We start from the raw sequence: 56,101 nt of genomic DNA, 5'->3' as shown, positions 1-56,101 counted from the left end.
GCTCCGGGCCGCACGGTGAACCCCACCGCGCGGCCCGGAGCCGTTCCGGGCGACCATTGACGCAGGTCGAGCGGGCTTATAACTTCACTATACGGATTGTTGATTCCGGGAAGCGGAAACAACGAGAGCGTGGAGGGTACGGTCATGGGTCAGCAGGAGAAGGTGGCAACGAGCCTCGCCGGTGCGGTCAGCGAGGAGATCAGTGCCTCCCTCACGGCGGTCGACGCGGAGCTCGCCCGCCGCTACCCGGGTGATCCCGGCACCCGCCAGCCCGTGCACACCGTCTACGTACCCGGTGACGTCTTCGAGCCCGGCACCCTGCGCTCCTGGGGCGACCAGGCGCTGGCCGCCCTTGACGAACACGCCCCCGACGCCGCTTCGTTCGCCGCCGTCCTCGGCATCCCCGAGGAGCTGGCAGGCCCGGTCCACGACCGCGTACGCGCCAAGCTGGAGCGCGAGCCCGTCGAGGACCTGCGCATCGACTTCGAGGACGGCTACGGCCCCCGCCCGGACGCCGAGGAGGACGAGGCCGCCGCCCGGGTCGCGCGCCTGGTCTCCGAGGCGTACGCGAACGGCACGGCCGCCCCGTACATGGGCATCCGGATGAAGTGCATGGAAGCCGGTGTCCGCGACCGGGGCATTCGCACCACCGACGTCTTCCTCACCGGCCTGATGGAGGCGGGCGGGCTCCCCGAAGGGCTCGTGCTGACCCTGCCGAAGGTGACGTACCCCGAGCAGGTCACCGCCTTCGTCCAGCTCCTCGAAGCCTTCGAGAAGGCCCACGGCCTCGACGCCGGACGCATCGGCTTCGAGATCCAGATCGAGACCAGTCAGTCCATCCTCGCCGCCGACGGTACCGCCGCCGTCTCCCGCATGATCGACGCGGCGCGGGGCCGGGCCACCGGGCTGCACTACGGCACCTTCGACTACAGCGCCTGCGTCGGCGTCAGCGCCGCCTACCAGGCCAGCGACCACCCGGCCGCCGACCACGCCAAGGCCGTCATGCAGGTCGCAGCCGCAGGCACCGGCGTACGCGTCTCCGACGGCTCGACCAACGTCCTGCCCGTCGGCCCGACCGACCAGGTGCACGAGGCCTGGCGGCTCCACTACGGCCTCACCCGCCGTGCTCTGGCCCGCGCCTACTACCAGGGCTGGGACATGCACCCCGGACACCTGCCGACGCGTTACGCGGCCGTCTACACCTTCTACCGCGAGGGCCTGGAGCCCGCGGCCGCCCGGCTCGCCGCGTACGTGGCCAAGGCCGGCGGTGACGTCATGGACGAGCCCGCCACCGCCAAGGCCCTCAGCGGCTACCTGCTGCGCGGCATCGACTGCGGCGCGCTGGACGCCGCCGAGGTCGCCCGGCTGACCGGCCTGACCCGCGCGGACCTGGACGCCTTCGCCTCGCCGCGTCGGGGCGACCTGACGGTCACCGCTCCGTAAACCGCAAAGCTCCCCAAAACCGTAAAGCTCCGTGAAGCTGTGAAACCGTGAAGAGGAGCGTCAGTAGCCTTCGCGCCCCGAGGGGACGGCCAGTCCCGCCGGGGTGCGCAGGCCCGCGACCGGCACCGTGCGCTGGCCGCCGCGCACCGGCAGCTGCACCACCCGGTCGTTGTCGAAGTCCGCGATGTACAGCGCGCCCGCGGGGTCGAAGGCCAGGCCGTACGGGGAGTTGAGCCCGGTCGCCGGGACGGTGCGCTGCGGCCCGCCGCCCGCCGGCAGCCGCACCACCCGGTCGTTGCCGCTGTCGGAGACGAACAGGTCCCCTCCCCGGCCGAAGGCCAGGCCGGTCGGCTGGGAGAGCCCCGTCGTGGTCACGGTCGTCTGCGGGCCGCCGGCGGCGGGGACCTTCACCACGCGGTCGTTGACGAAGTCCGCCACGAAGAGGTTCCCCGCCCCGTCCAGCGCGAGCCCGTTGGGGTGGAGCAGCCCGGTGGTGGGGACGGTGACCTGGCCGCTGCCGTCGGCGGGCACCATCACCACCCGGTCGTTGAAGCTGTCGGCGATGTAGAGGTCGCCGTCCGCGTTCAACGCCAGCCCGATGGGGCGGGAGAGGCCGTCGGTGTCCACGACGGCCTGCGGGCCGCCGTCGCCCGGCACCCGTACGACCCGGTTGTTGCCGGTGTCGGCGATGTAGAGGTCGCCCGAGGAGTCCAGCGCCATCCCGGTGGGGCGGATCAGACCGGTCGCCGCGACCATGACCGGCTCGCCGCCGCCGGGCGGCAGACGCAGCACGGTGTTGTCGCTGTAGTCGGAGATGTAGAGGGGCGCCGCGCCGTGCGCCGGAGGGTGTCCGTCCGCCGTCCCGGGCGCGGCGGAGGCGATCGGGGCCGCGCACAGCAGCAGGGCCGCCGCCATCCCGGCGGGCCGCCAACGCGCCCTCCTGCGGACCGGCTTCGGGGCATCCGCCCCCGGCCCGCCGGAATCCGTGGATGATGACGGGGCTGTCACGGGATGGCTCATGAGGTACGCACCTGTTCTGGACGTGCTGCCGCTGCCGTACTGACACGCCCCTTCAGGCGTCGCCAGCCGACGGTAGGAATCGCCCCCGCCGAACCGGCGGCACCACGCCCCGACCGGCAGGGCGGCCACCCCAACGGCCCCGGACGCCCCCGTCGTACCCCGCAAGACCCCTCAGGCGTCCCGGCGCGCGGCCGCGCCGCCACGGGCGCGGTAGGCGCGCATCTTGTGCCGCGCGCCGCACACGTCCATGTCGCACCAGAGGCCGTTCGACGACGGCGCCCGGTCGTAGAAGACCCAGCGGCACTCCGGGGCCGCGCAGGCCTTGAGGCGGGTCGCGTGACGCCCGGTCAGACCGTGGAACAGGAGCGCCTCGAGCACGGGGCGCACCGCCTCCGCCACCGCCCCGCCGGAGGCCGGCCGCAGGGTGAGCGTGCCGTCGGGGCGTACGGTCGGAGCGCCCGCGACCGCGGCGACGAGCCGATTGAGGGCGTCGACCGCCTCCGGGGAGGTCCGCTCGACCAGGAAGGCCCGGACGGTCTCCCGCGCCTCCGCGAGCGCCGCCAGGTCTCCGGGACCGCTGAGGGCCGGGAAGCCGTGCGCACCGAGCCACCGGGCCGCCGTCTCCGGCCGGGCGAGGTCGTCCTCGCCGTGGAGGTGGGTGGCCGTGTTGCAGAACTCCTCGACGAGTTCGAGTTCCGCGGGTGCAGGGTTCCTTCGCATGATCACCACTTTACCAACGTTACCAACTAGAGTCCTTTGCTGGTAACGTCGTAAGTCCGGCGGGGTTCCGCCCCTCCCACCCGCACATCAGGAGGCACACCGTGAACGGGCAGCTGACCAGGACGTTCGATACTCCGGACGGGGCGGTGCGCTGGGATGTGCTGGGGGTGGGGGAGCCGGTCGTCCTGCTGCACGGCACCCCGTTCTCCTCGCTCATCTGGCGCGACATCGCACCGGCGCTCGCCCGCGACCACCGCGTCCACCTCTTCGACCTGCTCGGGTTCGGGCAGTCGGAACAGCGCGACGGGCAGAACGTCGGCCCGGCGGCCCAGGCGAAGGTGTTCACGCGGCTTCTGGAGCACTGGGGACTGGAGCGCCCCCGCGTGATCGCCCACGACATCGGAGGGACCGTGGCCCTGCGGGCGCTGCTCCTGGAGGGTGCGCGGTACGCGGACCTCACCCTGGTGGACGCGGTGGCCTGCGGGGAGTGGGGCACCGGACTCTTCCGGCTCATCCGGGAGAACGCGCATCTCTTCGAGCGACTCCCCGGCTACGCCCACGAGGCGCTGGTGGAGAGTCATCTGCGCCACGCCACCCACACCGGCTACCGGGCAGACGTGCTGGCCGCCCATCTCGATCCCTGGCGCGGCGAGCGCGGCCGGGCCGCGTACTACCGGCAGTACCGGCAGGCCGAACAGGCCGACACCGACGCGTTCCAGCACCTGCTGGGGGCCGTGCCGGTGCCGACCCGGATCATCTGGGGGCGCGAGGACCGGTTCCTGCCGGCGCCCTTCGCCGAGCAGTTGCACGCGCTGATCCCGAACTCCGAACTGCACTGGATCGAGGGCGCGGGCCACACCGTGCAGGAGGACGCCCCCGCACAACTGCTGGCCCTGCTGACCCGGGAGTTCCGGCCGGCCGGAGCCGGGGTCTGACGGGATCCGCCGGGGTCTGCCGGGATCCGTCGTAGTCCGACGGGATCCGACGGGCCTCAGGCGGGCGGCAGTTCGCCCGACCCGCGCGGGATCAGCGTCGTCGGCAGCTCCACCCGGGCCGGGGCGTGGTCCGCCCCGTCCAGGCGGCGGAAGAGGTGCTCGGCGGCGGTCCTGCCGACCGCCGACGCGTCCTGCGAGATCACGGTGATGCCGAGCAGGTCGGCCAGCTCGATGTCGTCGAACCCCACCAGCGCCACCGGCCGCTTCCGCTCCGCGATCACCCGGACCGCCGTCACCGTCACCCGGTTGTTGCCCGCGAACAGGGCGGTGACCGGCTCGGGGCCGCTCAGCATCTCCTCGGCGGCGGTCCGCACCCGCTCCGGTTCGGTGGAGCCGAGGGAGACCCAGCCGTCCTCGACGGTGATGCCCGCGTCCCGCATGGCGGCGTGATAGCCGCGCAGACGCTCGGTGGCCGTGTGGATCCGCGGCTGGTCACCGATGAACCCGATCCTGCGGTGACCGTGCGCGATGAGGTGCGCCACGCCCTCCCTGGCCCCGCCGAAGCTGTCGGAGAGCACCATGTCGACGTCCACATGGCCCGCCGGGCGGTCCACGAAGACCGTGGCGATGCCCGCTTTGATCTCCGGCTCCAGATAGCGGTGGTCGTCGCCCGCCGGGATCACGATCAGACCGTCGACGCGGCGGGCGCACAGCGCCAGCACCAACTCCTGCTCCCGCTCCGGGTCCTCGGCGCTGGAACCGTTGATCAGCAACGCGCCGTGCGCCCGGGCGACCTCCTCCACCGCGCGGCTCAACGGACCGTAGAACGGGTCCGCCAGATCCTCCAGGACCAGTCCGATGGATGCCGTACGGCCCTTGCGCAGCACGCGGGCGCTGTCATTGCGGCGGAAGCCCAGCGCGTCGATCGCCTCCTGCACGCGGCGCTCGGTGTCGGGCGTGACGCCGGGCTCGCTGTTCACCACCCGGGAGACCGTCTTCAGGCCGACTCCGGCACGGGCCGCCACGTCCTTCATGGTCGGCCGGTTGCCGTAGCGGGTCTCGGAATGACGGGCGGTCCGGTCCACGTGCGCTGTCCTGTCGTCGGATACGGGCGGGGCTGCGGTGCTCCGGCCGGGGCCGAGCGGGGCCGACTGGAGGCGCCGCGGGGGTGATCGGAGGCTGTGGCGTCGAGCATAGGCCCTGGACAACGTTGTCAAGAGGATGAAGACTGTGCAGACTGTGGACGGAACCCGCAGGTCCCGCCCCTTCACCGATCCGGAGAGCCCACACCGATGCATACCGACCTCGTCGCCGCGCTCGACATCGGCGGCACCAAGATCGCCGGAGCGCTGGTGGACGGCGACGGATCCCTCCTCGTACGGGCGCAGCGGCCGACGCCCGCCCGGGAGGGGGCCGAGGCGGTCATGGGGGCCGTGGACGAGGTGCTGGGCGAGCTGATGGCCTCGCCGCTGTGGAGCAGGGCCGGTTCCGTGGGCATCGGCAGCGCCGGTCCGGTGGACGCCGCCGCCGGTACGGTCAGCCCGGTCAACGTCCCAGGATGGCGGGACTTCCCGCTGGTGGAGCGGGTGCACAAGACGGCGGGCGGGCTGTCGGTCGCGCTGGTGGGCGACGGGGTCGCCATGACGGCCGCCGAGCACTGGCTCGGTGCCGCCCGGGGCTACGACAACGCGCTCTGCCTCGTCGTGTCGACGGGCGTCGGCGGCGGCCTCGTCCTCGGGGGCACCCTGCGCCCCGGTCCCTCGGGCAACGCCGGGCACATCGGCCATATCAGCGTCGACCTGGACGGCGACCCGTGCCCCTGCGGTGCGCGCGGCTGCGTCGAAGGCATCGCCAGCGGCCCCAACATCGCCCGCCGCGCCCTGGAGAACGGCTGGCGGCCCGGCCCGGACGGGGACGAGACGGCCGCCGCGGTGGCCGTTGCCGCCCGCGCCGGGGATCCGGTCGCCATCGCCTCCTACGAGCGCGCGGCCCAGGCCCTGGCGGCCGGCATCGCCGCCACCGCCACCCTGGCGGACCTCGACATCGCGGTGGTCGGCGGGGGAGTGGCCGGGGCCGGTGACGTGCTCTTCGTACCGTTGCGCCGCAGCCTGCGCGAGTACGCCACGCTCTCCTACCTCCGGCGGCTGACGGTCGCGCCCGCCGTGATGGGCAACGACGCGGGGCTGGTCGGCGCCGCGGCGGCGGCGATCGCGCTGCGCTGAGGGCACCCCGCCGCGACAGCCTCCGCAACAGCTTCCGGGGGACGCCCGGTTCGTCAGGCCGGGCGCCCTCTGGGCCACCCTCACGCCTCCCTCGCGCCTTTCGGTGGCAGGCCCGTCACGGCCGCCGCCGTCCGGCCCGCCTTCCGGTCCCTTTTCGGCCGCGTTCGCTCGGGACGACCGCATCCGGCCAACGCCGTCGCCCCCGCGGGGTTTCCGCGGCAGGGTGTTGCGGGCAAGCCACAGGGGGCTACGGAGGAGGGGGAACCGTGATCGTCTGGATCAACGGTGCGTTCGGTGCGGGCAAGACCAGCGCCGCGGGCGAACTGATCGATCTGATCCCGAACAGCACGCTGTACGACCCGGAGATCACCGGAGCGGGGCTGCGCAATCTGCTGCCGCAGAAGAGACTCGCCGAGGTCACCGACTTCCAGGACCTGCCGATCTGGCGGCGGCTCGTGGTGGACACGGCGGCGGCGCTGCTCGCCGAGGTGCCCGGGGTGCTGGTGGTGCCGATGACACTGCTGCGGCAGGAGTACCGCGACGAGATCTTCGGCGGGCTCGCCTCCCGGCGCATCCCGGTCCGGCATGTGGCGCTCTCACCTGAGGAAACGATCCTGCGCAGCCGGATCGCGGGCCGTGAGGAGTTTCCCGGCGACGACGAACAGAGCGAACGTGTGCGCCGCTGGGCGTACGAGCACATCGGCCCGTACCGCGACGCCCTCGGCTGGATCACCGAGGACGCGCATGTGGTCGACAACAGCGCTCTCACGCCCCGCGAGACCGCCGAGCGGATCGCGGACGCCGTGCGCACCGGGAGCGCCGCGCCGTGCCCGATCGTGCAGAGCCCCGAGCCGACCGGTGAGACGGTGGCCGCCGGGGTGCTGCTCTTCGACGAGCAGGACCGGGTGCTGCTCGTCGACCCCACGTACAAACCGGGGTGGGAGTTTCCCGGCGGTGTCGTCGAGGCGGGTGAGGCTCCCGCGCAGGCCGGGATCCGTGAGGTCGCCGAGGAGATAGGTCTCCGCCTCGACCGGGTTCCCACCCTGCTGCTCGTCGACTGGGAGTCGCCCCGCCCGCCCGGCTACGGCGGGCTGCGCTTCCTCTTCGACGGCGGCCTGCTCCGCTCCGAGGACGCCGGCCGGCTGCTGCTGCCCGGCTCCGAACTGCGCGGCTGGCGCTTCGTCACCGAGGAGGAGGCGGCGGGGATGCTGCCGCCCACCCGGTACGAACGGCTGCGCTGGGCCCTGCGGGCGCGCGAGCGGTCGACGGTGCTCAACCTGGAGGCGGGGGCGCCGGTGGGCTGAGCGGGGCCTGTACGGGGGCCGAGTCACGCCTCCCCCGGGCGGCGCGGCGGAAGCGCTGCGTGCGCCGGTCGCCCGTGCGGCCTCATGCGCCGTTCGCCGCCGCCTCCATCACCGCGGCCGCGTTCTCGGTGAGCGGGTCACCGTGACCGAAGCAGACGGTACGGGGCGCGAGCGCGGCCAGCCGCCGGGACGTGGCCGCCGCCCCGGCGCGGTCCACGTTGAACACGCCGAGCATCACCCGGTCCGCGCAGGCGACGGTGTCCCCGGTGAACAGCACGCCGTGGCGCGGCAGATGCAGCGCGATGGAGCCCGCCGTGTGCCCGGGGGCGTGGACCACCCGCGCGCCGTCCCCGAACGGCAGCACCTCACCGCCGGTCACCTCGCGGTCGACCCGGGTGGGCGGGGCCTCGGGGCACGTCAACCCATGTGCGTACAGCGGCCGTTCCCAGTCCAGCAGGTCCGGCTCCGGTACGGGGCGCTCGCCCCGGATCACCGGGGCGTCCAGCGCGTGGGCGAGGATCTCCGCGCCGTGGCGGTCGGCCAGCTCCTGCGCGGCCCCGTAGTGGTCGCGGTGGCCGTGGGTGATGACGATGCGGCGGATCCCGGCCGGGTCGTGGCCGAGCGAGCGGACAGCGTCCTCGATCGCGGCGGCTGAGTCGACGTCGCCCGCGTCGATCAGGGTCAGATCCGCCCCGTCGCGCCAGAGATAGGCCTGACCGATCCGGAACCGGAACATGTGCAACCGGGGAAGTACCTCGACGAGATCCATGCGGCGAACGTACGCAGCCGCGGGCGCCCGCCGCACGGAGCTACGCCGCCGGCGACTTCGCCGACGGCGTAGGAGGCCCCCGGGCCCCGGAGCGGCGGTCAGGCCTTCTTCGACGCCGCGTAGTTGCGCAGGAACAGCGCCTCGGCGACCGACATCCGCTCCAGCTCCTCGGGCGACACGCTCTCGTTCACCGCGTGGATCTGCGCCTCGGGCTCGCTCAGCCCGATCAGCAGGATCTCCGCCTCCGGGTACAGGCCCGCCAAGGTGTTGCACAGCGGAATGGAGCCGCCCATGCCCGAGGACTGCATCTCCTGGCCCGGGTACGCGTCCCGCATCGCGTCCGCCATCGCCTGGTACGCCGGGCTGGTCATGTCGGCCCGGAACGGCTGGCCCTGGCCCACCTGCTCCACCTTCACCCGCGCGCCCCAGGGCGCCCGCGACTCCAGGTGGGCGGTGAGCAGCTTCGTCGCCTCGGCCGCGTCGTGGCCCGGCGGCACCCGCAGGCTGACCTGCGCCCGGGCGCTCGCCTGCACGGACGGGGTCGCGCCGACCACCGCCGGGCAGTCGATGCCGATGACGGTGACGGCGGGACGGGCCCAGATCCGGTCCGCGACCGTGCCGGTGCCGATCAGCTCCACCCCGTCCAGCACCTTGGCGTCCTGCCGGAACTCCGCCTCCGGGTACTGGATGCCGTCCCAGTCGGCGTCACCGGTCAGACCGTCGACCGTGGTCGTCCCGTCCTCCGCGCGCAGCGAGGCCAGCAGCTGGATCATCGCGGCCAGCGCGTCCGGGGCCGCGCCGCCGAACTGCCCCGAGTGCAGGTTCCCTTCGAGGGTGTCCAGCTGCACGCGCAGCATGGTCATCCCGCGCAGCGTCGCCGTGACCGTCGGCAGCCCGACCCGGAAGTTGCCGGTGTCCCCGATGACGATCGTGTCCGCGCGCAGCAGCTCCGGGTGCGCCTCCGCGTACCGCTCCAGACCGCCGGTGCCCTGCTCCTCGGAGCCCTCGGCGATCACCTTCACCGAGACCGGGACACCGCCGTCCGCCTTGAGGGCGCGCAGCGCGAGCAGGTGCATGATGAACCCGCCCTTGCAGTCGGCCGCGCCCCGCCCGTACCAGCGTCCGTCGCGCTCGGTCAGCTCGAACGGCGGGGAGATCCACGCCGCCTCGTCCAGCGGCGGCTGCACGTCGTAGTGCGCGTAGAGCAGCACGGTCGGCGCCCCGGCGGGCCCGGGCAGGTGCCCGTAGACGGACTGCGTCCCGTCGGGGGTGTCCAGGAGCGCGACATCCGTGAACCCCTCGGCGCGCAGCGCGTCGGCGACCCAGTTGGCCGCGCCCTCGCACTCGCTCCTCGGGAACACCGCCGGGTCCGCCACCGACTGGAACGCCACCAGCTCGGCCAGCTCCTCCCGGGCGCGGGGCATCAGCGAGGCGACGGTCTCGGGAATCGGACGGGCGGTCATGGGCACGCTCCTCGTGGGTGCGACGTTATGGGTAGGACGCGGTGTGTACGCGACCGTGTGCGACGCCGTTGGGTGCGGCGACGCATGTACGACGAAATCATGGCCGATCCTCCCACAGGAGGGCTTGGCCGGAACGCGCCGTAGGATGCCGTGAGCAGCTTGGGGCCACTGGTCGGATCAGGAGCAGAAGCACATCGTGAGCAGCGAGAACGCAGACGCCGGACGTGAGCCGGAAGAGTCGTTGGTGTGGGATGTCGTCGTGGTCGGCGCCGGACCGGCCGGCGCATCGGCGGCGTACGCGGCAGCCGTGGCGGGCCGAAGAGTCCTGCTGCTGGAGAAAGCGGAACTGCCGCGCTACAAGACCTGCGGCGGGGGCATCATCGGCTTCTCCCGGGACGCCCTGCCGCCCGGGTTCGAACTGCCCCTGAAGGACCGCATCCACGCGGTCACCTTCTCGCTCAACGGCAAGCTGTCCCGCACCCGCCGCTCGCGGCGCATGCTCTTCGGGCTCATCAACCGCCCGGAGTTCGACGCCGGGCTGGTCGAGGAGGCGCAGAAGGCCGGGGCCGAACTGCGCACCGGCGCATCGGTGGTGCGGGTCGAGCAGCACGGTCCCGCCGTGCCCGACCGGCGAACGGTCGCCGTGGTGCTGGCCGGTGGCGAGACGGTGCTCGCGCGGGCGGTCGTCGGCGCGGACGGCAGTGCGGGCCGGATAGGGGCCCATGTCGGGGTCAAGCTCGACCAGGTCGACCTCGGCCTGGAGGCGGAGATCCCGGTTCCGGCCACCGTCGCGGAGGACTGGGCGGGCCGCGTGCTCATCGACTGGGGTCCGATGCCGGGAAGTTACGGCTGGGTCTTCCCCAAGGGCGACACCCTCACCGTGGGCGTCATCTCGGCGCGCGGCGACGGCGCGGGCACCAAGCGGTATCTGGAGGATTTCATCGCCCGCCTCGGCCTCGCCGGGTTCGAGCCGTCCATCTCCTCGGGCCACCTCACCCGCTGCCGCAGCGACGACTCGCCGCTCTCCCGCGGCCGGGTCGTGGTCTGCGGCGACGCGGCCGGACTGCTGGAGCCGTGGACCCGTGAGGGCATCTCCTTCGCGCTGCGCTCGGGCCGGCTCGCGGGGGAGTGGGCGGTCAGGATCGCCGAGTCGCACGACGCGGTGGACGCCCGCCGCCAGGCCCTCAACTACGCGTTCGCCATCAAGGCCGGCCTCGGTGTGGAGATGGGCGTCGGCCGCCGCATGCTCAAGCTGTTCGAGCGTCGGCCGGGCCTGCTGCACGCGGTGCTGACCGGTTTCCGTCCGGCCTGGAAGTCGTTCGCCGGAATCACCCGGGGCACGACGTCGCTGGCGGAGCTGGTCCGTACGCACCCGCTGGCGCAGCGGGCGCTCCACGCTATGGACCGCTAGCGGCGGCGGTCCGGACCCGCGCCCCGGGAACGCCTCGGGGCGCGGTCAGGCGTCCTCGGTGATGCGGAAGACCGGGTGGTCCGGGCAGGCCGCCAGCAGTTCGGCGTCCGTGGACTTCGCCGTGATCCCCTGGAAATACTGGTTGACCTCCCAGCCCCACCGCTCCAGATAGGCCCGGACGATCCGGGCCTTCTGTGCGTCGTCGGCGATCTCCACGGCGGTGAAGCGGCTGACCCTGCGCCCCAGCCGCAGCTCCCCGCCGCCCGCCGCGCGCATGTTGCGCACCCACTGCGAGTGGCCGCGCGCCGAGACCAGGTACCGGTCGCCCTCGAAGGTGTGGGCGTTGACGGGGATGCGCTGCATCTGCCCGCTCTTTCGCCCGCGCACCGACAGCTCGGCGGAGCCCATCAGGCTGAGACCGTGCCGGGCCAGCCGACCGACGACCTTGTTGAGGCGGACGGCGGAGGCGCTCGCCCGGCGGTAGTAGCTCTGCTGCGTCATGGTGACTCCCGCACTCGTGCGAGAGCGGTGCTCTCGCTTGAGATCAGTGTGCACGGAGAGGTGAGCGAAAGCAAGAGCGCTGCTCTCGTTCTTGGTCGGTGCTCCGTGCGCATGGCAGACTGATCGCATGAGCACCATCCGAGGGGCCAGGGAACGCGCCCGTATCGAAGTGACCGCGGCCATCAAGGACGAGGCCAGGAAACAGCTCGCCGAGGAGGGCGCGGCGAAGCTTTCGCTCCGGGCCGTCGCCCGGGAGCTGGGCATGGTCTCCTCCGCGCTCTACCGCTACTTCCCCAGCCGCGACGACCTGCTGACCGCGCTGATCGTCGACGCGTTCGACGCGATCGGCGCGGTCGCGGAGCAGGCGGCGGAGCGGACGGAGACTCTCCCGCCCGCCGAGCGCTGGGTCGCCGTCGCCTGTGCCGTACGGGAATGGGCGCTCCCGCACCCGCATGAGTACGCCCTCATCTACGGCTCGCCCGTCCCCGGCTACATCGCCCCGATGGACACGGTCGGGCCCGCGTCCCGGGTGGGGCTGGTCCTCATCGACATCGTCCGCACCGCGGGCCGGGCCGACGATCTCACCCTGCCGCCGCTCGCGGACGAGCTGCGCGCCGACGCGGAGCGGATGGCCGCCGACTTCGCCGAGGGCGTGCCTCCCGAGGCCGTGGCGGCCCTGGTCGCCGCCTGGGCCCAGTTGTTCGGCCTGATCTCCTTCGAGCTGTTCGGCCAGTTCAACCGGGTCGTCGAGGCGAGGGAGCCGCTGTTTCGGCAGGCCGCGGGGGAGCTGGCCCGCTCGGTGGGCCTGCGCGACGCCGGTACGGCCTGACGGCACAGCGCCGCCCTTCCCGGTGGCGTACTCCCCACGGAGTACGGGTGATCACCACGCACGGCGGACGCCCCGGCGCCCGCCCGCCGTCTAGCGTGGCCGCCATGGACGAACAGCAATCGCCGCACCGGGGCGGGCCGCCGCCGTGGCTGTCCGGCGCGCGTTCGCGGACCGCCGCCGGGCTGCCCTGGGTGTCGACGGCGGTGCTCCTGGTGTTCGTCATGGTCGGTACGGGCTTCGCCGAGCACGGGCAGGACCGCCGGCCCCTGGACCTGACGGCCCGGCTGCTGCTGCTCGTCGCGGTCGGCGTGCTGCTCCTGCGTCGCCGCCGCCCCGTCGTCGCCGTGGCCACCACCTGCGCGGCGACCCTGGTCTACCTCGCGGCGGGCTACCCGTACGGGCCCGTCCTCGTCGCCGTCGCCGTGGGCTGCTTCAGTGCGATCGTGACCGGCCACCGCAAGGCCGCCTGGTGGTCGCTGGGCGGGCTGTGGGCCGGGCACGTCCTGGTCTCCCACTGGCTCTACCGCTGGCTGCCGCCGGACGGCGACCCGGCCGAGTCCTGGACGCAGGAAGGCTTCGTCGCCGCCTGGGTCGTGGCCGTCGTGGCCGCCGCCGAACTGCTGCGGGTGCGCCGCGAGCAGTGGGCGGCCGCCCGTGCGGAGCGTGAGGCGGCGGAGCGGCGACGGGGCGACGAGGAACGGCTGCGCATGGCCCGCGAACTCCACGACGTACTGGCCCACTCGATCTCCGTCATCAACGTGCAGGCCGGGGTCGGGCTCGCGCTGCTCGACTCCGACCCGGAACAGGCCCGGACCGCCCTCACCACGATCAAGGGGGCCAGCAAGGAGGCGCTCGACGAGGTACGCCAGGTCCTCGCCAACCTCCGTACGCCCGGCGACGCCCCCACGTCCCCCGCCCCCGGCCTCGACCGGCTGCCCGAACTCGTCGAACAGGCGGCGGCCGCCGGACTCACCGTCACCGTCGAGAGCGAGGGCGACCCGGCCGCCGTCCCGCCCGGCGCCCATCTCGCCGCCTTCCGCATCGTCCAGGAGGCCCTGACCAACGTCGTCCGCCACTCCGGCTCCCGTACGGCGCTGGTGCACATCGCCTACGGCTCCGGGCGGCTCCGGCTCCGTATCGACGACGCGGGGCCGGCCACCGGCGGCGACGCGGGCGGCAGCGGCAACGGGCTCGTCGGGATGCGGGAGCGGGCCGCCGCCCTCGGTGGCACGATCGAGGCGGGCCCGCGCCCGGACGGCGGCTTCCGGGTCCTGGCCGAACTGCCGTTCACCGCCCCGGACCGCGACCGACGCCCGCCCGAGCCTCCCGAGGAGGCGAAGTGATCCGCGTAACGCTCGCCGACGACCAGCTGCTCGTACGGGCGGGCTTCCGCGCCCTGCTGGACGCGCAGCCCGACATCGAGGTCGCGGGTGAGGCCGCCGACGGCGAGGAGGCCGTCCGCCTGGTGCGCGAACTGCGCCCCGACATCGTGCTGATGGACATCCGCATGCCCCGACTGGACGGTCTGGCCGCCACCCGGCGGATCACCGGCGACCCGGAGCTGAACGAGGTGAAGGTGGTCATGCTCACCACCTTCGAACTCGATGAGTACGTCTTCGAGGCGCTGCGCAACGGAGCCTCGGGCTTCCTGGTCAAGGACACCGAGCCGGAGGAACTGCTGCGAGCCGTACGGGCGGTGGTCGGCGGGGACGCGCTGCTCTCGCCGGGCGTGACGCGCCGGCTGATCGCGGAGTTCGCGGCCCGCTCCAAGGAACCGACCGCCGCCGCCTCGCTCGCCCTGCTCACCGAACGCGAGCGGGAGGTGATGGCGCTGGTCGGCATCGGCCTGTCGAACGAGGAGATCGCCCGCAGACTGGTCGTCAGCCCGCTCACCGCCAAGACCCATGTCAGCCGTACGATGGTCAAGCTGGGGGCCCGCGACCGGGCCCAACTCGTCGTCCTCGCCTACGAATCGGGGCTGGTGCGCCCCGGCTGGCTCGGCTGAACCGGGGCGAGCGAGAGGTCCTCGGACCGCCCGGTGCTCACCAGGTGACGGCGGAGTTGTCCGTCCAGAGCCGGGCCACCGCGCGGTCGCCGCGCAGGGTGAGGGCGGTGAGCGGCAGCCGGTTCCAGAGGGCGAGGTAGAGCCCCTCGGCCGTACCGCTCAGCTCGCAGTCGAAGCCGTCGTCCGGCTCGTTCTCGGGCCCCGACCGTACGGCCTGCGGCGGATCCTGGGAGATCCGTACCCTCCAGGTCGCCGCCGTGTCCACGGCCCGTACCCGCAGTGTGCGCGGTTTGTCGGAGCGGACCTTGCTCGTGGGGCGGGCGTGGAAGCCGGTGAGGAGTTCGTCGATGCCGTCCACCGCCCGGTCTGCGGAGACCGGGGTCAGCGGGCCTCCGAGCGCCGATTCGGCGTCCACCCGGTGCACGGTCGTCTCGTTCAGCTGACGGCGGGACCAGAAGGCCAGCGGGGACGGCGCCGGCAGGAAGGTCCAGCAGTCCAGGTCGGCGGGGGCTTCCTCCAGCGACCGGACCAGATGGCGGTGCCCCTCGCGGAACCAGGCCAGGAGCTCGGCGCCGTCGAGGGCGGGTTCGCCGCCGTCCGGCTGATAAGCGGTGTGCCCCTCGGTGACGAACTCCGCCGCCCACCGGTGCACCATGCCGGTGTGCCGCAGCAGATGACGTATCTGCCAGCCGGGACAGGTCGGGACGGATGCGCCGGGGCCGGCCTGCTCGGCGGCGTCCGCGAGCAGCCGGCCTTCCTCGGACAACGACGCGATGTGCTCGGTGATCTGCATGGCGGCGATTGTGCCAGGGCTCTGTTCGGCCTTCAGACGCCCTGCGGGTGCGCGGATCCGGCCGAACCGGCCCGGCGCACCAGGCGGACGAACCAGCCCAGGGCCAGCGACTGGACGAGGACCGAGACCACCAGACCGAGCACCAGGAACCACGCGGGCCCGCCGGCCTCTGCGCCCGCCAGGGAGCCGCCGGCGAAGAACAGGAAGTCGGTGGGGGCGGCGAGGAGGAACAGCCAGACGCCGGAGAACGAGGCGTCCTCGTGGACGACGAACAGGGTGTCCACGGCGACGAACAGCGTCGCCGCGAGCACCAGCCCGAGATAGATCAGGGAAGCGGGGTTACGGAAGGTCAGGCGGATTAGGGTGTTCAGGTGCGGGTGGTCGGTCAGCCGCTTCATGAGGTGCTCCCTTGATCGGTCGGGGCTTCCATCGTGCGCCGGGGGAGCGGGTCCTGCCTGAGTACGGCTACTCGATCGACCGTGAGTGCGGGTGATCAGGTGTGCGCGTCCGTCGTCGCGTTGCGAGCCCCGTAGCCGAGGGCGGCCGCCGCCGCGGCCAGCAGGGCGACCGTCGTCAGGGCGAGCGGCAGCGAGAACCAGTCGGCGAGGAAGCCGATCGCGGGCGGGCCGAGCAGCATGCCGCCGTAGCCGAGCGTCGAGGCGGCGGCGACCCCGCTGGGACCGGCCAGTTCACCCGCGCGCCCCACGGCGACGGGGAAGATGTTGGCGAGGCCGAGTCCGGTCACCGCGAAGCCGGCCAGGGCGAGCCACGTGGTCGGCGCCAGCGAGCCCAGCAGCATCCCGGCCGCGGCCGTCGCCCCGCCGAGGACCAGGGTGCGGGTCTGGCCGAGCCGTTCCAGGAGCAAGGTCCCGGTCAGCCGGCCCGCCGTCATCGTCAGAGCGAACAGTGCGTATCCGGCGGCGGCGAGCCCCGGGTGCGCGCCCAGGTCCTGTTCCAGGTGCAGGGCGCCCCAGTCGGCGAGCGCCCCCTCCCCGTACGCCGTGCAGAGGGCGATCACGCCGAAGAGCACGACGATCCGGCGGGCCCGGTGCGAAAGACGCTGCTTCGGCTCGCTCGGATCGACGGCCTCCGGAGCGGCCGGGGCAGGGCGGTGGCGCAGCAGGGAGGGCCCGGCGAACGCGGTGACCAGCAGGCCGATCCCGGCCAGCAGGAACAGGTGGGTGGAGGCGGAGAGACCGCCCGCGACCAGGCCGCCCAGCCCGGCGCCGACCATCCCGCCCAGGCTGAACGCCGCGTGGAAGCTCGGCATCACCGGTCGGCGCAGCGCGGCGACCAGGTCGACGGCGGCGCTGTTCATCGCCACGTTCATCCCGCCGTACGCCGCTCCGAACACCAGCAGCACGAGGCCGAGGGAGAGCGCCGAGTGGGTCTGGGCAGGCAGCGCGATGCTCAGGGGGAGCAGGACGCCGCAGACCACGGTGACGGCGTGGCTGCCGTACCGGCGGCAGAGTCGGCCGGTGAGCATCATGGTGATCACCGCGCCGGCGGAGACGCCGAGCAGGGCGAGGCCGAGGGTGGAGGCGGAGGCTCCGGTCTGCTGCTTGATGGCCGGGATACGGACCACCCAGCCGGCGAAGAGGAACCCGTCGAGGGCGAAGAACACGGTCAGCGCGGTACGGAGGCGGGCCGACGAGGGTGGGGCGGTGTCTCCGCCAGGTCCCCCCGGTAGGGCCGTCCGCAGTTTGTTTAGTTGCGGCACAAACTCAGCATAGAGGCGCTCTGGCGGCGGGCGCAACACCGCCGCACCCCGCTCGTTCCGTGGGCGCCGCCCTGGCCGGAACGGGATCCCCGAAGCGGCCCTGGGCGTCCGGGACGCCTCCGGATCATGGGAGACTCGCCCCCATGAACGGCAAGGCGACCACCACCCGGACGAAGTTGGAGAGGGGCCGCAGTGCGCTCGGGCCCGCACTGGAACTGGTCCACACCGGACGCGCCCCCACCCGGGCCGTCCTCACCTCCGAACTCGGCGTCACCCGCGCCACCGCAGGTGCGGTCGCCGCGGAACTGGAGGCACTCGGGCTGATCCGGGTCGACTCCAGCCCCGGGTCGGCGGCCGGATCCCAGGGCCGCCCCTCGCACCGGCTGTCCGTCCGGGAGACCGGCCCCGTGGTCCTCGCCGCCCAGGTGCACGCCGACGGCTTCCGCGCCGCGCTCGTCGGGCTCGGCGGCCGGATCGTCGCCACCTCGCCGGGCTGCGTCGCGGTGATGGCCGACCCCGCACAGGTGCTCGGCGAGGTCGTGGCGGCGGGGGCGGAGCTGCTCCGGGCGAGCGGGCTGCGCTGCGTCGGCGCCGGACTCGCGGTGCCCTCGGCGGTCGCCGAGCCGGAGGGGACCGCGCTCAATCCGCTGCACATCGCCTGGCCGGCGGGCTCCCCGGTCCGGGACATCTTCGCCGCCTGCGTACGCGAAGCGGGCATCACCGGACCCGCGTTCACCGGCAACGACGTCAACCTCACCGCGCTGGCCGAGCACCGGCACGGCGCCGGCCGCGGCGCCCAGCACCTGCTGTGCGTGGCCACCGGCCACCGGGGCGTGGGCGGGGCCCTCGTCCTCGACGGCCGCCTGCACAGCGGGAGTTCGGGCCTCGCGCTGGAGGTGGGCCATCTCACCGTGAACCCCGAGGGGCGGCCCTGCCACTGCGGCGGACGCGGCTGCCTCGACGTGGAGACCGACCCGCTGGCCTTCCTCACCACCGCCCGCCGCGAACCGGGCCCCGAGGAGTCCCTCCTCAAGCAGGCCGGGAACCTGCTCCGCACGGAGTACGACGACCCCGCCGTACGGCACGCAGCCGAGGCGCTGATCGACCGCCTGGGCCTGGGGCTGGCCGGGCTGGTCAACATCCTCAACCCCGACCGCATCATCCTCGGCGGGCTCCACCGCGACCTGCTGGAGGCGGACCCGGAGCGGCTGCGCGCGGTCGTCGCCGACCGGAGCCTGTGGGGGCGCAGCGGCAGTGTGCCGATCCTGCCGTGCACCCTGGCGCACAACAGCCTGGTGGGCGCCGCCGAACTGGCCTGGCAGCCGGTCCTCGACGACCCCCTCGCCGCGCTGGCCTGAAGCGCGCTCGGGGCTACGCGCCGTTCACCACTGCCGTCCTCGCCGCAGCCGGCCGGCCTCCGGTGACGACAGATGCAGCACCTCGAAGGCCTCGCCCGCCGCGTCGGGCTCCGGCCGCTCTCGCAGGGTGAAGTGCACCAGCTCCCAGTGGCGCGGATCCACCGCCAGCGCGGTGGCGACCACCCCGGGCAGAGCGGCGATCCGGTGGGTCTCCTCCAGGGCCGCTCCGACCGCGTCGGCGGGCCGTACGTCGGCGGGCACCGACCGCCGCAGTCGTACGGCCGCGAGGGGGAGCGCCCCGGACGACGGCCCCTCCTCGTAGGCCAGGCCCGTCCAGTGCTGGACCTCGGGGCGGCCGAAGTCGTCGGCCAGGCCCTGGAATCCCGGACCCCACAGGAAGGCGTTCATCCCCTCGGGGGCGTTCCACAGGTAGAACGGGGCGTACTGGTTCACCGGCGACCCGGCCTCGCGCTCCCGGATGAGATAGGCCTTGAGGCCGAGCCCGGGGAAGTCGTCGAGGAGATGGCCCTTGGTCGCGACCCGGGTGCGGATGATCCCCATGTCGTAATCGGCGGGCAGCGTGATCTCGTAACTCATGGCGTGCACGCGGGGCTCCTCAGTTCTGGTGGGTGCGGGCGGCGAGCAGTGACAGCAGGCCCTCCACCGCATGGTCGAAGGCGGCGGACGAGCCCGAGGCGCGGGCCAGCACATAGCCGCCCTGCACCGTGGCGACCACGGCCGCCCCGACCGGCCCCGGATCGGTCCCCGGGACGAACTCACCCGCGTCCACGCCCTCCTGGACGATCGCGGTGATCCGGCCGCGCAGCCAGTCGAACGTGGCGTCCACCGGTGCGCGCAGCTCGTCGTCGGTGATGACGTCCGGGTCCATCGTCAGCCGCCCCACCGGGCAGCCGCGCAACACGTCGCGCTCGCGCAGCAGATACGCCGTGATCCGCTCGTACGCGCTGCCGGGTCCGTCCAACAGGCGCCCCGCCGTCCCGCGCATCTCCTCGGCGGTGCGGGTGATGGCGGCGAGCGCCAGCTCGGGTTTCCCGCTGAAGTGGTGGTACATGCTGCCCTGGCCGGCGCCGGCCCGCTGCTGGATGGCCTTCGGGCTGGTGCCCACATAGCCGCGCTGCCACAGGAGTTCCTGGGTGGCCTCGATCAGTCGGTCCGGGGTGCTCATGCGGAGGAGTGTACATACTAGTAGGTACAGAGGGGAGAGGCTGCGTGGACTCTCGGACCGCGCGCGGCGGCAAGGCGTGATCGCGGCCGGAACGCGGGGCGGCGGGGCGGCGGAGCGGTGCGAAACCGCTTCGCCGCCCCCACGTTCCGGCCGGGCCGTGCCCGGGCCGCCGCGCCCGGTTCTGCTCGGCCCGCCTGCCTGCCTGCCTGCCTGCCTGCCCGCCTGCCCGCCCGTCAGCCCGTCAGCCGACGACGGCCGACCGGGCGGGCGCGGCCACGATGTCGTCGGGCGTGATGGTCACGGCCCCGAACGGCCCGTCGGTCATCGACCCGTACACCGCGAGCGGTGGCAGGGTCGAGGCGGCGGAGGCCGCGGGCAGGGTGAACCAGACGGCCTTCCCGGCCGAGCCGATCGGCCGCACGCCCCAGCTCTCGCTGACGGCGGCGATCAGGGCCAGGCCCCGGCCCGACGTGGCGAACGAGTCCGCCTCGTTCACCGTGGGCAGCCGCGGGTCGTGGTCGTGGACGGAGACCGTCAGACGGTCGAGCAGCAGCTCGATGTCGACGGTGCATGACTTGTCCGGCTGTGCGTGCCGGTGAACGTTGGTGAGAAGCTCGGTGACGCCCAGGGCCGCCTGGTCGATCAGAGGATCGAGATGCCAGTAGCGCAGTTGCGCCGAAATGATTCTGCGGACCTGACCGATCCGCGACGGCAGGGCTTGGAGCTCCACCGTGCAGTGCCTGCTTGGCTCGCTGATCACGGCTGCGACTCCCCGAAATAGGTCCGGAAGAAGAGAAGAGATACGAACGGAGCCCGGCGGACGACTGACTGCCGAATCCGCTCTGCTCTTGTCGTGTCTGCTCGTGTCGCGCGACCCGGTCCGTGGAGCGGATCGCTCTGTCACCGAGGGTGCACCTTCAGTGACGTGGATCCAGCGTGGCCCAGGGGATACGGCTCCGCAACTCGCGGCGGAGCCGAACCCTCCCGGAGCGGGCGCGTTCCGTACACGCCGACAGGCCGGGGAACCGGCCCGCCGCCGCCCGTACCCGCAGGTCAGTCCCGGCGGCCGCGCGCACTGCGCAACGTCTCCAGGAAACGCCGCAGCGGAGCCGCCCCGTCCCGTCTGCGGCTGCGCTGCCCCATCGTCAACCGGTAGCGCACCCCGTTCACCCGTGCGATGACGGAATCCGCCGCGATGAACCACCACTTGCGTGCGCTGACCGTACCCACCGGGGCGCTGTCGATCTCCCGCCCGTTGCTCGTGAGGAGGGACAACCGGCCGTCCTTCACCACCACCTGACCGGCCCTGGTCAGCGACCTGGTGAACCGTTCGATCCTGACCCCCGACGCACTGAACTCGACGTCCGCCATCGCGGATTCGCCCCCCTTCGTCACTGCCCCTGCTGTTGCAGTGTGCCCGGACCCGGGCCGGACCGCCAGAGGGCCCGGAAACCCGGCTCACGGCTGCCCGCACCGCGCGTCACAGCCGCCCCGCAGGCGGCGGTCAAAGGCATCGCTATGGGCCATCAAAGTGACCGTTTGTGCAGGTGGGGTGCCTATCGTGGAGGGGCGAGCACCGGATCGACGACCAACAGGAGCAGGCCCATGGAGACCAGTGAACACACAGTCGGGGGCGGGGCCAGGGCGACCGTGGACGTCGACCGCAGCGACCCGGAGTACCGGGCCTGGCTGAAGGAGGCCGTCCGCAAGGTCCAGGCCGACGCGAACCGCTCCGCCGACACCCATCTGCTGCGCTTCCCGCTGCCCGAGGCGTGGGGCATCGACCTGTACCTCAAGGACGAGTCGACGCACCCCACCGGCAGCCTCAAGCACCGCCTGGCCCGCTCACTCTTCCTTTACGGGCTCTGCAACGGCTGGATCCGGCCGGGTAAACCGGTCATCGAGGCGTCCAGCGGTTCGACCGCCGTGTCGGAGGCGTACTTCGCCAAGCTGATCGGCGTCCCGTTCATCGCCGTGATGCCGCGCACCACCAGCCCGGAGAAGTGCCGCCTCATCGAATTCCACGGCGGGCAGTGCCACTTCGTCGACGACTCGCGCACCATGTACGAACAGTCCGCCGCGCTCGCCGCCGAGACCGGCGGGCACTACATGGACCAGTTCACCTACGCGGAGCGCGCCACCGACTGGCGCGGCAACAACAACATCGCGGAGTCGATCTACCAGCAGCTGCGCCTGGAGCGCTATCCGGAACCGGCCTGGATCGTCGCCACTGCCGGGACCGGTGGCACCTCGGCGACCATCGCCCGCTACGTCCACTACCTCCAGCACGACACCCGGATCTGCGTCCCCGACCCGGAGAACTCCTGTTTCTTCGACGGCTGGACCAACCACGACCCGCTCGCCACCAGCGACCGGGGCTCGCGCATCGAGGGCATCGGCCGACCGCGCATGGAGCCCAGCTTCGTGCCCGGCGCCATCGACCGCATGATGAAGGTCCCCGACGCCGCCAGCGTCGCCGCCGTCCGCGCCCTGGAGCGCGCCATCGGCCGCAAGGCGGGCGGCTCCACCGGCACCGGACTGTGGAGCGCGTTCAAGCTGATCGCCGAGATGGTGGAGCGCGGCGAGCAGGGCAGCGTCGTCACGCTGCTGTGCGACCCGGGCGACCGCTACCTGGACAAGTACTACTCCGACTCCTGGCTGGAGGAACAGGGCCTGGACATCGCCCCGTACACCGCCGCCATCGACGCCTTCCTCGCCACCGGCGCCTGGCCCTGCTAAGGGCCCGCGCCCGGTCCGCTCAGGGCGTCGTCGTCGCCAGCCGGGTGTCCAGGCGGCGCACGGCGTCCCGGAAGGACCGGCCCACCCCGGCCCGGGCCAGGCTCAGCACCAGGCGGAACAGCCCCGTCCCGTCGGCGGCGAACGTCCACTGCACCCGTGTCCCCGACCCCTCCGGGGTGAGCCGCCACTCCTCCAGCAGGGCCCGCAGACCCGGTGCGTTGGACTCGTCGACCCGGTAGGCGTAGCACGCGCCCGGCTCGGCGGCGACGATCGTCTCGCGGAAGTGGACCCCGCCCCGCAGCCGCACCTCCCGGCCCGCGCCCGCATCGGTGGGCGCGGCCCGGGTGACGGCGGTGAACCAGGACGGCCAGGACGCGACATCGTCGGCGAGCGCGCGGTACACCACGTCCGGCGGCGCGGACACCTCGGCGGCGAACACCAGCCGCATCGGCGCGGATTCGGCGAACTCCCTTTCCACGGTACGGAGTCGGCGTGCCATCGCGTGCACCTCCCGGCGGTCCGCGGTCGCGGTGTGGTCTGTGGAGCGCACACCCTAGCGGCCCGACCGTCAGTTGTCTGTACCACTGTCGGCAACTGCTGCGCGACCCCTGTCGGCCACCGGTCCGCGCCGCTTCTCCTCCGCCGCGGCCGCCTCCGCGATGTTGCGCGCCATCCCGCCGAACACCACCGAGTGGAAGGGCCACACGCTCCACCAGTACGCATGGCCGAACAGGCCGCGCGGATGGAACAGGGCACGCTGCCCGTACACCGTCCGGCCCCGCTCGTCGCGGCGCACCGACAGTTCCAGCCAGGCCAGGCCCGGCACCCGCATCTCGGCCCGCAGCCGCAGCAGTTCGCCCGGCACGATCTCCTCCACCCGCCAGAAGTCCAGCGAGTCGCCCACCCGCAGATGCTGGGCGTCCCGCCGGCCGCGCCGCAGGCCCACCCCGCCGACGAGCCGGTCGAGCCAGCCGCGTACCGCCCAGGCCAGCGGGAAGGAGTACCAGCCGTTCTCGCCGCCGATGCCCTCGATCACCCGCCACAGCGCGTCCGGCGCCACCGGCACGGCCATCTCCCGCTCGTCGCGGTAGAGGCTGCCGCCCGCCCACTCCGGGTCGGTGGGCAGCGGGTCGCTCGGCGCGCCGGGCACCGAGGCGTTGGACCAGCGGGTGTCGACCCGCGCCTCCTGGATCCGCTTCAGGGCCAGCCGCAGGGCCCGGTCGAAGCCGATGGCCCCGTCCGGCGGGTCGGGGACGTACTCCTTGATGTCGTGCTCGGCGCAGACCACCTCGTGCCGCAGCGACTCCGTGAGCGGCCGGGCGATGGAGCTGGGCACCGGGGTGACCAGACCGACCCAGCGGCTGGACAGCGTCGGGGTGAGCACCGGCACCGGCAGGATGACGCGCGGCCGCAGCCCCGCCACCTCCGCGTAGCGCTGCATCATGTCCCGGTACGTCATGACGTCCGGGCCCCCGATGTCGAAGGCCCGGTTCACCTCGGCGGGCAGCGCCGCGCACCCCACCAGGTAGCGGATCACGTCCCGCACGGCCACCGGCTGGATTCGGGTCCGTACCCAGCTCGGGGTGACCATCAGCGGCAGCCGCTCCGTGAGGTACCGCAGCATCTCGAACGAGGCGGACCCCGAACCGATGACGATCGCCGCGCGCAGCATCGCCGTGGGCACCCCGGAGTCCAGCAGGATGTGCCCCACCTCGGCCCGCGAGCGCAGATGCGGCGACAGGTCCTTCTCCGGCACCCCCGCCGGGGTCAGCCCGCCCAGATACACGATCCGGCGCACCCCGGCCGCCCGTGCCTGCTCGCCGAAGGTCCGGGCCGCCCTGCGGTCGGTCTCCTCGAAGGTCGAGCCGGTGCCGAGCGCGTGCACCAGGTAGTACGCCACGTCGACGTCCCGCATCGCCTCCGTCAGGGAGTCGGCGTCGGTGACATCGCCGCGCACCACCTCGACCCGGTCCGCCCACGGGTAGTCGCGCAGCTTCTGCGGTGTTCTCGCCAGGGCGCGCACCCGGTGCCCGGAGTCGAGCAGGGCGGGCACCAGCCGGCCGCCGATGTAACCGGTGGCCCCGGTCACCAGACAGCGGGGAGCCGACCCGTCGGGGAGTTCTGCGCCGTCGCCGGGGCCTTCCTCAAGATCCGTCACCTGGCCGAGTGTGACACCGGACGGCTCCCTGGACCGGCCTCGAGGACTCCGTACGGCGGCATCGACGCCATCGGTACGGTGACGACCCCCGGCCCCGGCCCCTGGCTCCCCGGCCTCCGGCCCCCCGGTCCCCGGCCCCCGGCCCTCGCACCGGCTCAGTGCACCGCCGTGAGCGTCCCGCCCTCGCGCAGCGACGCCGTCAGTTCCACGTCGGCGTCACGGGGCGCCCGTACCGCGAACGTCGGCCCGCCCGCCGCGCCCCGCACCGCCCCGCTCGCCTCGATCCGGGTCACCGCCCGGCTCCCGGCGGCCAGGACGTACCACCGGCCGGAGGCCGCCTTCCAGTGCGTGCCCGCCAGGACGTGCTGTCCGAACCGGCTGCACAAGGCCGTGTCATCACGGTCGGCGACCACCGCGGCCGGCTCCGTGGGCGAGGCGGCGGGCCCGAGAAACTGCACCAGCACCCGGCCGGGGCCCCGCCAGGTGTCGGCCCGGGTACAGAGCCAGCCGGCCGACGCACCGCCCTCGGGCAGCTTCTGCTCGGCGAACGCCCAGTTGTTGACCGCCCGCACGCCGGAGCCCGCCAGGGTCCGCAGGGAACACGCCGTACGCGCCCAGGCGAGCAGCGCCTCGGTGCTCGTCGCCTCACGCGGCTGCCGGGCCGGCGCGCCCCGCCCGGGCGCCGGCGTGTACGTCAGATGCGCGGGGGCCAGATCGCCCAGGTCCGTCACCAGGAAGGCGTGCTTCTCCACGATCCGCTCGGAGGACCGCAGCTGGAGCACCGGCCACGTCTCGCACGCGCCGCCCGCGGCGGGCCGGGGCACGGTGGCGGTGACCCCGTCCGGGCCCACCTCCAGCGGCCGCCCGGGCGTGTCCGGCGCGAGCAGGTCCCGGGTGGTCGACAAGTCGATCCAGGGGGCGAGCAGGAACCGCGCGCCGTCGCCCGTACGGCTGACGACGACCGCCGCACCCGTCGTCACGTCCGCGTCGTCGGTCCGGGCGAAGTCGAGCGCCGCCCCGCCGGACCCGGACAGCGGCTCCGCGTACCGCACGACCCGGTCGGCGCTGTCGTGGAACAGCACCACCACCGCTCCGTCCACCTCACCCGCGAACAGCAGTCGGGGCGGCTCGGCGGGCGGTACCACCGCCGTGCCCGGCGTGGTGGAGACCCGGACCGACTCCCCAGGCTCCGCCCAGGCCCGCAGCGCCCGGCCCAGCAGCCCGTCGTCGTCCGTGCGCCCGCCCCTGGCCGGCCAGGCGGTGAAGTCGACGCGCGAGGTGTCCGCCCACCGCTCCGCCGCCGTCCGCATCAGCTCCGCCGGATCGAGCACCGGCGCGAACACCCCCGCCGGGGCCCGGTCCTCGCCCCCGCCCCGCGCCTCCTGATCGACGGCGACCGCCAGGCCCCCCGCCAGCACGCACAGCGCCGCGGCCACCGCCGTCGCCCGCACCCGATGCCTGCGCCGCAGCAGATCGCTCGGGCGGGTCTGGACCGTGCACGGGTCGAACTCGCCGGACCTGAGCATCGCCTGCGCCCCGGCCCGGTCCGGCCGCCCCAGCCGGGCCGCCCGGCGCACCGCGTCCGCCGGATCCGCCACCGCCGCTTCGGCCAGCAACTCCCGGACCCCGGTCTCTTCGAGCCCCTCCAGCAGCTGCAACGCGAACGCCGCTCTGACCGGTCCGTCCACCGCCGACAGCGCCCGGTCCAGGGCCAGTTCGTCGACGCCGCCCGCCCGGGGGAAGAGCCGCAGCCCCCACACCACCGGCACGCCCAAACGCAGCGCGGCCGGCGCCGGGAGCCGCCCGGGCCACCAGCGGGGCCGGCGTTCGTGGGCCAGCGCCGCCCGCAGCACCCGCAGCCGCACCCACCCGTACGCCGGGTGCGCGGGGCTCCGGTCCGCCGAGGAGCCCTCCACACCCGCCGGAGGGCCGGTCCGGCGGGACTGGGCCGGAACGCGCGGGCCCGACGCCTTGCTCCCGGCAGCGGGCAGGGCCCGCTGGACGACGGAGTGGGCGGTCAGGACCCGGTGGTGCCGGCCGAGCGCCGGCGGCAGGACGACATAGGCGAGCCGCACCAGGCGCGGGTAGTGCTCCACGAGGGCGGCCTCGGCCTGCCGCACGCCCGTGCGGTCGCTCTGTACGTCGGTCTGCTGCTGCGGTTGATGGATCGGCATGAAATGGGTGCCTTCCGGGGCCGTGGCGGGATGTCATACCGACAAACGAGTCAATCGTGTGACGGTCACATCACCCCTGCGCGGCGCGTGTCCCTCCACCCGTGCGGGCCCGCTTCCGCAGGCCCCCGCCTCACCCGTGAGCGTCGCCGGGGGAGGCGAGCAGGGCGTCCAGGACCTTGCCGAACATCCGCCGCCCGGCGGAGGCGAGCAGCGGGTCACCGAACCGGGGAACCAGCCGCACCCGCAGCTCCTCGACCCAGACCACATGGGAACCGGAATCCGTGGGCAGCACGTCGATCGAGGCCCGGCCCAGCACCACGGAGCCCCGCTTCTCCAGGCGGCAGACCCCGGCCCGGCCCCCGGAGGGCGGTGTCCACCGCACCACTTCCATCGGGTCGTCGAACGCCAGCGGGCCCAGTCCCGTACGGGCCACGAAGACCGTGCCGAGTTGAGATGGAAGCCCGGTCGGGACGGAGATCGCGGTCAACGGCACCTGCGCGGCGTGCCGTTCCCAGTCGGTCACCCGGCGCCAGGCCTCGGCTGCGGGGAGAGGGGAGAAGCGCTCGATCCGGAAGACGGCCACAGCCCGATCCTAGGGCCTGTCCCGCACGCCGCGAGCCGAGCGGAATCCGCGTCAGCCCTCGGTGGCGGGCGGGGCGTCGGCGGTCTCGGCGGGAGCGTCGCCCGCCACCAGCAGACCCGGCAGATGCTCCTCGATCTCCGCACGCAGCTCCGGAGCCAGGCCCGCGTCCGTGACGAACGTGTCGACCTCCTCCAGCGCGGCGAAGGAACTCAGGCCCACCGTGCCCCACTTGGTGTGGTCGGCCACGACCACGATCCGGCGCGCCGCCCGGACGAAACGGCGATTGGTCTCCGCCTCCGCGAGATTGGGCGTCGAGAGCCCCGCCTCGGCCGAGATCCCGTGCACGCCGAGGAACAGCACATCGAAGTGAAGGGAGCCGATGGCCCGGTCCGCGACCGGCCCGACCAGCGAGTCCGAGGGAGTGCGCACCCCGCCCGTCAGCACCACCGTCGCCGCCCCGGGCCGCGCACCGCGCCCCCCGGCCGGACGTTGCGCGTCGTGGAACACGTCGGCCACCCGCACCGAGTTGGTCACCACCGTCAGATCCGGCACGTCCAGCAGATGCCGGGCCAGCGCGAACGTCGTCGTCCCGCCCGAGAGCGCGATCGCGCTGCCGGGCACCGCCAGCGCCGCCGCCGCCCGCGCGATGTCCTCCTTGGCGCTCAGCTCCAGCGCCGACTTCGCCTCGAACCCGGGCTCGTGCGTACTCGCCTCGACGACCGGGACCGCACCGCCGTGGACCTTCTCGATGACGCCCTGGCGGGCCAGCGCGTCCAGATCCCGGCGGATCGTCATGTCGGAGACGTTCAGCTTGCGGGTCAACTCGTTGACCCGGACCCCGCCACGCCTGCGCACCTCGTCGAGGATCAGCGCACGGCGCTGCTCCGCGAGCAGGTTCTGGTTCTCGCTCAACGCCGGGTCCGGTCCTTCCCTCTGCCGTACGGTCCGCAGCCCTCTGCGCGACACGCCCATCCTGCCACGCACGCATGTCCCGCGTATCACCTGGGGAGATTCCGTAAGACCGCTCACACACCCGCCCCGCGCCCGGAATTCTGGGTCCGGGCCACCGGCGGGCGTCACGCCCAAAGCCCCCTGGCCCCCCGGACCCGCTCCTGTGCACGTCTTCGCCGGCCGTGAGGCCGGCGCCCCGAGAGAGAGTTCTCCGTTGGCTCCTGCCGCCGTCCCACCCCCGTCCTCCCCGCCTCCCTCCCCGTCCTCGCAGCACACCGGGACCGCACTGGAACTGCTCGTCCACGGCGTCGGCGGCGCCACCCCGCAGGAGATGCTGGGCGACCCCCGTACCGTCCGGGTCACCGGCGACGAGACGGCCGCCGTGTACCGGCGCACCGACGACGCCCACGGCGAGAAGCACCCCGAGCGCTACCGGGACGAGCCCGTCGCCGAGGCGTACTGCTGGTCCGGCCTCACCTCCGGCAACGGCTCCCGGGCGCTGTGGCTGCTCCTCCTGCCGTTCATGGTGGTCAACCTCGCCCACTGGATGCGCCCCACCGCCACCGGTCGCACCCGCGCGGTCCGGCTGTACGGCGTCCTGGTGCGGCTTCTCGCGCTCAGCCTCACCGTGCTGCTCACCGCGGCCGCCTGTGAAGTCGCCCTGGACCTGCTGGCCTGGCAGTGCGCGGGCGCCGAGGCCTGCGCCGAACGCCGCTCCTGGCTCGGCTTCCTGTCGGAGCGTCAGGGCGGCTGGTGGTCCCAGCCCGGCCGCCGCCTCGCGCTGGCCGCCGTCGTGCCCGCGGCCCTGGTGGGACTCCTGTGGTACCTGTCCAACCGGACCTGGAGCGCGTACGAGTCGCAACGCCCGCTGGATGAGCAGGATTTCGACGCGGACGACCCTTTCGGGACGGAGGCGGCCCACGGCCCGGCCGCACCCGACCCGGACGCCGGCGGGTGCCCGCGCCCGGCCGTCCCGGCCCGCCCCCCGCTCGGCAGGCCCGGCTTCTGGTACGGCCGCCGGCTCGTCGCCCGGCTCCGCGCCGCCCACACGGCGGCCGGGTTCCTGACCGTCGCCGCGGCCGTCGCCGGCGCCGCCGCACGACACGACCGGGGCGCCGAAGGACCGGTGCTACGGTTCATCGGCGCGGCCGTCGAAGGCGGCATCGTGCTGTGCGCGCTCGTCGTCGTCTGGGTCGTCTGCCGCCGGGGCCGCAGCGAACGGACCCGCGACACCCGCCTGGACGCCGCCCTGATCAGCTATCTGCCCGGTTCCGCACTGGCTCTGCTCGGCCTCGCCATGCTGTACGCGTCCCTGTCGCGCCCCGACTGGCAGTCCTCGGGCAGCCTGCCGGGCGAGGCCGCCTTCCGGCTCCTCAACGTCGGCCAGGGCCTCCTGATCATCTGCCTGGCCCTGGTCGCCTGGAGCCTCTACCGGCGCACCCCCGAACCCCGCACCATCCTGCACGGACTCGGCGGCCCCGCCGTCGCGATGCTCGCCTGCGCCCTCGGCGGGGTGATGACCGGCGGGGTGGCCCAGCGCGTCGCCGACTGGCTGGACGGGCCCGGCACCCCGGGCATGGGCCACAACACCGACATCGCCGGGCCGCCGGTCCTGCTCAGCTGGCAGGCCTCCGTCATCCCGGTGCTCCTGCTGCTCCTGCTCGTCCCCGTCCTGGTGCTGGTCGTCCGCACCGCGCGCACCGCCCGCCGCCTCGGCCCGGTCATCGAGGCGGAGTACGCCCCCGAACCGCCCGACGAGGGCCGCACCCGCCGTATCGCCCGGATCCGCGCGACCGCCGCCCTCACCGACTCCGCCCCCTGGATCCTCGGCGTGGTCTCCGCCGCGACCCTGCTGCTCGGGGCGGGCGCGATCGCCGGCTCCTGGCACAGCGACCAGGTGCCGGGCCGGGCCGCCGACGGGACGGGACCGCTCCTGGAATCGTTCGCCGACGCCGCGCAGTCCACCGGCTCCTGGCTGATCGGCTTCGGCTTCATACTCTTCGTCGCCGGCGGCCGCCGCGCCTACAAGGACGCCTCGGCCCGCCGCACCATCGGCATCCTCTGGGACGTGGGCACCTTCTGGCCGCGCGCCGCCCATCCCTTCGCGCCCCCGTGCTACGCCGAGCGCGCCGTCCCCGACCTCGCTTCCCGGATGTCCGCCTGGACGACGACCGCACCCCGGGGCCGGCTCGTCATCTCCGGCCACTCGCAGGGCAGCGTGCTCGCCGCGTCCGCCGTCTGGCAACTGCCCGACGCCACCCGCCGCCGGGTCGCGCTGCTCACCTACGGCTCGCCCCTGGAGCGGCTGTACGGGCGGTGGTTCCCGGCCTACTTCGGCCCGGAGCCGCTGCTCGGGCTGCACCGCTCGGTGCACTGCTGGCGCAATCTGTGGCGGCACACCGACCCGATCGGCGGCCCCGTCCGCATCTGTGCCGACCCCGACCCGGGCGTCGACCGGGGCCCCTTGAAGGACCCACTGGCCTACGGGCGGACCACGAAGCTCCCGCTGCCCGAACCGATCCTCGGGCACTCCGACTACCAGGCCGACCCGGCCTTCGCCGACGCGCGCGCCGACCTCCTGGAGGAGCTGGGCCCGCTCGTCCCCCGGCAGGTGGAGGCACGGACTCAGAAGGGCAGTTCGGGGAGGTCCTCCGGGTAGAGGAGGGTCAGGTCGTCCGTGCTCGTCTCGGCGAGCTGGGCGACCCGGCCCGCGTGCCGCTCCACCATCGACTCGAAGGTCTGGCGGGCGGTGCGGCCGTTGCCGAAGGCGGGGCCCTTGGGGAGTAGCGTGAAGTGCTTCAGGAGCGCCTCCCCGGTCCCCTCCGCCAGGCTGTACTCATGCTCCTCGGCCTGCTGCTCGACGATCCGCAGCAGCTCCTCCGGGGCGTAGTCGCCGAAGGTGATGGTCCGGGAGAACCGCGAGGCCACCCCGGGGTTGACGGTGAGGAACCGCTCCATCTCATGGGTGTAGCCCGCGACGATCACCACGACCGCGTCCCGGTGGTCCTCCATCAGCTTCACCAGGGTGTCGATGGCCTCACGCCCGAAGTCCCGGCCGGAGTCCTCGGGGGACAGGGCGTACGCCTCGTCGACGAACAGCACCCCGCCGCGCGCCCGGTCGAACGCCTCCTGGGTCCGGATCGCCGTCGAGCCGATGTGCTCGCCGACCAGGTCGACCCGGGACACCTCGACCAGATGGCCGCGCTCCAGCACCCCGAGCGACGCCAGGATCTCCCCGTACAGCCGGGCGACCGTGGTCTTGCCCGTACCGGGGGAGCCGGTGAAGACGAGGTGCCGGCGGACGGACGCGGCCTTGAGCCCGGCCTCCTGACGGCGGCGGCCCACCTCGATCATGTCCGTGAGCGCCCGCACCTCCCGCTTGACGCTCTCCAGCCCCACCAGCGCGTCCAGTTCACCGAGGACGGCCGAGGAGTCCCGGGCCGGCTCGGCGGCCGGGGCAGACGGCTCGGGTTCCGCGGGCCGCCGGCCGGGCATCGCGGTGAGCAGGCCGGGGGTCGACGGGGTGGCCGTCAGCACCGCGGGGGCCGGAGCCGGAGCCGTACGCAGACCGCTCTCGTCGCTCGTGCAGTCCTTGGCCACCGGTCCGGTCGCGGAACCGGTCTCGCCGTCGGGGAACTCGTAACCTCCCCGCGCGCACCGCTCGGTACGGCACCGGGTCAGCGTGGTGCGGCAGCCGTCCATGATGTGGAAGCCGTAGCCCTCGCTGCCGGTCACCCGGCAGCCGTCGAAGGTGCCCCGGCCCTCGGCCGAGACGTAGAACCCCGCTTCGGCCGGCGAGGTGACCGTGCAGCGCTCGATGGTGGGGTCCGCGCCCTTGGTGACGATGACCCCGGTCTGCGCCGCGTCGATGGTGCAGTTGTTCAGCGTGCCGCCGCTGCCGTGGTCCCGGAACCAGGCGCCGGTGGACGCCTCGCGGATCCGGCAGTCGTCCAGCTGGGCGGTGGCCCCGTCGCTCACCGACACCGCGGTGTTACGGATCTGGGAGAGGTCGCTGTCCACCACGTCGGCGCGCGAACCCCGGTCCAGGACGAACAGTGCGTCGGGCACGTCGTGCACCCGGCAGGCGTCCAGTATCACCGTCGCGCCGTCACTGACCCAGACCGCCGGATAGTCGCCCGTACTGTCGTGGATCTCGCACTGGTTGGCGTCGACCCGGGTGCCCGGATCCCAGACCGAGAGCCCGTTGCGGCCGAACCGGCGGACCGTGGAGCGGGTCAGCGTGAGCACCGAACGCGACCGCAGATCGACGGCGTTCTCCGGAATATCGTGGATGTCGCAGTCGGCGAGCGTCAGCACCGCGTCGGTGTCCAGCGTGACACCGTCCGCCGACGTGCGGTGCACGGTGCAGTCGGTCAGGTGGGCCGAGGCGCGGGCCGTGACCTGGATGCCGCTGCCCTTGATCTCGTACACCTCGCAGCCGAACGCCTCAAGGCCGCTGCCCTCCCCGGTGACGCCGATGCCCGCCCCGGACGCGTGGTGGATCCGGCAGCGGTCCAGACGCGGGTGTCCGCCGTCGCGGACCGAGACCCCGGACTGGCCGGCCGAGACGATCTCGCACTCCTCGAACACGCCGCCCGCGCCGTCCAGTACGGCGATGCCGACCCCGGCCGGATTGTCGACCGTGCACCGCCGCACGGTGGGCCGGGCCGCGCCGCGCACCTCGATGCCCGCCGCCGACCGGGTCACGATCCGCAGGTCCGTCAGCTCCGCCGTGCCGTCCTCCACCAGGAGCGCCGGGGCCGCCGAGTCCTGGCCCTCGATGTGCAGGTCCTGGACGACCGCGGAGGCGCGCACGGTCAGCGGTACGCCGTCGACCGGCGCGATCCGCACGGAGCCGACCGAGCCCTCGGAGCCGCGCAGCGTGACCGAGCGGTGGAGGACGAGGTTCTCCCGGTAGGTCCCGGGTGCGACGGTGAGGACGTCCCCGTCGGCCGCCGCCTCCAGGGCCGCGGAGAGGGAGGCGTACTCGCCGGTGCGGCGGCGCCATCGCGATGTGCCGGTGTGCGTCACCTGGACCGTGCCCTGTGCCATGGCGTTGCTGTGCCCCCACCTCGTGCTGTGCGATGCCTCGGGTCCGTCCGTCGCCGGGGAGGCGGACGGGGTCGGACCACCGTAGCGCGCGCGAGGGGCGGGAGTTGACGAGTCGGCCCGGCGGAGCGATGTCGCCGACGACCGCCTCCGGGCGGGGGAGAGCGTGGTCAGCCGCCCGTTCCGGCTCTGCCCCAGCCCGCGTCCGCCGCGGCCCACTCCCGGTCCAGCCGTGCGTACCGCTGCCGCACCATGCGCCCTACGACGACCCTGCGGCCCGCCTCGACACATCCGGCGGCGAGCAGGAACGTACCGATGCCGGCCAGCACCGCATGGGACCGGGCGGTGCGCCCGTCCATCGGCGGGGAAACCGGAAGGCCCGCCGCGTCCGTCCAGATCCGCAGCGAGGACCCCGGGCCGCCGCGCCCCGACGCGGTGGCCACCTCTCCGGTGCGCGGACTGCCGTCCGGGGCCTGCCAGGACGCCACCACCCAGATACGCGCCGCCCGTTCGGAGCCGCCCTCGGGATCACCCACGTACCGTTCCCGCCCCGGGGCCCGGCCCACCACGACCGCGTCGACGAGGTGACGCTCCTCGTGCTGGGCCCGTACCGAGCGCTGGAGGGCGGCATCGGCGACCGTACCGCCCGCCCAGCCCGCGGCGGGGGCGCCGACCACGAGCAGCAGCAGCGCCCCGAGCGCCACCCAGCCCTCGCGGCGGTCGGTGGCACGGCGCAGCGGATTGTCCCGCCCGCGCAGCAGCCCCCGCAGCAGTGCCCACTGCCCCCTCACCCCGTGCCCCCGTCCCCGTCGATCGGTGTCCTCGCGGCCTGCCTCGGCGGGCCCGTGGTGCGGCGGATCGTCGAGATGCCGAGCCCGGCCTCCGTACCTCCAAGACCGCGTTCAGCCGTCAGAGGTTGCCTGGTGCGTCCCCCGGCGCACCGTGCCGTACGGAGGGGGTGCGGTTCAGTATCCCCGGCTCTGGTACGGCCGGTTGTAGGAGTCCTCGTACGGCGACTGCGCCGGCGCGGGCCGCGGCGAGGCCGGACGCATCGACTCGTACCCGGTGGCGGGCGCGGGGCGCTGCGGCTGGGGCTGCTGCGGATAGCCGCGGACCGCCGAGGGCTGCTGCGGGATGTACGGCGCGGGCGCGTGCTGCAGCTGGGCGGGCTGCATCGGCGTGTGCTGCGCCGGAGCCTGCTGGTACTGCGGCATCGGCTGCTGCTGCGGGTAGCCGTAGGAGCCGGTCTGCTGCGACGGGGCCGCGGGCAGAGCCGGCAGCGCCGACGGCAGGGCCGGCAGGTAGCTGTTGCCGGTGTCGTACGCGGCAGGCACCCGGATGGGGGCGATCTGAGGGGTTCCCCGCTCCGCGACCAAGGAGTCGTAGATCGGAGTGTCGGGGAACGACGCGGCGTAGTAGCCGCCGCCGAAGGTGGAGCGGGGGGACGTCATGCCACCTAAGTTAAGCCCACGATGTGCTGGAAGGGGAGCCCGATAAGAGGGTTGTTTTCCGCGATGTGAGTGAACCGTGATCCCCAATGCGAGCGAACTTGGCAAAAAAGGGCGCACCGACGTCTACTGATCGTGTAAAGGCCGAGTTCACGGGGGGTTACCGGCGGATCGCCGGGAGGGGCCGCGGCCGGCTGGGCACGCTTCGGCGGGCCGGGGATTAGGTTGTCGGGAAATGCCTGCGGGCAGCCGGACTCGTGATGGGGGCGAGCATGACCATGCAAAAAGGGACCAACGTTCCAGTGCCGGCCGGCACCGTGCGCGTCGAATTGGGGTGGCACGCCGCACCGGGCGCCCCGGACGTCGACACCTCCGCGCTTCTGCTGCTGGCGGGAAAGGTCCGCGACGACGCGGACTTCGTCTTCTACAACCAGCCGGTCCACGCGTCCGGAGCGGTCCGGCACGAGGGCAAGCGGACCGCCCCCGACAGCGTCACCGACACCCTCCTGGTCGACTTCGGGAAGGTCGAGCCCGGGATCGAGCGCATCGTCCTCGCGGCCTCGGCCGACGGCGGCACCTTCGGCCGGGTGAGCGGACTGCATGTACGGGTCATCGACGCGGCGGGCGGCGCCGAACTGGCCCGCTTCGACAGCGCGGACGCCACGGTCGAGACCGCGTTCATCCTCGGCGAGCTGTACCTCCGTCAGGGCGCATGGAAGTTCCGGGCGGTCGGGCAGGGCTACAGCTCCGGCCTCGAAGGCCTGGCAACGGACTTCGGCATCTCCGTCGACGAACCGCCGCAACCGCAGCAGGCCCCTTCCGTCCCGTCGTCGCCGCCCCCCGCACCGGCTCCCGCGCCGGTCGCCCCCGCGCCTGCCGCTCCTGTGGTCCCGCCCGCAGCGGCGTCCGCACCGGCGCCCGTACGGCTGACCAAGATCACGCTGACCAAGAGCGCACCGTCCGTCTCGCTCGCCAAGCAGGGCGGCACCTCCGGCGCGCTGCGCGTCAACCTCAACTGGGAAGTCCGCAAACAGTTCAAGGGCTGGGGAGCGAAACTCGGACGGGCCGTCGCCATGCATGCCGATCTCGATCTCGATCTCTGCGCGCTCTACGAACTCACCGACGGACGCAAGGGAGTTGTGCAGTCCCTCGGAAACGCGTTCGGTTCTCTGAATCAGCCGCCCTTTATCCATCTCGACGGCGACGACCGCACCGGTGCGCTCTCCACCGGCGAGAACATGACCATCAACCTCGACCACAAGAACCGGCTGCGACGCGTACTGATCTTCGTCACCATCTACGAAGGCGCCCGGAGTTTCGCCGATCTCCACGCCACCGTCACCCTCCAGCCGCAGAACGGCGCACCCATCGACTTCTCCCTCGACGAGTGCACCGTGCCCTCCACCGTCTGCGCCCTCGCCCTGATCACCAACAACGGCGGCGACCTCACGGTGCAGCGCGAGGCCCGCTACCTCGTCCCGGACCGGGGCGTCAGCCCCCAGCGCTCCATCGACGCCGCCTACGGCTGGGGCATGAACTGGACGCCCGGCCGCAAGTGACCCGCCGCGCCCGCCCGGACCGGCCGCCCGCTGCCCGGCGGCGTCACCGGTCCGGCGCGGCCTCCGGGCGCGCGTAGGTACGGCCCTTCCAGGCCGCGCCCCGCCCCCGGTAGTGCTGCACCGCCGAGTCCACCGTCATCAGCAGGTACAGCACCGCCGTCAGCGGCAGCAGCGGACCCAGCCACGGCGACTGCCGGTAGTACGCCAGCATCGGCAGATACGTCGCCGTCATCACCGCCCACGCCGCGCCGCCCGCCCAGGCCGCCGCCCCGTCGCCCGTCAGCAGCCCCGCCGCCAGGGTCGCGGGCGGCGCCACGTAGACGAGCAGCAGCCCCGGCACCGCCCCCGCCAGCAGCAGCGGGCTGTGCCGCAACTGCGCGTACGCACTCCGCGCGACCATCCGCCACAGATCCGCGAGACGTGGATACGGCCGCACGCTGTCCACCCGCTCCGCGAGCCCCAGCCAGATCCGGCCGCCGCCGCGCCGCACCTCCCGCGCCAGCGACACGTCGTCGATCACCGCCTGCCGGATCGAGTCCGGGATCCGCGCCCGCTCGGCGGCCTCGGTACGCAGCAGAACGCAGCCGCCCGCCGCCGCGGCCGTCCGCGACCCGGCCCGGTTCACCCGGCGGAACGGGTAGAGCTGCCCGAAGAAGTAGACGAACGCCGGCACCACCAGACGCTCCCAGAAGCTCTCCACCCGCAGCCGCGCCATCTGCGACACCAGGTCGAAGCCGTTGGGGCCGCCCGGACCGGCCGCCGCCACCAGATCGCGCAGGCTGTCCGGCTCGTGCGCGATGTCCGCGTCGGTCAGCAGCAGGAAGTCCGGCTTGTCCCGCCGGGCCACCGCGATCCCGTGCCGCAGAGCCCAGAGCTTGCCCGTCCAGCCCCGCTCCGGCTCCCCGGGCGTCACGACGGTCAGCGGCAATCCGCCGTACCGGGCGGCCAGGTCCCGGGCCAGCTGCCCGGTGCCGTCGCTGCTGCAGTCGTCGACGAGGACGATCCCGGCCTCCCCCGGATAGTCCTGGACCAGCAGCGACGGCAGGCTGACCGGCAGCATCGCCGCCTCGTCGCGGGCCGGCACCACCACCGCCACCGACGGCCAGCGCGCCGGGTCGGTGCGCCGGGGGAGCCGCTGGTCCGTCCGCCAGTAGAAGCCCTGCCCCAGCAGCAGCCACACCCACGCGATCAGCGAAACCACGGCGATCCAGGCAACGGCGCTCATCCGCCGAAGTCTGCCCCACCGAGCCTGGTCCGCAAGGGCTGTCGGCTAGGGTGACCGGGTGAAGATCGCGCTCATGGACTCCGGAATCGGCCTGTTGGCGGCAGCGGCCGCCGTGCGCCGCCTGCGGCCCGACGCCGAGCTGGTGCTCTCCTCCGACCCCGGCTCGATGCCCTGGGGCCCCCGCACCCCCGAGGAGATCACCGCCCGTGCGCTGGCGGTGGCCCGCGCCGCCGCCGCCCAGGGCCCCGACGCGCTGATCATCGCCTGCAACACCGCCTCCGTCCACGCCTTGCCGACGATCCGCGCCGAGCTGGAGCCCGCCCTGCCGGTCATCGGCACGGTCCCCGCGATCAAGCCCGCCGCGGCCGGCGGCGACTCCGTCGCCATCTGGGCCACCCCGGCCACCACCGGCAGCCCCTACCAGCGCGGACTGATCGCGGAATTCGGCGGCTCCGCCGAGGTCACCGAGGTCCCGTGCCCCGGGCTCGCCGACGCCGTCGAGCACGGCGACGAGGCCGCGATCGACCGGGCCGTCGCCGCGGCCGCCGCCCTCACCCCGCCCGGCGTACGGGCCGTCGTCCTCGGCTGCACCCACTACGAGCTCGTCGCGACCCGCATCCGCGACGCCGTGCAGCGGCCCGGCCGCCCGCCGCTCGCCCTGCACGCCTCCGCCGGAGCGGTCGCCGCCCAGGCGCTGCGCCGGATCGGGGCGGAGCCCGCCCCGACGGCCGACCCCTCCGGCGCGCTCACCGTGCTCCAGGCGGGCCGCGTCGCCGCCCTCCCGGACGCCGCGCTGACCTATGCGGAAGGCCGGATGCTGGCCGCCGGGGCGCCCGTCCGCTGACCGTACGGCCGACCGGGCAGCTCGCCCGATCGGCCCTCGCAGCCCCGGCCGGGAGCCCGGAACGCGGCTACGCTGCTGAATATGAGCGACCACCCCGAGAGTGCGAGGCACGGGTCGAGCCAGGCGCCGCCCACGGAGTGGAACGGCCGCGCCACCAATCGGATCCAGTGGCTCCTGGCCCTCGCGGGCGCGGGCTGTGTGGCGCTCGGCATCGAGCTCGCCGTCGACGGAGCCTGGACCTCGGGCATCGCCCCGCTGCTCATGTCCGTGATCGGCTGCCTCGCCGCCGGACTGCTGATCCTCTTCGGCACGCTCGCCTTCGTCCATGTGGCCGTCAAGGTCGACGGGGACAGCCTGGAGGTCCGCTGCGGCCACGCCGGCCTACCGCGCCGCCGGATCCTGCTCAGCCATGTCACGGGCGCGGAATTCGTCCCCCGGATCAACCCGCGCCAGTGGGGCGGCTGGGGCTACCGCTGGCGCCCCGAACAGGGCACCGCCGTCGTGGTCCGCAAGGGGGAGGGCATGGCCCTGCACCTCGGCGACGGCCGTACCTTCACCGTCACGGTCGACGACGCGGAGACGGCCGTACGGTTCATCCGGCAACGCCTGCACCTGCCGTCCCCCGGCAAACGGCCCGGCGACTGACCGGGCAGCCCCACCGGTGACCGGGTCTCCGCTGCGGCGAGACGTCCCGGAGCCGCCCGTGTCCCGGCCCCGCGCAGGCCCACGTCGTAGCTCGCGGCCGCCCGCGTCCGGGCCCCGCGCAGGTCTACGCCGCCGCCCACAGCCGCCCAGCCCCCGGCCCCGCGCAGGTCTACGCCGCCGCCCACAGCCGCCCAACCCCCGGCCCCGCGCAGGTCTACGCCGCCGCCCACAGCCGCCCAACCCCCGGCCCCGCGCAGGTCAACGCCGCCGTTCGCAGCCGCCCACCGTAGACTCCGGCGGGTGAGCGCCACCATGACCCCCGTCGACGATTCGCCGCCCCCGGCAGCACCCCGGGCCGCCGGGCTGCCGCGGCGGCTCCTCCGCCCGGCCGCCGCCGTGCTGTCCGGGCTGCTGCTCTACGCGAGCTTCCCGCCCCGGCCCCTGTGGTGGCTCGTGCTGCCCGGGTTCGCCCTGCTGGGATGGGTGCTGCACGGGCGTCGGCTCCGGGCCGCCTTCGGCCTCGGCCTCCTGTCGGGCCTCGGATTCATGCTGCCGCTGCTGCACTGGACCGGAGAGGACGTCGGCCCGGTGCCGTGGCTGGCCCTGGCCGCCGCGGAGGGGCTCTTCATCGCCGTGGGGTGCCTCGGAATCGCCGCCGTGACCCGGCTCGCGTACTGGCCCGTGTGGGCGGCCGCGGTCTGGACGCTGGACGAGGCGGTCCGCGCCCGGATCCCGTTCGGCGGTTTCCCCTGGGGCAAGATCGCCTTCGGCCAGTCCGAAAGCGCCTTCCTGCCGCTCGCCGCGCTCGGCGGCACGCCGCTGCTCTCCTTCGCCGTCGTGCTGTGCGGCTTCGGCCTCTACGAGGCGGTGCGGCAGGTCATGACGTACCGGTCCACCGGAAAGGTCCCCCGCGCGGCCGTCGCCGGAGCCGCCGCGAGCATCCTCGTACCGATCGCCGGGGCCCTCGCCGCGCTGCCCCTGGTCGACGACTCGGCGGAGAACGGCACGGCCACCGTCGCCGCGATCCAGGGCAACGTGCCGCGCCTCGGACTCGACTTCAACGCCCAGCGCCGCGCGGTCCTGGACAACCACGCCCGGCGCACCACGCAACTGGCCGAGGACGTGAAGGCGGGCAAGGAGAAGCAGCCCGACTTCGTGCTGTGGCCGGAGAACTCCTCCGACCTCGACCCCTATCTCAACGCGGACGCCCGCCAGGTCATCGACGACGCGGTCAAGGCGATCGGCGCCCCCACGGTCGTCGGCTCGGTGGTCGAGAAGGGCTCCGACAGCCTCCGCAACACGCTGATCGAGTGGGATCCCGGTCAGGGCCCCGTCGCCACCTACGACAAGCGGCACATCCAGCCGTTCGGCGAGTACATGCCGATGCGCACGGTCGCCCGCTTCTTCAGCGAGGACGTCGACCGGGTGCAGCGCGAGTTCGTCCCCGGCACCGAGGTCGGCGTCTTCGACCTCGCGGGGACGAGAGTGGGGCTCGTGACCTGTTACGAGGCCGCCTTCGACGACGCCGTACGCGACACGGTCACCCACGGCGGCCAGATGATCGCCGTGCCGAGCAACAACGCGACGTTCGGCCGCAGCGAGATGACGTACCAGCAGCTGGCCATGTCCCAGGTGCGAGCCGTCGAGCACGGCCGGGCCGTCGTCGTCCCCGTCACCAGCGGGGTCAGCGCGGTCATCCGGCCCGACGGCACGATCATCGAGAAGAGCGGGATGTTCACCCCCGACGCCCTCGTCGACGAGGTCCCGCTGCGCTCCTCGCTGACCCCCGCCACCCGGATGGGCCCGCTGCCCGAGGGCGTCATCGCGCTGCTGGCCCTGGCGGGCCTGGGCTGGGTGAGCGTCTCGGCGGTCCGGGCCCGCCGGACCGGAGGGACCGCGCGCGGTAACGCCTGATCCGGCCACGTAGGCTCGGATCCATGGCTACTCCCGACTTCATCCGTGAGATCCGCGCCACCGCCGGACACCAGCTGCTCCTTCTGCCCGGGGTGACGGCCATCGTCCTCGATGACGAGGGCCGCGTGCTGCTGGGGCGGCGCGCGGACACGGGGAAGTGGTCGGTCATCGGCGGGATCTCCGAACCGGGGGAGGAGCCGGCGGCGACCGCTGAGCGCGAGGTGCTGGAGGAGACGGGCGTGCACTGCGTGGCCGAGCGGGTCGTCCTCACCCAGGCGCTGGAGCCCGTGCAGTACGCCAACGGCGACCGCTGCCAGTACCTGGACGTCACCTTCCGCTGCCGGGCGACCGGCGGCGAGGCGCGGGTCAACGACGACGAGTCGCTGGAGGTGGGCTGGTTCCCGCTGGACGGCCTCCCGCCGCTCGGCGAGTTCGCCCTGTTCCGGATCAAGCAGGCCCTCACCGAGGGCCCCGCCTGGTTCCAGCCCACCCCGCGCACGACCTGACCCTCTCCTTCACGGTGGGGGTTCCGGTCACCTCTACTGCACGGTGAAGGTCCCGGTCGCCCCGGTGAACGGCGTGATCTTCCCGAGCAGGCTCTTCGCGTCCCCGTGGTGCACGATCCGATAGGTGCCGGGTGCGGTGTCCGCCGCGACGTCCCAGGTGATGGTCGCCTTCGAGGTGCCGGTCAGGCCGTTGAGCCGGGTCCAGCGGTACGTCGTCGCCCAGTCACCGTCGTCCAGCACCCGCTTCCAGGCGCCGTTCTCCAGCCGCTGCACCTCCAGGAAGGTGGAGCCCCGGCGGACGTTGTTCTTCGGGTGGCCGGTGGCGAACTCGACGGTGGCGGTGGAGCCGCGCGCGTACGAGCTCTTAGGCGCCTTCAGGACCGCGCCGAACGCCTTGCCCGCGGGCGGGTTGTCGTACACGACCCCCGTCTGGAAGGTGAACTGCCGCCCCGACTCGTCCGGCGGCGTCGCACCCCGCTCCAGGGCGGTGCCCTCGCGCAGGGACTCCGCGATCCGGTCGTACTCCTGCTGGTAGGCGGGCAGCGTGTAGCGGCCGTACAGCGTGGAGCCGCCCTCGTAGTTCTGGGTGTCGTACTCCTCCGGCGTCGTGACGTACTGGCTGTAGGCGTTGGCGTACCCCTGGAGCAGGACGCGGTCCAGCGGGACGCCCAACTGCTCGGCCACCGTGCGGCGTACGCGCAGGCCCGAGGCGATCGTGAACTCGCCCGGGGCGGCCACCAGGTGCAGCTCGCCGATCTTCATGATCTGCAGGGGGAGCCGCTTCGGGGTGACCGGGTGGACGTTGCTCAGCAGGCCCGTGGGGATCAGGCTCGCCTTCGGGTACTGGCAGGACTGGAGCGAGGACGGGGTGTCGATGCGCAGCGCTTCGAGGATGGGGGCGATCGGGGTGCGCATGCCCTCCTCGAAGAGGGGGATGGCCGGACCGTCCTCGACGCTGCCCGCGAGCGTGGACGCGCCCACGACGGCGGGGCAGGTGCGGTGCTCCTTGCCGTCCGGGGTGTACTCCGGGCGTACGGTCACGTTCTCCATGTCGACATAGGCGAGCCTGGAGTCCACCCCTCCGGCGACGGGCCGCGCGTCGTCGTAGATCTCCCGGGCCTTGTCGAGCTGGCGCTCGCCGATGATGCGCGCGTTCTCGAACTCGTCCTCCGTGGGCCCGGAACCGGGCTTCAGGTTGAGGTTCGGCGACATGTCGCCCGCGTTGGTGTTGGGGAAGGCCGCGACGAACCCCGGAGTGACGTCGAGATAGCGGACGCCCTCGTGGTCGTGCTCCCAGGCGTAGGAGGCGTAGCCCTTGTTGTCGGGGCTGATCAGCGTGTTCTTGTTGGTGATCGAGGTGTTGTGGGTGGCGAACCAGCTGATCGCGCCCGCGTCCTTCTCGCCCTGCTTGAAGCGCAGCACGGTCATCGCCGGGTCGATCGCGTCGGGGAACGCCGCCCGGTCGGCGGCCGGATTGCGGTCGAACGCCTCCCGGGAGCGGTTGACGCTGGCGTTGGTGAGGGCGCCGGTGCCCAGGCTCATCGTGCCGGGCTTCAGGTCCGCGTGCGCCTCGGCCACGGATTCGGTGATGCCGTCGACGATCGCCCGGTAGGTCTCCTTCTGGAAGCCGAGGACGGAGAGGTTGTAGGCGACGTTGTGGGAGTATCCGCCGGGCCCCGAGTGGGTGTGGGTGGCCGACAGCAGGACGTTCTCCTCGCCGTACAGACTGCCGTAACGCTCCTTCAGCCGCGCCATGACGCCCTGCCGGACGGACTGGAAGATCATCGCGAGGTCCGCGTTGACGTACACCACGCGCTTGTCGGTCGACCGGTCGACGACGACGAAGGCCCGCGACCGCTGCCGCTGGTGAATGCCCGAGGTCTTCTGGTCGAAGCTGGAGTAGCCCATCATCCCCGTCTCGGCGGCCTCGCCCGTGACATCGGCGATGCCGCGCCCGACGAGGTAGTCCGCGTCGGCGGCGGTGTTCGACGCCGACGCGGGGGAGGGCGCGCCGAGGGTGACCGCTCCCAAGGCGGCGGCGAGGACCGCGACGGGAAGCCTGCGCCGGGAGCGGCGGACGGTGGGGGGTGGCATGGGACCTCCTGGGGCGGGAGACGGGTGTGCCCGGGCCCGGTCGGCGGCTCACCGACGTGGAGGGGGCCGGAGCAGTGCCCCCGACCGTAGAGGAGTGTGACCTGCGTCGCATAGATGTCTACCGGCCAGTAAAGAACTCGGCCCGTGCGGGAACAGCCGTGCGACGGTGGGATAGTGGGGGCGCATCAGCAGAGGGCTGACCGGAGGAATGGCCGTGCACTACGAACTCGCCGACCGGCTGGTCATCGGGATCGCGTCCAGCGCTCTCTTCGACCTGACCGAGTCGGACGCCGTCTTCCGGGAGCAGGGCGAGGAGAGCTACCGCGCCTACCAGGAGCAGCACGTGGGCGATCAGCTTCGCCCGGGGACCGCGTTCCCCTTCATCCGCCGCCTGCTGTCGCTGAACGACCTGGGCGACGCGAACGACCCCCTGGTCGAGGTCATCGTCCTGTCCCGGAACGACCCCGACACCGGGCTGCGGGTCATGCGCTCCATCGAGAGCCACCAACTGCCCATCAGCCGGGCCATCTTCATGCAGGGCCGCTCACCTCACCGGTTCATGCCCGCGCTCAACATGTCCCTGTTCCTGTCGGCGCACGAGAGGGACGTCCGGGAGGCGGTCGCCGCCGGGCTGCCCGCCGGGCACGTCCTGGGCGCTCCCTACGAGGACGACGCTGACGACCACGACCTGCGGATCTCCTTCGACTTCGACGGGGTCCTGGCCACGGACGCGTCGGAGCAGGTGTTCCAGGAGGGCGGGATCGAGAAGTTCCGCGCCCATGAGGTCACCAACGCAGGGGTGCCGCACGACGCCGGGCCGCTGCGGGACTTCCTGGCGAACGTCAACCGGATCCAGCAGCGCGAGGAGCGGGAGCGCCGCAAGAACCCCGACTACCGGATCCGGCTGCACGTCTCCATCGTCACGGCGCGCAACGCGCCCGCGCACGAGCGTGCGGTGCAGAGCCTCAAGGGGTGGGGCGTGACCGTCAACGACGCGTTCTTCCTCGGCGGCATCGACAAGGGCCGGATCATGGGCATCCTGAAGCCGCACATCTTCTTCGACGACCAGCAGGGCCACCTGGCGAGCACCTCGCGCACCACCCCGAGCGTCCACGTGCCGTTCGGGAAGCTCAACGAGCCGGCGGTGCCCGCGGCCCCGGACGCCTGAGCGCGTACGGGAGCGCAGACGCTTCTACGGGACTGCGGACGCTTCTCCGCGTACGCGCCCGGCGCACGCCCTCAGGGCGGCGGACCCCGCCACAGGTTCCGCGCCCGCAGCCAGACGTCGCGCGCCTGGCGGCCCGCCGCCGTCCGGCTCCGCGCCACCAGCTCCCGGGCCTGCTCGGGCGTCTCCACCATCGGGCCGGAACCGCGCAGCGGCCGGCCCGCCGTCTCGTGCAGGAAGAACGTGGCCACCAGACCGATCACCCCGGCCACCATGAGGTAGTACGCGGGCACCATCTCGTTGCCCGTGGCCTCCACCAGACCGGAGACGAACAACGGGGTCGTACCGCCGAACAGCGACACCGAGATGTTGAAGGCGATCGACAGGGCCCCGTACCGCAGCCGGGTCGGGAACAGCGCGGGCAGCGTCGAGGCCGCCGTCCCCGCGAAGCAGACCAGCAGCAGACCGAGCACCGCGCATCCCAGTGCCGGCAGCAGGATCCCGCCCTGCCGGATCAGCAGGAAGGCGGGCGCGGACAGCGCGATCAGCGCCAGACTGCCCGCCATGAACACGGGTCTGCGGCCCCACCGGTCCGAGGTCCGGCCCACGGTGGTGATGAGCAGCACCACCAGCAGCATCGTGCCGAGGACCAGCAGTTGCGAGGCGGTCTCCGGTTCGCCGAGGGTGGAGGACATGTACGTGGGGAGATAGGACGTCACCATGTAGTTGGTGACGTTGTACAGCAGCACCAGGCCCATGCAGATGAGCACGGCCTCCCAGTGCTTCGTGAAGATCTCCTTGAGCCGTCCCTTGCCCGACTGCCGGGCCTCCTCGACCGGATCGTCCCCGGAGCCGGAGCCGGAGCCGGAGCCGGAGCCGGAGCGCGACTCGGCGGCCTGGTACGCCTCCTCCTTCTGGAAGGCGGGCGTCTCCTCCAGCTTCAGCCGCATGTACAGCCCGATGATGCCCATCGGGCCCGCGACGAAGAACGGGATGCGCCAGCCCCAGTCCGTCATCCCGTCCGTGCCCAGGACGGCGGTGAGCACGGTGACCAGACCCGAGCCCAGCGAATAGCCGACGAAGGTGCCGAAGTCGAGCCAGCTGCCCAGGAACCCGCGCCGCTTGTCGGGGGCGTACTCCGCGATGTACGTCGTGGCGCCCGCGTACTCCCCGCCGGTGGAGAAACCCTGCACCAGGCGGCAGACCAGGAGCAGCAGCGGAGCGGCGAAACCGACCGCCGCGTAGGTGGGCAGGAAGCCGACGGCGAAGGTGCTCGCCGCCATCATGATCATCGTGAGCGCGAGGACCTTCTGTCGTCCCACCCGGTCGCCGAGCGGTCCGAAGACCAGTCCGCCCAGCGGACGCACCAGGAAGGCCGCCGCGAAGGTCGCGAACGTCGACACCACCTGGGCGCCCGGCGAGCTGGAGGGGAAGAAGACCTTGCCGAGCGTCCCGGCCAGATAGGCGTAGACCCCGAAGTCGAACCACTCCATGGTGTTGCCGAGGGCCGCCGCGGTCACGGCGCGCCGGACCTTCGGCGGGTCGGTGACGGTGACGTCGTCCTCGCGGAACGACTTCTTCCGCCGTCGGACGAGGGTGCGGACCATGCGCTCCACGGCCACGTTGTCACGTTCGCGCCGGGGGGTGCGCTCCCGGCGTGCAGGTCCGCCGGCCATCGGTCCGCCCTCTCCGCTCGCGAGGACGAGCGCCGCGGTGGGGCACGGGGCGTCCCGGAGCTCAGCGCCTCCGATTCTGGCCCCGCCGCGGCGGCCCGGCCTCCTGGGTGGTGCGCACGGGTGAGGGGCGTGGGTGAGGGCCCGGCGGCGCGCCTACTTCACGCTGCCCGCCGTGAGCCCCGACCGCCAGTACCGCTGGAGCAGCAGGAACGCGATCACCAGCGGCAGCAGCGCGAGCAGCGAACCGATCACCATCAGCGGGTAGTAGTCGGGGTTGATGGGGGCGGCGGCGTTCCAGCTGTACAGGCCGAGGCTGAGCGGATAGAGCGACTCGTCGGACAGCATGACCAGCGGCAGGAAGAAGTTGTTCCAGATCGCGGTGAGCTGGAACAGGAAGATCGTCACATAGCCGGGGGCGATCATCCTCAGGCCCACCGAGAAGAAGCTCCGCAGCTCGTTCGCCCCGTCCACCCGCGCGGCCTCCAGCACCTCGTCGGGGACGTAGGAGGCGGAGAACATCCGGGCCAGGTAGACGCCGAAGGGGTTGAACAGCACCGGGATCAGGACCGACCACACGGTGTTGGCGAGGCCCAGGTCGGAGGCGAGCAGATACATCGGCAGGGCGAGCACCGTCGCGGGGACCATCACGGATATCAGGATCAGCGCGAACAGCGGGCGTTTCCCGGTGAACTCGAACTTGTCGAAGACATAGCCGGCGGCGGTGCTGATCAGCGCTCCGACGGCCGCGCCGCCGACCGCGTACAGCAGGCTGTTGCCGTACCAGCGCAGGTAGGCCCCGTCGTCCTGGGCGAGCAGGGTGCTGATGTTGTCGAACAGCGCGAAGTGGGAGAGGTCGAAGAAATCGGAGGCGAACAGCGCCTCCGAGTCCACCGCGGAGGCGACGAGCAGCCACAGCAGCGGCAGGAGCGCGTAGAGGGCGCTGACGCCGACCACCAGGTTGGCCGCCGCCCGGCCGTACCAGCCGGACCGCCTCGGCCGGGCCGGAGGTCGGCGGGTGCTGGGCGAGGAGGCGTCCGGAGTGCTCGACGCCGGCGGGTTCATGCGGACCGACGTACTCACGGGCGCGCCTTTCGCGAAGAGGTGACACGTGTCTTCCGCCGCGCCGAACCGGCCGAACCACGGGTCACGGCGAAGGACAGAGCACAGCAGACGATCAGGAGGAGGACGGAGGCGGCGGAGGCCAGGCCGTAGTTGTTCCGGGTGAACGCCGCGTCGAAGATGTACATGTTGGGCGTGTAGCGCGGGCTGATCAGCGGAGTGGCCTTCGCCAGCAGCATCGGCTCGGTGAACAGCTGGAGCGCGCCGATGGTGGTGAAGATCGCCACCGTCGAGAGCGTGGAGCGCACCAGCGGCACCTTGATGGTCAGCGCAGTGCGCACCGGGCCCGCTCCGTCCATCGCGGCGGCCTCGATCAGCTCGCGGGGAATGGCCTTGAGCGCGGCGAAGAAGATGACGGCGGTGTAGCCGAGACCGCTCCACAGCGCGATGTTCACCAGCGACGGCACGATCATCGTCAGGCCCAGGAAATTGACCGTGATGTCGAGGCCGTGGAGGGCGTCCAGCACGGGGGATATGCCCGGGGTGTAGAGGTACAGCCAGATGACCGTGGCGATGATGCCCGGCACCGCGTGCGGCACGAACAGCACGGTTTGCGTGAGCTGCCTGGCCCGGATCAGACCCGAGTCGAAGAGCAGCGCCAGGGCGAGGGCGCCCACCAGGACCAGCGGGATGAACACCACCGCGTAGAGCAGGGTGATCCCGACGCCCCGGACGAAGCTCGGATCGGACAGGACGGCGGCGTAGTTGCGCAGCCCGGCGAAGGACGTGTGGGCGTTGCCGAAGCCGAGGCCGCTGTGCGAGGTCGAGAAGAAGCTCAGATAGACGGCGTACAGGGTCGGGACGACGAACACCGCGACCAGCAGGACGCCGAACGGACCGAGGAGCGTGCCCACGGCCAGCCGCTGGGGGCGGCGCGCACGGCGGGAGTCGGTGGCGGTGTTCATGCTTCCGGTGGCGGTACTCATGCTTGCCTCACGACTCATGCTTGCCTCACGGAAAGACCCAGGCTGCGCAGGTCGGGCAGCGTCTCGGATTGGGCGGTGCGGAGCGCCTCGGCGATGGTGGTGCCGTACTCCAGCCGGGCCAGCCCCTGGTGCAGCGAGGTTGCGGTCGCCTGCATGCGCGGCCCCCACGTCCAGCCGGTGCGCAGCAACTCGGCCTGCTGCTCCACGAGTCGGTAGACGTCCTGGCCTCCGAAGAACGCCGTGTCGAACTCGCGGGAGGCGTTGGCCACCAGACTGGCGTCGGCGGGCAGGATGCTGGAGCGGCCGCCGGAGAGGCGGGCGGTGATCGCTTCAGGCGCGGTGGTCATCCACTCCAGGAACCGCATCGCGCGCTCCTTCTTGTTGCTGTCGGCGGTGATGGCGTGTACGGAGACCCCGTCGGTCCCCACGACGTCCTCGCCGCCCTCCCACCGGGGCAGCGGGGCCACCCGCCAGCGCCCCGACGTGCCCGGCACGGACCGGACGAGGGCGGCGAGCCCCCACGGCCCGACGAGGTGCGAGGCGACCCGTCCGCCGGCGAGCGCGGACAGCCACTGCTGGCTGGAGCCGGGGGCGAACATCAGCGCGTCCTCGTCGACCAGGCCCTGCCAGAACTCCGCGACCTGTCGGCTGGGTTCACCGAGGAAGTCCAGCACCCAGGCGTCGTCCTCGATGGCGAACCACTGCCCGCCGCTCTGCATCGCGTGCCCGGCCAGAACGTTGTACGCGTTGGGGTGAAAGGTTGCGAGGTCGACGCCCGCGTCCCGCTTCAGTCGGCGGGCCGCATCCCCGAACCCCTCCCAGGTCGTGGGCGGTTCGATACGGTGCCGGGTCAGGATGTCCTCGCGGTAGGCGAACAGCATCGGGCCGAGGTCGACCGGAATGCCGTACGTCCGGCCGCCCAGCACCCCGTTGGTCCACGCCTGCGGACCGAGCCGCTCCCGCAGCCGGGGCGTGACGAGATCGGTCATGTCCGCACAGACGCCGTCGATGGCGAAGGACGGCAGATCGGCGTCGACGAGGGTCACGACGTCCGGCGCGTTCCCGGCCCGCGCGGCGTTCGACAGCTTCGCGTTGCCGCCCGCGAGCCCCGAGGTCATCGGCGAGAAGTCGACAGGTTCGTCCGGGTGCAGCTTGTTCCAGGCCGCGACCAGGGTGTCCGTGCCGCGCAGCGCCGACCACAGGGTCAGCGGGCCGTCGGGACCGCTGTGCCCGGCATCGGAGCCGCCGCCGCACGCGGTGGCGGTGGCCCCGGCGAGGGCGGTCCACAGCCCGGCGGAGAGCAGACCGCGTCTGCTGAGCGCCGGGCTAACCATGGCGGACACCCGAGGGGGAAAAGGTGACGGTGGGACAGGAGTGACGCATGGGGGAACCCCTTTTCATGGGAAGGGAATGGGAAGGGAGAGGGGGGCGGGCGCGGGTACGGGCACGGGTGCCGTCAGGCGGCGTCGAGGAAGCGGTGGAAGGCGGGGAGTGCCTCGGCGAGCGGAGCCGCCTCGGGGTACCAGGCGCGCTCCCATTCGAGGCTGATCCAGCCCGCGTAATCGAGGCGGCGGAGCTGCGCCAGCACATCGCCGAGCGGCAGCACGCCCCGGCCGGGCAGGACCGGCCGCAGATCGGTGGGCGAGGCGACGTCCTTGAGCTGTACGTGGCGGAGCCAGGGCCCCAGCAGTTCGGCGGTGCGCTCCGGGCTCTCGCCCGCCCGCCACGGGTTGACCGCGTCCCACACCGCCCCCACGGCGGGGGAGCCGACGGCCTTCAGGATCCCGGCCAACTCGCCGCCCGTCAGGAACACGTCGTGGGTCTCCAGGGCGATGCCGACCCCGGCCGCCGCGGCGATCGGCGCGGCCTCGGCCAGATGGCGCACCGCCCGCTCCCGCCGCCCGTCCGGCCGCTCGGCCCCGCCGCCGAAGACCCGCACCTGCCCGGCGCCGAGCCGGGCCGCGAGGGCGATGTGCCGGGCCAGTCGGTCGACCACGTCCGGCTCGTCGGCGGCGACCTGGACGTACGAGGCGAGGACCGGCACCGCCAGGCCCGCCCGGCGCAGTGCCTCCACGACCCGGTCCGCCGCTGCCGGATCCAGCTCGGGGTGCACCAACTGGTCGTACACGCATCGGAGTTCGACGCCGGTGCAGGGCCCGGTGCGAGCCAGCCGTACCACCTCGTCCAGGTCCGCGCCGGGGCAGCCCAGGGTGCTGAACGCCCGGGGGTTCACCGGGCCACCCGCTCGGCGGCGACATCGACGCGCTGTCCCCGCTCGGCGGAGGCGTACACCGCGAGGGCTGCGGCGACGACGCTGCGGCCGTACGCCCCGTCGACATAGTGGCCGGGTCCGCCGCGTGCCGCAGCCACAAACCCGTCCAACTGGTCTCGGAATGCTTGCTGTTGATGGCCAGGCTCGGCTTTGAGGAGGTGGGTGGCCTGCCCGTCGCGGAGTACGAAGAGCCCCTCGGTCGCGGATATGCGCAAGGTGGCCTCGTCGAGCACGACTTCGGTCTCGTCGAAGTACGGCATGCCCCGACTGGTCAGCGCGATGCTCGCGTTGATGCCGTTGTCGAGTTCCACCAGCGCCAGGGCGTCGGTCTCCACATCGAGTCCGGGGCGGCCCCGCACGACCCCGCTCACACGGCGGACGGTGGAGCCGGCGAACAGCTGGATGCGGTCCAGGCCGTGGGTGCCGACGTTGAGGACGATGCCCCCTCCGGCGACCGCCCGGTCGAAGAACCACGGCGGGCGGGAGCCGGGTTCGTAGTGGGAGGAGCGCCGGTGCGTGATGAGCAGCGGCTGTCCGTACCGGCCGGAGGCGACGATCGCGCGGGCCTCGCGGACGACGGGATCGAAGTGGATGACGTGGGCGACCGCCAGCAGCGTCCCGGCGGCCTCGCACGCGTCCGACATCAGCGCGCAGTCCTCGGCGGTGGTGGCCATCGGCTTCTCCACCAGGACGTGGAGCCCGGCGCGCGCGGCCTCGACGGCCATCGGGGCGTGCAGCGCGTGCGGCGCGGCGATCACGACCGCGTCGAGGACCGCGTCCGCGAACATCGCCCGGTGGTCGCTGTAGACCGGCACGGCGGCGGACTCGGCGAGCGCCTGGGCCGCGGGACGGTTGGTGTCGCAGATCGCCGCGATCTCGTAGTCGGGGGCGCCGGCGGCCGCGTGTACATGCGCGGCGCCGACACCTCCCGCGCCGAGGACGCCGATACGGAACCGGCCGGCGGACGGGGCGGGGGGCATAGGGATCTCCAGGAAAGGTGAGGTACGGGACAGCGGGAGAGAGGAAAGCGGTCAGCGGTCGCGTGGTGCGGCGCCGCAGGACGCGCGGACGATGAGGCGCGGCTGCACGTCGATCCGGTGGGACACCGCGCCGGGGCCGAACTCCATGCGGCGCAGCAACAGTTGGGCGGCCAGCGCCCCGACCTCCTCCTTGGGCGGGGAGACGGCCGTCAGCGGGATGTCGCCCACTTCGGTCACCTCGTCGTCGTACGCCACGACGGCGAGGTCTCCGGGGACGGACAGGCCGTGCCGCCGGGCCGCGACCACCAAAGCCGCCGCGTCCCGGTCGCCGTGGCAGAACACCGCCGTGATCCCCGCGTCCGCACAGTGCCGCGCGTAGTCGGCGATGCCCTCGGGGGTCCAGATGTCCGCCCGGGCCACCGCGCCCTCCACCACGTCGGCGTCCAGCAGCGCCGCGGCCTCGTCGAACCCGCGCGCCACGGCGTCGGACGTGCCGGTGCGCAGCCGCCCCAGATGACCGATCCGCCGATGGCCGAGGGAGCGTAGGTGGCGCACGGCCAGGCAGACCCCGCCCGGATGGTCCGTGGCCACGTACGACGTGGGATCGTCCGGGGCCGGGGCGGCCGGACGCCGCTCCACGAGCACGTACGGCACGGCGAGTTGCCGCAGGTCGTCCACGTAATGCTGGGGCTCGTCCAGCAGATGGAGATTCGGCACGAGCAACATTCCCTGCACGCCGCTGTCGAGCATCGCCCGCACCTCGTCGCGTTCGATGTCCGGGTCGTACTTCGAGGAGGCGAGGAGCACGCCGACGCCGGCGTCCCGCAGCACCCGCTGGATGCCCTCGACGACCCGCGGGTAGTAGTACGTCGTCGACGGGACGAGCACGCCGACCAGACGGCGGCCCTTGGGGCTCCCGGTGCCCTCCGGCTCGGCTTCGGGAGGCGGCGCCACGAACGTGCCCGCCCCTTGCCGCCGTTGAACGATGCCCTCGTCCACGAGCTCGCTGACCGCCCGGCGCAGCGTGTTGATGCTGACCGCGAGCGTGTCCGCCAGCTCCCGCTCGACGGGCAGCTGCGTTCCCGGCGCCCAGGAACCGCTGGTGATCTCCCTGCGCAGCCGCTCGGCGGCTTGCAGGTATTTGGGGCCACGAAGGAATGAATCCTTCTCCTCTGCCGATTTCATGCTGTGGAGATTGCAGCAATCAACCTCTTGCGTCAACCAGTTGGCGGTGCTTTTGTAACCCCAGCGTCAAGAAATGCAGAAATTCATTCCTTTTAAAGGAATGAATTGGGCGGGAGAATGCGATGAAGGAACTCCGGAACGGCGTCCCGGACCTCGAAGAGGAACTGGGCCGCCCGGGACCGGCGCTGGTGGCCGAGGCCGCCGCCTGGTCCGGTGACGTGGTGGTCCTGGGCGCCGGCGGCAAGACCGGGGCGGGCATCGCCTCGATGGCCCGCCGGGCGCTGGACGCGGCGGGCCGGGACGACATCCAGGTGCTGGCGGTGTCCCGGTGGACGGACGCGCGGGGCCGGGCCGGGCTGGAGAAACTCGGCGTTCGCACCGTCGTCGCGGATCTGTCGGATCCCGCCGCCGTGGACGCCCTCCCGGACGCGGCGGTCGTGATCCACCTGGTCGGCGCGAAGTTCGGCACGGCGTCCGCGCCGGAACAGGCCTGGATGACCAACACGGTGCTGCCCGCCTTCGTGGCCCGCCGCTACCGGGCCTCCCGCATCGTCGGGCTCTCCACGGGCAACGTCTACGGAATGACCGCCCCGGTCACCGGCGGTTCGCGCGAGAGCGACGAACCCCGCCCCGTCGGGGACTACGCCGTCACCTGCCGGGGCCGGGAACAGGTCTTCACCCACGCCGCCCGCACCGAGTCCACCCCGGTCGCCCTGATCCGCCTCAACTACGCGGTGGAGCCCCGCTACGGCGTCCTCGCCGACCTGGCCCGCACCCTGCTCGCCGGACAACCGGTCGACCTCGGGGCGGGCGCGGTGAACGTCGTCTGGCAGCGGTACGCCAATGAGGTCGTCCTGCGCGGCGTCGGCCACGCCGCGACACCGGAGCCGTTCGTCCTCAACCTGACCGGGCCCGAAACGGCAGGCGTACGCGCCCTCGCCACCAGGCTGGCCCACCACGTCGGCGTCGTACCGGAGTTCACCGGCGAGGAGCCCGCCACCAGCCTGCTCGCCGACGCCACGCACTGCCACACCCTTTTCGGCTACCCGGACCGCACCCTCGGCCAACTCATAGAACTTCAGGCCCGATGGATCACCGAGGGCGGTCAACTCTGGGACAAGCCGACCAAGTTCGAGCGACGGGACGGTTCGTTCTGATGGCTGCGTCCACCTCGATGGCTCCGGAGACCGCCGCGCTCCTGCACCGGGGAACCGTCATCCCCGCCCACCCCCTCGCCCTCACCGCCGCCCGCACGCTCGACGAACGGCGGCAACGCGCGCTCACCCGCTACTACCTGGAGGCGGGCGCCGGGGGAGTCGCGGTGGGCGTGCACACCACCCAGTTCGCCATCCGCGACCACGGACTCCTCCGGCCCGTCCTCGAACTCGCCGCCGAAGAGAGCGAGTCGGCTGCCGCAAGCCGCCCCTTCCTCCGGATCGCCGGAGTCGCCGGACCCGTCCATCAGGCCGTCGAGGAGGCCGCCACCGCCCGCGCACTCGGCTACGACGCGGTCCTCGTCTCGCCCGCCGGGCTCCCGCACGCCACGCTCGACGATCTTCTGGACCGCAGCGCCGCCGTCGGCGAGATCCTCCCCGTCATCGGCTTCTACCTCCAGGAAGCCGTCGGCGGGCGCGAACTGCCCCGCGCCTACTGGCGGGCGCTCGCCGACCAGGAGTCCACCGTCGCGGTCAAGGCCGCCCCCTTCGACCGCTACCGCACGCTGGAACTGGTCCAGGGCATCGCCGACTCCGACCGGGGAGCCGAGGTCGCCCTCTACACCGGCAACGACGACACGATCGTCGCCGACCTCCTCACCCCGTACCACGTGACCACCCCCACCGGCCCGGCCGTCCGCCGCTTCGTGGGCGGGCTGCTCGGCCACTGGGCCGTCTGGACCCGGTCGGCCGTCCGGCTGCTCGCCGACGTCCACGCCGCCGACGCCGGGGACGAACAGGCCCGGCAGCGGGCGCTGGCCCGGCTCGCCGGGGACACCGACGCCAACGCCGCCGTCTACGACGTGACCGGCGGCTTCGCCGGAGTCGTCGCCGGCGTCCACGAAGTACTGCGCCGCCAGGGCCTGCTGAAGGGCATCTGGTGCCTCGATCCCGCGGAAGGCCTCTCGCCCGGACAGGCGCGAGACATCGACCGCGTGCACACCACCTACCCCTGGCTCGAAGAGGAGGACGCGTTCATCGCCGGTGCCCTGCCGCGCTGGCTCGCCTGACGTCACACCGCAATCCCCCCACCCCTTACGGGAAGAGGAACGATGAAGACGAAAACCGTGCTCCTCGGAGCCGCGACCGCCCTGCTCGTCCCCGCCGCCCTCCTGGCGCCCCAGGCCGCGGCCGGACCCAACTCCGAAGCCGCCGCCCCGACGTTCCAGGAGAACGACTTCGAGCGCCCCACCGCCGGAAACCCCTACCCGCTCAACGAGTGGGCTGCCGACGGGTGGAACGCTCCCTGGCAGGAAGGCATGGAGACCCGCTCCCGCATCGACAACACGACCCCCGCCCACAGCGGATCCAAGTCCCTGCGCATCCACTACCCCAAGGGCAAGATCGGCCCCGCCGACTCCGGGGCCCAGGCGCCCTTCACCCTCACCAAGAACCGCGAGTACTACCTGTCCTTCTGGGTGAAGTTCAGCGGCGACTTCAGCTGGGGCACCACCGAGTACGCCGGCAAGGTCGGAGCAGGACTCGCGGGCGGCAAGGCCTGCTCCGGCGGTCAGGTCTGCGACGGCACCAACGGCTTCAGCTCCCGCATGATCTGGCGACAGAACGACGGCCAGGCAGCCGTGTACTACTACCACATGGGCCACGCGGGCCAGTACGGCGACTACGCCGTCCTCAAGAACAACGGCGCAGACATCCACTGGCCCAAGAACCAGTGGGTGAACATCGTCCAGCGCGTCAAGGTCAACACCGTCACCAACGGCAACGCCAACCCCGACGGCGAGGTCGAGGTCTTCTACAACGGGAAGTCCGCCGCCCAGGTCAACGGCCTGCGCTTCGTCACCAACAACGACCAGGTGGACCGGGCGTACTTCTCCAGCTTCGCCGGCGGCGCCACCCCGTCCTTCGCCCCGAACAACGACAACAGCTACATCTGGTACGACGACCTCAAGGTCTCCACCGACCGCAACGACATCTGCGAACTGAGCTCCTGCTCCTGACTCCACCGCGCCGGGCGGCGCGGGCACCATGCCTGCGC

The 56,101-nt window shown here is 73.0% G+C and carries 50 protein-coding genes; 20 read left to right on the top strand and 30 right to left on the bottom strand.

Going from position 1 to position 56,101, the window contains the following annotated elements:
- Positions 1-144 precede the first annotated feature (144 nt).
- Positions 145-1,443 carry a DUF6986 family protein gene (locus tag ACFWM7_RS03390; protein WP_383254487.1) on the top strand — a complete coding sequence of 433 codons (1,299 nt, stop codon included), beginning with the start codon at positions 145-147 and terminating at the stop codon, positions 1,441-1,443.
- A gap of 60 nt (positions 1,444-1,503) precedes the next feature.
- Here ACFWM7_RS03390 and ACFWM7_RS03385 read toward each other — a convergent pair whose 3' ends face one another.
- A complete protein-coding gene (locus ACFWM7_RS03385; RefSeq protein WP_383254495.1) occupies positions 1,504-2,358 on the bottom strand; it encodes an SMP-30/gluconolactonase/LRE family protein in 855 nt (284 codons plus the stop codon).
- A 276-nt stretch (positions 2,359-2,634) separates the two neighbouring features.
- Complete coding sequence (locus tag ACFWM7_RS03380; protein WP_383254485.1) at positions 2,635-3,183, bottom strand: CGNR zinc finger domain-containing protein; 549 nt, start codon at positions 3,181-3,183, stop codon at positions 2,635-2,637.
- Positions 3,184-3,284: 101 nt separating this feature from the next.
- Between ACFWM7_RS03380 and ACFWM7_RS03375 the strand changes: the two genes are divergently transcribed.
- On the top strand, positions 3,285-4,118 hold the full coding sequence (locus ACFWM7_RS03375; protein WP_383254483.1) for an alpha/beta fold hydrolase: 834 nt from the start codon (positions 3,285-3,287) through the stop codon (positions 4,116-4,118).
- Between the two features lie 56 nt (positions 4,119-4,174).
- Here ACFWM7_RS03375 and ACFWM7_RS03370 read toward each other — a convergent pair whose 3' ends face one another.
- Positions 4,175-5,203, bottom strand: coding sequence for a LacI family DNA-binding transcriptional regulator (locus ACFWM7_RS03370; protein ID WP_383254482.1), 1,029 nt, complete (start codon positions 5,201-5,203; stop codon positions 4,175-4,177).
- A gap of 207 nt (positions 5,204-5,410) precedes the next feature.
- Here ACFWM7_RS03370 and ACFWM7_RS03365 point away from each other — a divergent pair, with 207 nt between their 5' ends.
- Complete coding sequence (locus ACFWM7_RS03365) at positions 5,411-6,340, top strand: ROK family protein (protein ID WP_383254480.1); 930 nt, start codon at positions 5,411-5,413, stop codon at positions 6,338-6,340.
- A gap of 266 nt (positions 6,341-6,606) precedes the next feature.
- A complete protein-coding gene (locus ACFWM7_RS03360; protein ID WP_383254478.1) occupies positions 6,607-7,644 on the top strand; it encodes an NUDIX domain-containing protein in 1,038 nt (345 codons plus the stop codon).
- Positions 7,645-7,726: 82 nt separating this feature from the next.
- On the opposite strand, the gene ACFWM7_RS03355 is transcribed toward ACFWM7_RS03360, so the two are convergent.
- Both ACFWM7_RS03355 and ACFWM7_RS03350 read right to left on the bottom strand, forming a co-directional pair.
- Positions 7,727-8,413, bottom strand: coding sequence for an MBL fold metallo-hydrolase (locus tag ACFWM7_RS03355; RefSeq protein ID WP_383254476.1), 687 nt, complete (start codon positions 8,411-8,413; stop codon positions 7,727-7,729).
- Between the two features lie 98 nt (positions 8,414-8,511).
- Positions 8,512-9,876 carry a dipeptidase gene (locus ACFWM7_RS03350; protein ID WP_383254474.1) on the bottom strand — a complete coding sequence of 455 codons (1,365 nt, stop codon included), beginning with the start codon at positions 9,874-9,876 and terminating at the stop codon, positions 8,512-8,514.
- A 196-nt stretch (positions 9,877-10,072) separates the two neighbouring features.
- Between ACFWM7_RS03350 and ACFWM7_RS03345 the strand changes: the two genes are divergently transcribed.
- Entirely contained in the window at positions 10,073-11,287 is a 1,215-nt protein-coding gene (locus tag ACFWM7_RS03345) for a geranylgeranyl reductase family protein (protein WP_356567248.1), read from the top strand.
- 45 nt (positions 11,288-11,332) lie between these two features.
- On the opposite strand, the gene ACFWM7_RS03340 is transcribed toward ACFWM7_RS03345, so the two are convergent.
- The gene (locus ACFWM7_RS03340) at positions 11,333-11,788 is read right to left on the bottom strand and encodes a nitroreductase family deazaflavin-dependent oxidoreductase (protein WP_383254472.1); all 456 of its coding nucleotides are present in this window, start codon (positions 11,786-11,788) and stop codon (positions 11,333-11,335) included.
- A 127-nt stretch (positions 11,789-11,915) separates the two neighbouring features.
- On the opposite strand from ACFWM7_RS03340, the gene ACFWM7_RS03335 reads away from it, so the two are divergent.
- From ACFWM7_RS03335 to ACFWM7_RS03325, 3 genes are all read left to right on the top strand, one after another.
- A complete protein-coding gene (locus ACFWM7_RS03335; RefSeq protein ID WP_383254470.1) occupies positions 11,916-12,617 on the top strand; it encodes a TetR/AcrR family transcriptional regulator in 702 nt (233 codons plus the stop codon).
- Positions 12,618-12,721: 104 nt separating this feature from the next.
- Positions 12,722-13,960 carry a sensor histidine kinase gene (locus tag ACFWM7_RS03330; RefSeq protein WP_383254468.1) on the top strand — a complete coding sequence of 413 codons (1,239 nt, stop codon included), beginning with the start codon at positions 12,722-12,724 and terminating at the stop codon, positions 13,958-13,960.
- Entirely contained in the window at positions 13,957-14,622 is a 666-nt protein-coding gene (locus ACFWM7_RS03325) for a response regulator transcription factor (protein ID WP_065485939.1), read from the top strand. Before ACFWM7_RS03330 ends, ACFWM7_RS03325 begins: the two co-directional genes overlap by 4 nt.
- Positions 14,623-14,659: 37 nt before the next feature.
- On the opposite strand, the gene ACFWM7_RS03320 is transcribed toward ACFWM7_RS03325, so the two are convergent.
- From ACFWM7_RS03320 to ACFWM7_RS03310, 3 genes are all read right to left on the bottom strand, one after another.
- Positions 14,660-15,415 (bottom strand): maleylpyruvate isomerase family mycothiol-dependent enzyme, encoded by a 756-nt coding sequence (locus ACFWM7_RS03320; protein WP_383254465.1) that lies wholly within the window; start codon positions 15,413-15,415, stop codon positions 14,660-14,662.
- A gap of 32 nt (positions 15,416-15,447) precedes the next feature.
- Positions 15,448-15,813, bottom strand: coding sequence for an SCO4225 family membrane protein (locus tag ACFWM7_RS03315; protein ID WP_383254463.1), 366 nt, complete (start codon positions 15,811-15,813; stop codon positions 15,448-15,450).
- Positions 15,814-15,908: 95 nt separating this feature from the next.
- Positions 15,909-17,039: an MFS transporter gene (locus tag ACFWM7_RS03310; RefSeq protein WP_383254460.1), complete on the bottom strand. Its 1,131-nt coding sequence runs from the start codon at positions 17,037-17,039 to the stop codon at positions 15,909-15,911.
- A gap of 239 nt (positions 17,040-17,278) precedes the next feature.
- Here ACFWM7_RS03310 and ACFWM7_RS03305 point away from each other — a divergent pair, with 239 nt between their 5' ends.
- Positions 17,279-18,493, top strand: coding sequence for an ROK family protein (locus ACFWM7_RS03305; protein ID WP_383254459.1), 1,215 nt, complete (start codon positions 17,279-17,281; stop codon positions 18,491-18,493).
- 24 nt (positions 18,494-18,517) lie between these two features.
- Here ACFWM7_RS03305 and ACFWM7_RS03300 read toward each other — a convergent pair whose 3' ends face one another.
- The 4 genes from ACFWM7_RS03300 to ACFWM7_RS03285 form a co-directional block, all read right to left on the bottom strand.
- A complete protein-coding gene (locus tag ACFWM7_RS03300; protein ID WP_383254458.1) occupies positions 18,518-19,099 on the bottom strand; it encodes a DUF4865 family protein in 582 nt (193 codons plus the stop codon).
- Positions 19,100-19,109: 10 nt separating this feature from the next.
- Positions 19,110-19,679: a TetR/AcrR family transcriptional regulator gene (locus ACFWM7_RS03295; protein WP_383254456.1), complete on the bottom strand. Its 570-nt coding sequence runs from the start codon at positions 19,677-19,679 to the stop codon at positions 19,110-19,112.
- A 241-nt stretch (positions 19,680-19,920) separates the two neighbouring features.
- Entirely contained in the window at positions 19,921-20,439 is a 519-nt protein-coding gene (locus ACFWM7_RS03290) for an ATP-binding protein (protein WP_356567263.1), read from the bottom strand.
- A gap of 293 nt (positions 20,440-20,732) precedes the next feature.
- A complete protein-coding gene (locus ACFWM7_RS03285; protein WP_007459530.1) occupies positions 20,733-21,050 on the bottom strand; it encodes a hypothetical protein in 318 nt (105 codons plus the stop codon).
- 234 nt (positions 21,051-21,284) lie between these two features.
- On the opposite strand from ACFWM7_RS03285, the gene ACFWM7_RS03280 reads away from it, so the two are divergent.
- Positions 21,285-22,418: a PLP-dependent cysteine synthase family protein gene (locus ACFWM7_RS03280; RefSeq protein ID WP_383254453.1), complete on the top strand. Its 1,134-nt coding sequence runs from the start codon at positions 21,285-21,287 to the stop codon at positions 22,416-22,418.
- 19 nt (positions 22,419-22,437) lie between these two features.
- Here the strand turns inward: ACFWM7_RS03280 and ACFWM7_RS03275 are convergent, their stop codons facing one another.
- The 5 genes from ACFWM7_RS03275 to ACFWM7_RS03255 form a co-directional block, all read right to left on the bottom strand.
- Entirely contained in the window at positions 22,438-22,917 is a 480-nt protein-coding gene (locus tag ACFWM7_RS03275) for an SRPBCC family protein (RefSeq protein ID WP_383254451.1), read from the bottom strand.
- Between the two features lie 69 nt (positions 22,918-22,986).
- The gene (locus ACFWM7_RS03270; RefSeq protein ID WP_383254449.1) at positions 22,987-24,576 is read right to left on the bottom strand and encodes an SDR family oxidoreductase; all 1,590 of its coding nucleotides are present in this window, start codon (positions 24,574-24,576) and stop codon (positions 22,987-22,989) included.
- Between the two features lie 155 nt (positions 24,577-24,731).
- A complete protein-coding gene (locus ACFWM7_RS03265; protein ID WP_383254447.1) occupies positions 24,732-26,750 on the bottom strand; it encodes a hypothetical protein in 2,019 nt (672 codons plus the stop codon).
- A 130-nt stretch (positions 26,751-26,880) separates the two neighbouring features.
- Positions 26,881-27,333 (bottom strand): SRPBCC family protein, encoded by a 453-nt coding sequence (locus tag ACFWM7_RS03260; RefSeq protein WP_383254445.1) that lies wholly within the window; start codon positions 27,331-27,333, stop codon positions 26,881-26,883.
- Between the two features lie 51 nt (positions 27,334-27,384).
- Positions 27,385-28,245, bottom strand: a complete 861-nt coding sequence (locus tag ACFWM7_RS03255; protein WP_383254443.1) for a DeoR/GlpR family DNA-binding transcription regulator — start codon at positions 28,243-28,245, stop codon at positions 27,385-27,387.
- Between the two features lie 253 nt (positions 28,246-28,498).
- On the opposite strand from ACFWM7_RS03255, the gene ACFWM7_RS03250 reads away from it, so the two are divergent.
- Complete coding sequence (locus ACFWM7_RS03250; protein ID WP_383254441.1) at positions 28,499-30,943, top strand: hypothetical protein; 2,445 nt, start codon at positions 28,499-28,501, stop codon at positions 30,941-30,943.
- Here the strand turns inward: ACFWM7_RS03250 and ACFWM7_RS03245 are convergent.
- The 3 genes from ACFWM7_RS03245 to ACFWM7_RS03235 all read right to left on the bottom strand — a co-directional run bounded on the left by ACFWM7_RS03245 (position 30,910) and on the right by ACFWM7_RS03235 (position 34,784).
- Positions 30,910-33,336 (bottom strand): right-handed parallel beta-helix repeat-containing protein, encoded by a 2,427-nt coding sequence (locus ACFWM7_RS03245; RefSeq protein WP_383254438.1) that lies wholly within the window; start codon positions 33,334-33,336, stop codon positions 30,910-30,912. The genes ACFWM7_RS03250 and ACFWM7_RS03245 overlap by 34 nt on opposite strands.
- Before the next feature lie 167 nt (positions 33,337-33,503).
- Positions 33,504-34,124: a hypothetical protein gene (locus ACFWM7_RS03240; RefSeq protein WP_383254436.1), complete on the bottom strand. Its 621-nt coding sequence runs from the start codon at positions 34,122-34,124 to the stop codon at positions 33,504-33,506.
- Positions 34,125-34,298: 174 nt separating this feature from the next.
- Positions 34,299-34,784, bottom strand: coding sequence for a DUF6643 family protein (locus ACFWM7_RS03235; protein WP_383254435.1), 486 nt, complete (start codon positions 34,782-34,784; stop codon positions 34,299-34,301).
- 257 nt (positions 34,785-35,041) lie between these two features.
- Between ACFWM7_RS03235 and ACFWM7_RS03230 the strand changes: the two genes are divergently transcribed.
- Positions 35,042-36,340 (top strand): TerD family protein, encoded by a 1,299-nt coding sequence (locus ACFWM7_RS03230; protein WP_383254433.1) that lies wholly within the window; start codon positions 35,042-35,044, stop codon positions 36,338-36,340.
- A gap of 43 nt (positions 36,341-36,383) precedes the next feature.
- On the opposite strand, the gene ACFWM7_RS03225 is transcribed toward ACFWM7_RS03230, so the two are convergent.
- Positions 36,384-37,565: a glycosyltransferase gene (locus ACFWM7_RS03225; RefSeq protein WP_383254430.1), complete on the bottom strand. Its 1,182-nt coding sequence runs from the start codon at positions 37,563-37,565 to the stop codon at positions 36,384-36,386.
- Between the two features lie 58 nt (positions 37,566-37,623).
- Between ACFWM7_RS03225 and ACFWM7_RS03220 the strand changes: the two genes are divergently transcribed.
- From ACFWM7_RS03220 to ACFWM7_RS03205, 4 genes are all read left to right on the top strand, one after another.
- Positions 37,624-38,409, top strand: coding sequence for a glutamate racemase (locus ACFWM7_RS03220; protein WP_383254429.1), 786 nt, complete (start codon positions 37,624-37,626; stop codon positions 38,407-38,409).
- 81 nt (positions 38,410-38,490) lie between these two features.
- Entirely contained in the window at positions 38,491-39,054 is a 564-nt protein-coding gene (locus tag ACFWM7_RS03215; RefSeq protein WP_383254428.1) for a hypothetical protein, read from the top strand.
- 312 nt (positions 39,055-39,366) lie between these two features.
- The gene (gene lnt / locus ACFWM7_RS03210) at positions 39,367-40,968 is read left to right on the top strand and encodes an apolipoprotein N-acyltransferase (RefSeq protein ID WP_383254492.1); all 1,602 of its coding nucleotides are present in this window, start codon (positions 39,367-39,369) and stop codon (positions 40,966-40,968) included.
- Between the two features lie 23 nt (positions 40,969-40,991).
- On the top strand, positions 40,992-41,474 hold the full coding sequence (locus ACFWM7_RS03205; RefSeq protein ID WP_383254427.1) for an NUDIX domain-containing protein: 483 nt from the start codon (positions 40,992-40,994) through the stop codon (positions 41,472-41,474).
- A 33-nt stretch (positions 41,475-41,507) separates the two neighbouring features.
- Here the strand turns inward: ACFWM7_RS03205 and ACFWM7_RS03200 are convergent, their stop codons facing one another.
- Positions 41,508-43,568: a neutral/alkaline ceramidase gene (locus ACFWM7_RS03200; RefSeq protein ID WP_383254425.1), complete on the bottom strand. Its 2,061-nt coding sequence runs from the start codon at positions 43,566-43,568 to the stop codon at positions 41,508-41,510.
- 214 nt (positions 43,569-43,782) lie between these two features.
- Between ACFWM7_RS03200 and ACFWM7_RS03195 the strand changes: the two genes are divergently transcribed.
- A complete protein-coding gene (locus ACFWM7_RS03195; protein WP_383254423.1) occupies positions 43,783-44,736 on the top strand; it encodes a 5'-nucleotidase in 954 nt (317 codons plus the stop codon).
- A 71-nt stretch (positions 44,737-44,807) separates the two neighbouring features.
- Here ACFWM7_RS03195 and proP read toward each other — a convergent pair whose 3' ends face one another.
- The 7 genes from proP to ACFWM7_RS03160 all read right to left on the bottom strand — a co-directional run bounded on the left by proP (position 44,808) and on the right by ACFWM7_RS03160 (position 52,891).
- Positions 44,808-46,340, bottom strand: coding sequence for a glycine betaine/L-proline transporter ProP (gene proP, locus ACFWM7_RS03190; RefSeq protein ID WP_383254490.1), 1,533 nt, complete (start codon positions 46,338-46,340; stop codon positions 44,808-44,810).
- Between the two features lie 222 nt (positions 46,341-46,562).
- On the bottom strand, positions 46,563-47,471 hold the full coding sequence (locus tag ACFWM7_RS03185) for a carbohydrate ABC transporter permease (protein WP_383254488.1): 909 nt from the start codon (positions 47,469-47,471) through the stop codon (positions 46,563-46,565).
- A 14-nt stretch (positions 47,472-47,485) separates the two neighbouring features.
- Complete coding sequence (locus tag ACFWM7_RS03180; RefSeq protein WP_383254421.1) at positions 47,486-48,454, bottom strand: carbohydrate ABC transporter permease; 969 nt, start codon at positions 48,452-48,454, stop codon at positions 47,486-47,488.
- A 14-nt stretch (positions 48,455-48,468) separates the two neighbouring features.
- Positions 48,469-49,788 (bottom strand): ABC transporter substrate-binding protein, encoded by a 1,320-nt coding sequence (locus ACFWM7_RS03175; RefSeq protein WP_383254419.1) that lies wholly within the window; start codon positions 49,786-49,788, stop codon positions 48,469-48,471.
- Positions 49,789-49,910: 122 nt separating this feature from the next.
- Complete coding sequence (locus ACFWM7_RS03170; RefSeq protein ID WP_383254418.1) at positions 49,911-50,687, bottom strand: sugar phosphate isomerase/epimerase family protein; 777 nt, start codon at positions 50,685-50,687, stop codon at positions 49,911-49,913.
- Positions 50,684-51,706: a Gfo/Idh/MocA family protein gene (locus tag ACFWM7_RS03165; RefSeq protein ID WP_383254416.1), complete on the bottom strand. Its 1,023-nt coding sequence runs from the start codon at positions 51,704-51,706 to the stop codon at positions 50,684-50,686. The genes ACFWM7_RS03170 and ACFWM7_RS03165 overlap by 4 nt, the downstream gene beginning before the upstream one ends.
- 51 nt (positions 51,707-51,757) lie before the next feature.
- Positions 51,758-52,891, bottom strand: coding sequence for a GntR family transcriptional regulator (locus tag ACFWM7_RS03160; RefSeq protein WP_383254415.1), 1,134 nt, complete (start codon positions 52,889-52,891; stop codon positions 51,758-51,760).
- A gap of 122 nt (positions 52,892-53,013) precedes the next feature.
- On the opposite strand from ACFWM7_RS03160, the gene ACFWM7_RS03155 reads away from it, so the two are divergent.
- The 3 genes from ACFWM7_RS03155 to ACFWM7_RS03145 are packed head-to-tail and all read left to right on the top strand — an operon-like array spanning position 53,014 to position 56,063.
- Positions 53,014-54,048, top strand: coding sequence for an NAD-dependent epimerase/dehydratase family protein (locus ACFWM7_RS03155; protein WP_383254413.1), 1,035 nt, complete (start codon positions 53,014-53,016; stop codon positions 54,046-54,048).
- Positions 54,048-55,115, top strand: a complete 1,068-nt coding sequence (locus ACFWM7_RS03150; protein ID WP_383254411.1) for a dihydrodipicolinate synthase family protein — start codon at positions 54,048-54,050, stop codon at positions 55,113-55,115. Before ACFWM7_RS03155 ends, ACFWM7_RS03150 begins: the two co-directional genes overlap by 1 nt.
- Before the next feature lie 42 nt (positions 55,116-55,157).
- Complete coding sequence (locus tag ACFWM7_RS03145; protein ID WP_383254409.1) at positions 55,158-56,063, top strand: polysaccharide lyase; 906 nt, start codon at positions 55,158-55,160, stop codon at positions 56,061-56,063.
- Positions 56,064-56,101: the final 38 nt, after the last annotated feature.

Source organism: Streptomyces sp. NPDC058375, assembly GCF_042723425.1.
In the GTDB taxonomy this organism is placed as follows: Bacteria; Actinomycetota; Actinomycetes; order Streptomycetales; family Streptomycetaceae; genus Streptomyces; species Streptomyces durocortorensis.
This window is presented reverse-complemented; position numbering and strand designations above follow the sequence as displayed.

What these genes read in the sequence shown, in the direction of transcription:
- ACFWM7_RS03175 (WP_383254419.1), bottom strand. Translation starts at nt 49,788, where the DNA reads ATGGTTAGCCCGGCGCTCAGCAGACGCGGTCTGCTCTCCGCCGGGCTG.
- ACFWM7_RS03205 (WP_383254427.1), top strand. Translation starts at nt 40,992, where the DNA reads ATGGCTACTCCCGACTTCATCCGTGAGATCCGCGCCACCGCCGGACAC.
- ACFWM7_RS03275 (WP_383254451.1), bottom strand. Translation starts at nt 22,917, where the DNA reads ATGGCACGCCGACTCCGTACCGTGGAAAGGGAGTTCGCCGAATCCGCG.
- ACFWM7_RS03285 (WP_007459530.1), bottom strand. Translation starts at nt 21,050, where the DNA reads ATGGCGGACGTCGAGTTCAGTGCGTCGGGGGTCAGGATCGAACGGTTC.
- ACFWM7_RS03320 (WP_383254465.1), bottom strand. Translation starts at nt 15,415, where the DNA reads ATGCAGATCACCGAGCACATCGCGTCGTTGTCCGAGGAAGGCCGGCTG.
- ACFWM7_RS03280 (WP_383254453.1), top strand. Translation starts at nt 21,285, where the DNA reads ATGGAGACCAGTGAACACACAGTCGGGGGCGGGGCCAGGGCGACCGTG.
- ACFWM7_RS03295 (WP_383254456.1), bottom strand. Translation starts at nt 19,679, where the DNA reads ATGAGCACCCCGGACCGACTGATCGAGGCCACCCAGGAACTCCTGTGG.
- ACFWM7_RS03160 (WP_383254415.1), bottom strand. Translation starts at nt 52,891, where the DNA reads ATGAAATCGGCAGAGGAGAAGGATTCATTCCTTCGTGGCCCCAAATAC.
- ACFWM7_RS03180 (WP_383254421.1), bottom strand. Translation starts at nt 48,454, where the DNA reads ATGAGTACCGCCACCGGAAGCATGAACACCGCCACCGACTCCCGCCGT.
- ACFWM7_RS03230 (WP_383254433.1), top strand. Translation starts at nt 35,042, where the DNA reads ATGGGGGCGAGCATGACCATGCAAAAAGGGACCAACGTTCCAGTGCCG.
- ACFWM7_RS03265 (WP_383254447.1), bottom strand. Translation starts at nt 26,750, where the DNA reads ATGCCGATCCATCAACCGCAGCAGCAGACCGACGTACAGAGCGACCGC.
- ACFWM7_RS03365 (WP_383254480.1), top strand. Translation starts at nt 5,411, where the DNA reads ATGCATACCGACCTCGTCGCCGCGCTCGACATCGGCGGCACCAAGATC.
- ACFWM7_RS03390 (WP_383254487.1), top strand. Translation starts at nt 145, where the DNA reads ATGGGTCAGCAGGAGAAGGTGGCAACGAGCCTCGCCGGTGCGGTCAGC.
- ACFWM7_RS03340 (WP_383254472.1), bottom strand. Translation starts at nt 11,788, where the DNA reads ATGACGCAGCAGAGCTACTACCGCCGGGCGAGCGCCTCCGCCGTCCGC.
- ACFWM7_RS03185 (WP_383254488.1), bottom strand. Translation starts at nt 47,471, where the DNA reads ATGAACCCGCCGGCGTCGAGCACTCCGGACGCCTCCTCGCCCAGCACC.
- ACFWM7_RS03355 (WP_383254476.1), bottom strand. Translation starts at nt 8,413, where the DNA reads ATGGATCTCGTCGAGGTACTTCCCCGGTTGCACATGTTCCGGTTCCGG.
- proP (WP_383254490.1), bottom strand. Translation starts at nt 46,340, where the DNA reads ATGGTCCGCACCCTCGTCCGACGGCGGAAGAAGTCGTTCCGCGAGGAC.
- ACFWM7_RS03155 (WP_383254413.1), top strand. Translation starts at nt 53,014, where the DNA reads ATGAAGGAACTCCGGAACGGCGTCCCGGACCTCGAAGAGGAACTGGGC.
- ACFWM7_RS03380 (WP_383254485.1), bottom strand. Translation starts at nt 3,183, where the DNA reads ATGCGAAGGAACCCTGCACCCGCGGAACTCGAACTCGTCGAGGAGTTC.
- ACFWM7_RS03335 (WP_383254470.1), top strand. Translation starts at nt 11,916, where the DNA reads ATGAGCACCATCCGAGGGGCCAGGGAACGCGCCCGTATCGAAGTGACC.
- ACFWM7_RS03200 (WP_383254425.1), bottom strand. Translation starts at nt 43,568, where the DNA reads ATGCCACCCCCCACCGTCCGCCGCTCCCGGCGCAGGCTTCCCGTCGCG.
- ACFWM7_RS03165 (WP_383254416.1), bottom strand. Translation starts at nt 51,706, where the DNA reads ATGCCCCCCGCCCCGTCCGCCGGCCGGTTCCGTATCGGCGTCCTCGGC.
- ACFWM7_RS03305 (WP_383254459.1), top strand. Translation starts at nt 17,279, where the DNA reads ATGAACGGCAAGGCGACCACCACCCGGACGAAGTTGGAGAGGGGCCGC.
- ACFWM7_RS03145 (WP_383254409.1), top strand. Translation starts at nt 55,158, where the DNA reads ATGAAGACGAAAACCGTGCTCCTCGGAGCCGCGACCGCCCTGCTCGTC.
- ACFWM7_RS03215 (WP_383254428.1), top strand. Translation starts at nt 38,491, where the DNA reads ATGAGCGACCACCCCGAGAGTGCGAGGCACGGGTCGAGCCAGGCGCCG.
- ACFWM7_RS03315 (WP_383254463.1), bottom strand. Translation starts at nt 15,813, where the DNA reads ATGAAGCGGCTGACCGACCACCCGCACCTGAACACCCTAATCCGCCTG.
- ACFWM7_RS03225 (WP_383254430.1), bottom strand. Translation starts at nt 37,565, where the DNA reads ATGAGCGCCGTTGCCTGGATCGCCGTGGTTTCGCTGATCGCGTGGGTG.
- ACFWM7_RS03385 (WP_383254495.1), bottom strand. Translation starts at nt 2,358, where the DNA reads ATGGCGGCGGCCCTGCTGCTGTGCGCGGCCCCGATCGCCTCCGCCGCG.
- ACFWM7_RS03245 (WP_383254438.1), bottom strand. Translation starts at nt 33,336, where the DNA reads ATGGCACAGGGCACGGTCCAGGTGACGCACACCGGCACATCGCGATGG.
- lnt (WP_383254492.1), top strand. Translation starts at nt 39,367, where the DNA reads ATGACCCCCGTCGACGATTCGCCGCCCCCGGCAGCACCCCGGGCCGCC.
- ACFWM7_RS03330 (WP_383254468.1), top strand. Translation starts at nt 12,722, where the DNA reads ATGGACGAACAGCAATCGCCGCACCGGGGCGGGCCGCCGCCGTGGCTG.
- ACFWM7_RS03150 (WP_383254411.1), top strand. Translation starts at nt 54,048, where the DNA reads ATGGCTGCGTCCACCTCGATGGCTCCGGAGACCGCCGCGCTCCTGCAC.
- ACFWM7_RS03235 (WP_383254435.1), bottom strand. Translation starts at nt 34,784, where the DNA reads ATGACGTCCCCCCGCTCCACCTTCGGCGGCGGCTACTACGCCGCGTCG.
- ACFWM7_RS03350 (WP_383254474.1), bottom strand. Translation starts at nt 9,876, where the DNA reads ATGACCGCCCGTCCGATTCCCGAGACCGTCGCCTCGCTGATGCCCCGC.